The 54,840-nt window shown below is 62.2% G+C and carries 57 protein-coding genes and 1 pseudogene (2 of these 58 running past the window's edge); 17 read left to right on the top strand and 41 right to left on the bottom strand.

Features of this window, described 5'->3' with window-relative positions; all coding sequences use genetic code 11:
• The 34 genes and pseudogenes from traD to P5703_RS18545 form a co-directional block, all read right to left on the bottom strand.
• Positions 1-1,825: the 5' portion of a type IV conjugative transfer system coupling protein TraD gene (gene traD, locus P5703_RS18710; protein WP_279641798.1), read on the bottom strand. It extends 341 nt beyond the left edge of the window; only the first 1,825 of its 2,166 coding nucleotides appear in the window; its start codon is at positions 1,823-1,825; its stop codon lies off the left edge, out of view.
• 1 nt (position 1,826) lies between these two features.
• Positions 1,827-2,363: an integrating conjugative element protein gene (locus P5703_RS18705; protein ID WP_279641797.1), complete on the bottom strand. Its 537-nt coding sequence runs from the start codon at positions 2,361-2,363 to the stop codon at positions 1,827-1,829.
• Entirely contained in the window at positions 2,360-2,944 is a 585-nt protein-coding gene (locus P5703_RS18700; RefSeq protein ID WP_279641796.1) for a transglycosylase SLT domain-containing protein, read from the bottom strand. Before P5703_RS18700 ends, P5703_RS18705 begins: the two co-directional genes overlap by 4 nt.
• Positions 2,929-3,612 (bottom strand): TIGR03759 family integrating conjugative element protein, encoded by a 684-nt coding sequence (locus P5703_RS18695; RefSeq protein WP_279641812.1) that lies wholly within the window; start codon positions 3,610-3,612, stop codon positions 2,929-2,931. Before P5703_RS18695 ends, P5703_RS18700 begins: the two co-directional genes overlap by 16 nt.
• A gap of 57 nt (positions 3,613-3,669) precedes the next feature.
• Complete coding sequence (locus P5703_RS18690; RefSeq protein ID WP_279641795.1) at positions 3,670-4,329, bottom strand: hypothetical protein; 660 nt, start codon at positions 4,327-4,329, stop codon at positions 3,670-3,672.
• Positions 4,329-4,832, bottom strand: a pseudogene (gene pilL2, locus P5703_RS18685) (PFGI-1 class ICE element type IV pilus protein PilL2); the annotation flags it as partial. The pseudogene pilL2 and the gene P5703_RS18690, both read right to left, overlap by 1 nt.
• Before the next feature lie 147 nt (positions 4,833-4,979).
• Positions 4,980-6,197 (bottom strand): SIR2 family protein, encoded by a 1,218-nt coding sequence (locus P5703_RS18680; RefSeq protein ID WP_234492730.1) that lies wholly within the window; start codon positions 6,195-6,197, stop codon positions 4,980-4,982.
• Positions 6,198-6,292: 95 nt separating this feature from the next.
• Positions 6,293-8,563 (bottom strand): DEAD/DEAH box helicase family protein, encoded by a 2,271-nt coding sequence (locus P5703_RS18675; protein WP_173603199.1) that lies wholly within the window; start codon positions 8,561-8,563, stop codon positions 6,293-6,295.
• A 104-nt stretch (positions 8,564-8,667) separates the two neighbouring features.
• Entirely contained in the window at positions 8,668-8,964 is a 297-nt protein-coding gene (locus P5703_RS18670) for a hypothetical protein (RefSeq protein ID WP_279641794.1), read from the bottom strand.
• Between the two features lie 99 nt (positions 8,965-9,063).
• Entirely contained in the window at positions 9,064-10,245 is a 1,182-nt protein-coding gene (locus tag P5703_RS18665; RefSeq protein ID WP_502989188.1) for a DUF6094 domain-containing protein, read from the bottom strand.
• On the bottom strand, positions 10,242-10,889 hold the full coding sequence (locus P5703_RS18660) for a hypothetical protein (RefSeq protein WP_121721622.1): 648 nt from the start codon (positions 10,887-10,889) through the stop codon (positions 10,242-10,244). Before P5703_RS18660 ends, P5703_RS18665 begins: the two co-directional genes overlap by 4 nt.
• A gap of 322 nt (positions 10,890-11,211) precedes the next feature.
• Complete coding sequence (locus P5703_RS18655; protein ID WP_121721623.1) at positions 11,212-12,039, bottom strand: DUF932 domain-containing protein; 828 nt, start codon at positions 12,037-12,039, stop codon at positions 11,212-11,214.
• 152 nt (positions 12,040-12,191) lie between these two features.
• Positions 12,192-12,452 (bottom strand): hypothetical protein, encoded by a 261-nt coding sequence (locus tag P5703_RS18650; protein WP_121721624.1) that lies wholly within the window; start codon positions 12,450-12,452, stop codon positions 12,192-12,194.
• 16 nt (positions 12,453-12,468) lie between these two features.
• Entirely contained in the window at positions 12,469-12,849 is a 381-nt protein-coding gene (locus P5703_RS18645; protein WP_121721625.1) for a hypothetical protein, read from the bottom strand.
• Positions 12,850-12,939: 90 nt separating this feature from the next.
• Positions 12,940-13,551, bottom strand: a complete 612-nt coding sequence (locus P5703_RS18640) for a DUF3275 family protein (RefSeq protein WP_023464540.1) — start codon at positions 13,549-13,551, stop codon at positions 12,940-12,942.
• A gap of 101 nt (positions 13,552-13,652) precedes the next feature.
• Complete coding sequence (locus tag P5703_RS18635; RefSeq protein WP_121721626.1) at positions 13,653-14,183, bottom strand: STY4534 family ICE replication protein; 531 nt, start codon at positions 14,181-14,183, stop codon at positions 13,653-13,655.
• Positions 14,184-14,548: 365 nt separating this feature from the next.
• Positions 14,549-15,274, bottom strand: coding sequence for a DUF5983 family protein (locus tag P5703_RS18630; protein WP_121721627.1), 726 nt, complete (start codon positions 15,272-15,274; stop codon positions 14,549-14,551).
• 106 nt (positions 15,275-15,380) lie between these two features.
• Positions 15,381-15,773, bottom strand: coding sequence for a hypothetical protein (locus tag P5703_RS18625; RefSeq protein WP_121721628.1), 393 nt, complete (start codon positions 15,771-15,773; stop codon positions 15,381-15,383).
• 33 nt (positions 15,774-15,806) lie between these two features.
• A complete protein-coding gene (locus P5703_RS18620; RefSeq protein ID WP_121721629.1) occupies positions 15,807-16,040 on the bottom strand; it encodes a hypothetical protein in 234 nt (77 codons plus the stop codon).
• 800 nt (positions 16,041-16,840) lie between these two features.
• Positions 16,841-18,856: a DNA topoisomerase III gene (locus tag P5703_RS18615; RefSeq protein WP_121721630.1), complete on the bottom strand. Its 2,016-nt coding sequence runs from the start codon at positions 18,854-18,856 to the stop codon at positions 16,841-16,843.
• A gap of 143 nt (positions 18,857-18,999) precedes the next feature.
• On the bottom strand, positions 19,000-20,025 hold the full coding sequence (locus P5703_RS18610; protein ID WP_285588774.1) for a DUF4917 family protein: 1,026 nt from the start codon (positions 20,023-20,025) through the stop codon (positions 19,000-19,002).
• Between the two features lie 33 nt (positions 20,026-20,058).
• Complete coding sequence (locus P5703_RS18605) at positions 20,059-20,355, bottom strand: hypothetical protein (RefSeq protein WP_218186918.1); 297 nt, start codon at positions 20,353-20,355, stop codon at positions 20,059-20,061.
• Positions 20,330-20,842, bottom strand: a complete 513-nt coding sequence (locus P5703_RS18600; RefSeq protein WP_279641789.1) for a hypothetical protein — start codon at positions 20,840-20,842, stop codon at positions 20,330-20,332. Before P5703_RS18600 ends, P5703_RS18605 begins: the two co-directional genes overlap by 26 nt.
• Positions 20,843-21,056: 214 nt before the next feature.
• Positions 21,057-21,455, bottom strand: a complete 399-nt coding sequence (locus P5703_RS18595; RefSeq protein WP_012639364.1) for a single-stranded DNA-binding protein — start codon at positions 21,453-21,455, stop codon at positions 21,057-21,059.
• On the bottom strand, positions 21,452-22,003 hold the full coding sequence (locus tag P5703_RS18590; RefSeq protein WP_012639363.1) for a DUF3158 family protein: 552 nt from the start codon (positions 22,001-22,003) through the stop codon (positions 21,452-21,454). The genes P5703_RS18595 and P5703_RS18590 overlap by 4 nt, the downstream gene beginning before the upstream one ends.
• Positions 22,000-22,788 carry a PFL_4669 family integrating conjugative element protein gene (locus P5703_RS18585; RefSeq protein ID WP_012639362.1) on the bottom strand — a complete coding sequence of 263 codons (789 nt, stop codon included), beginning with the start codon at positions 22,786-22,788 and terminating at the stop codon, positions 22,000-22,002. Before P5703_RS18585 ends, P5703_RS18590 begins: the two co-directional genes overlap by 4 nt.
• A 146-nt stretch (positions 22,789-22,934) precedes the next feature.
• Positions 22,935-24,140 carry an STY4528 family pathogenicity island replication protein gene (locus tag P5703_RS18580; protein WP_159558684.1) on the bottom strand — a complete coding sequence of 402 codons (1,206 nt, stop codon included), beginning with the start codon at positions 24,138-24,140 and terminating at the stop codon, positions 22,935-22,937.
• Between the two features lie 3 nt (positions 24,141-24,143).
• Entirely contained in the window at positions 24,144-24,704 is a 561-nt protein-coding gene (locus tag P5703_RS18575) for a DUF2857 domain-containing protein (protein WP_279641788.1), read from the bottom strand.
• 16 nt (positions 24,705-24,720) lie between these two features.
• A complete protein-coding gene (locus P5703_RS18570) occupies positions 24,721-26,442 on the bottom strand; it encodes a ParB family protein (RefSeq protein WP_279641787.1) in 1,722 nt (573 codons plus the stop codon).
• Positions 26,435-26,677, bottom strand: coding sequence for a type II toxin-antitoxin system HicA family toxin (locus P5703_RS18565; protein ID WP_279641786.1), 243 nt, complete (start codon positions 26,675-26,677; stop codon positions 26,435-26,437). Before P5703_RS18565 ends, P5703_RS18570 begins: the two co-directional genes overlap by 8 nt.
• On the bottom strand, positions 26,674-27,525 hold the full coding sequence (locus P5703_RS18560; protein ID WP_425090077.1) for a ParA family protein: 852 nt from the start codon (positions 27,523-27,525) through the stop codon (positions 26,674-26,676). The genes P5703_RS18565 and P5703_RS18560 overlap by 4 nt, the downstream gene beginning before the upstream one ends.
• 44 nt (positions 27,526-27,569) lie before the next feature.
• Entirely contained in the window at positions 27,570-27,788 is a 219-nt protein-coding gene (locus P5703_RS18555; protein WP_023464556.1) for an AlpA family transcriptional regulator, read from the bottom strand.
• 109 nt (positions 27,789-27,897) lie between these two features.
• A complete protein-coding gene (locus P5703_RS18550) occupies positions 27,898-28,596 on the bottom strand; it encodes a hypothetical protein (RefSeq protein ID WP_234492733.1) in 699 nt (232 codons plus the stop codon).
• Positions 28,597-29,345: 749 nt separating this feature from the next.
• Positions 29,346-30,245 carry a LysR family transcriptional regulator gene (locus tag P5703_RS18545; RefSeq protein WP_023464558.1) on the bottom strand — a complete coding sequence of 300 codons (900 nt, stop codon included), beginning with the start codon at positions 30,243-30,245 and terminating at the stop codon, positions 29,346-29,348.
• Between the two features lie 259 nt (positions 30,246-30,504).
• Between P5703_RS18545 and P5703_RS18540 the strand changes: the two genes are divergently transcribed.
• The 12 genes from P5703_RS18540 (at position 30,505) to trpC (ending at position 44,155) form a co-directional block, all read left to right on the top strand.
• Entirely contained in the window at positions 30,505-30,948 is a 444-nt protein-coding gene (locus P5703_RS18540) for a BlaI/MecI/CopY family transcriptional regulator (RefSeq protein ID WP_162836288.1), read from the top strand.
• Positions 30,949-30,951: 3 nt separating this feature from the next.
• Positions 30,952-31,944, top strand: coding sequence for a M56 family metallopeptidase (locus P5703_RS18535; RefSeq protein ID WP_171972705.1), 993 nt, complete (start codon positions 30,952-30,954; stop codon positions 31,942-31,944).
• Between the two features lie 136 nt (positions 31,945-32,080).
• Positions 32,081-33,328, top strand: coding sequence for a TolC family protein (locus P5703_RS18530; RefSeq protein WP_031299070.1), 1,248 nt, complete (start codon positions 32,081-32,083; stop codon positions 33,326-33,328).
• The gene (locus P5703_RS18525; protein ID WP_023464561.1) at positions 33,325-34,560 is read left to right on the top strand and encodes an efflux RND transporter periplasmic adaptor subunit; all 1,236 of its coding nucleotides are present in this window, start codon (positions 33,325-33,327) and stop codon (positions 34,558-34,560) included. Before P5703_RS18530 ends, P5703_RS18525 begins: the two co-directional genes overlap by 4 nt.
• A gap of 10 nt (positions 34,561-34,570) precedes the next feature.
• A complete protein-coding gene (locus P5703_RS18520; RefSeq protein ID WP_023835649.1) occupies positions 34,571-37,711 on the top strand; it encodes an efflux RND transporter permease subunit in 3,141 nt (1,046 codons plus the stop codon).
• A gap of 160 nt (positions 37,712-37,871) precedes the next feature.
• The gene (locus P5703_RS18515) at positions 37,872-38,552 is read left to right on the top strand and encodes a HupE/UreJ family protein (protein WP_046164309.1); all 681 of its coding nucleotides are present in this window, start codon (positions 37,872-37,874) and stop codon (positions 38,550-38,552) included.
• Between the two features lie 22 nt (positions 38,553-38,574).
• A complete protein-coding gene (locus P5703_RS18510) occupies positions 38,575-39,198 on the top strand; it encodes a hypothetical protein (RefSeq protein WP_023464564.1) in 624 nt (207 codons plus the stop codon).
• A gap of 134 nt (positions 39,199-39,332) precedes the next feature.
• Positions 39,333-39,557 carry a hypothetical protein gene (locus tag P5703_RS18505; RefSeq protein ID WP_031299072.1) on the top strand — a complete coding sequence of 75 codons (225 nt, stop codon included), beginning with the start codon at positions 39,333-39,335 and terminating at the stop codon, positions 39,555-39,557.
• Between the two features lie 99 nt (positions 39,558-39,656).
• Positions 39,657-40,985 (top strand): MFS transporter, encoded by a 1,329-nt coding sequence (locus tag P5703_RS18500; RefSeq protein ID WP_023464565.1) that lies wholly within the window; start codon positions 39,657-39,659, stop codon positions 40,983-40,985.
• Positions 40,986-41,676: 691 nt separating this feature from the next.
• The gene (locus tag P5703_RS18495; RefSeq protein ID WP_279641785.1) at positions 41,677-42,276 is read left to right on the top strand and encodes an aminodeoxychorismate/anthranilate synthase component II; all 600 of its coding nucleotides are present in this window, start codon (positions 41,677-41,679) and stop codon (positions 42,274-42,276) included.
• Complete coding sequence (gene trpD, locus P5703_RS18490; RefSeq protein ID WP_049325889.1) at positions 42,276-43,322, top strand: anthranilate phosphoribosyltransferase; 1,047 nt, start codon at positions 42,276-42,278, stop codon at positions 43,320-43,322. The genes P5703_RS18495 and trpD overlap by 1 nt, the downstream gene beginning before the upstream one ends.
• Entirely contained in the window at positions 43,319-44,155 is an 837-nt protein-coding gene (trpC, locus tag P5703_RS18485) for an indole-3-glycerol phosphate synthase TrpC (RefSeq protein WP_011911959.1), read from the top strand. The genes trpD and trpC overlap by 4 nt, the downstream gene beginning before the upstream one ends.
• 42 nt (positions 44,156-44,197) lie before the next feature.
• On the opposite strand, the gene crp is transcribed toward trpC, so the two are convergent.
• A complete protein-coding gene (crp, locus tag P5703_RS18480) occupies positions 44,198-44,842 on the bottom strand; it encodes a cAMP-activated global transcriptional regulator CRP (protein ID WP_026006489.1) in 645 nt (214 codons plus the stop codon).
• A gap of 210 nt (positions 44,843-45,052) precedes the next feature.
• Here crp and P5703_RS18475 point away from each other — a divergent pair, with 210 nt between their 5' ends.
• The gene (locus P5703_RS18475) at positions 45,053-45,475 is read left to right on the top strand and encodes an OsmC family protein (protein WP_049340803.1); all 423 of its coding nucleotides are present in this window, start codon (positions 45,053-45,055) and stop codon (positions 45,473-45,475) included.
• A gap of 409 nt (positions 45,476-45,884) precedes the next feature.
• Here P5703_RS18475 and coq7 read toward each other — a convergent pair whose 3' ends face one another.
• Complete coding sequence (coq7, locus tag P5703_RS18470) at positions 45,885-46,532, bottom strand: 2-polyprenyl-3-methyl-6-methoxy-1,4-benzoquinone monooxygenase (RefSeq protein WP_011911962.1); 648 nt, start codon at positions 46,530-46,532, stop codon at positions 45,885-45,887.
• Positions 46,533-46,598: 66 nt separating this feature from the next.
• Positions 46,599-46,940 (bottom strand): histidine triad nucleotide-binding protein, encoded by a 342-nt coding sequence (locus P5703_RS18465; RefSeq protein WP_014595767.1) that lies wholly within the window; start codon positions 46,938-46,940, stop codon positions 46,599-46,601.
• Positions 46,941-47,015: 75 nt separating this feature from the next.
• On the opposite strand from P5703_RS18465, the gene P5703_RS18460 reads away from it, so the two are divergent.
• Positions 47,016-48,494, top strand: a complete 1,479-nt coding sequence (locus P5703_RS18460) for an AAA family ATPase (protein ID WP_041755343.1) — start codon at positions 47,016-47,018, stop codon at positions 48,492-48,494.
• A 9-nt stretch (positions 48,495-48,503) separates the two neighbouring features.
• Here the strand turns inward: P5703_RS18460 and P5703_RS18455 are convergent, their stop codons facing one another.
• Positions 48,504-49,457 (bottom strand): DUF805 domain-containing protein, encoded by a 954-nt coding sequence (locus P5703_RS18455; protein WP_041755346.1) that lies wholly within the window; start codon positions 49,455-49,457, stop codon positions 48,504-48,506.
• 131 nt (positions 49,458-49,588) lie between these two features.
• Entirely contained in the window at positions 49,589-50,017 is a 429-nt protein-coding gene (gene hemJ / locus P5703_RS18450) for a protoporphyrinogen oxidase HemJ (RefSeq protein ID WP_013981703.1), read from the bottom strand.
• A gap of 130 nt (positions 50,018-50,147) precedes the next feature.
• Here hemJ and argC point away from each other — a divergent pair, with 130 nt between their 5' ends.
• Both argC and erpA read left to right on the top strand, forming a co-directional pair.
• Positions 50,148-51,182, top strand: a complete 1,035-nt coding sequence (gene argC, locus P5703_RS18445; protein WP_011911966.1) for an N-acetyl-gamma-glutamyl-phosphate reductase — start codon at positions 50,148-50,150, stop codon at positions 51,180-51,182.
• Between the two features lie 113 nt (positions 51,183-51,295).
• The gene (erpA, locus tag P5703_RS18440) at positions 51,296-51,646 is read left to right on the top strand and encodes an iron-sulfur cluster insertion protein ErpA (protein ID WP_011911967.1); all 351 of its coding nucleotides are present in this window, start codon (positions 51,296-51,298) and stop codon (positions 51,644-51,646) included.
• A gap of 58 nt (positions 51,647-51,704) precedes the next feature.
• On the opposite strand, the gene P5703_RS18435 is transcribed toward erpA, so the two are convergent.
• Together P5703_RS18435 and P5703_RS18430 are read right to left on the bottom strand one after the other, a co-directional pair.
• A complete protein-coding gene (locus P5703_RS18435; protein ID WP_185776082.1) occupies positions 51,705-52,796 on the bottom strand; it encodes an anhydro-N-acetylmuramic acid kinase in 1,092 nt (363 codons plus the stop codon).
• Between the two features lie 2 nt (positions 52,797-52,798).
• Entirely contained in the window at positions 52,799-54,208 is a 1,410-nt protein-coding gene (locus tag P5703_RS18430; protein WP_013981705.1) for an OapA family protein, read from the bottom strand.
• Positions 54,209-54,383: 175 nt separating this feature from the next.
• Between P5703_RS18430 and tyrS the strand changes: the two genes are divergently transcribed.
• Positions 54,384-54,840: the 5' end (the start) of a tyrosine--tRNA ligase gene (tyrS, locus tag P5703_RS18425; protein WP_279641784.1), read on the top strand. It continues 743 nt past the right edge of the window; the window shows 457 of its 1,200 coding nt (coding positions 1-457); the start codon lies at positions 54,384-54,386; its stop codon lies beyond the right edge, outside the window.

Here is a 54,840-nt window from a genome sequence, read left to right as displayed (position 1 = left end):
CGGTGTGCCCCTCGGGATCGGAGGTATCCGTGGCGCCGCTGACGATCGAGGTGGTGTACACCTCGACCTTGGGCAACTGCCGGGTCAGCAGCTCGGCGGTGATCGTCTCCCGCACGCGCAACATGAACAGGTTGTTGAAGTTGCCGATGACCTGACCGGCCTTGGCGCGGTTGCCGATGCGCGCCTCGATGTCGCTAAGTGTTTGCGTGTACGCCGTGACCTGCATACCGGCGCCGCCGCCCTTGTTCACCATGGGGATGAATTCATCGCCCATCAATTCGTTGAACTCGTCGGCATGCACATTGATCGGCACCTTGGCGCCGGTCGAGGCGCCGGGCAGGCCGTCGTCAATGCCGAACTTGTAGATATGCCCGGCGACCGATACTAGGTCGGAGAACATCGAGTTGCCCACGGCCGCCGCGACCTCGGCGTCCGACAGCGCATCCAGGCCGACGTAGACCACCGCGCGTTTGCGGATGATCTGCAACCAATCGAAGATCGGCCGCGGATCATCGAGATCGGCATAGTTCGGTGCCAGCAGTTGCGCGATCTTGCCCGTGGTGAGCTTTTCCAGCAGCGGCAGCAGCGAGGCGACGATCTTGTCGAAGTAGGTGCGGTCGTAGCGCACCGCCGAACGCAGGCCATCGAGCACCGGGTCGTAGACGCGCACCTGCGACAGGTACTGCTCGATCGCCACCACGCGCTTTTCCCGTCCGATCATGTGACGGGGAATGTTCTTGTCGTTCAGCCTACCTTCGAGCTGGACGATGACCTCCCAGGCTTTCGGTTCGGCCTTGGCGAAAAAGTGTTGCGCGTACTCGATGAACAGCGCATCGATGTTGATGACGTGGCGCTGGATCAGCAGATAGTCGGGGCGTCGTCCCAACTCCACCAAAGCGCGCGCGATGATGTTCACGAAACGCCAGGCGAACTCGCGAAACGCCGCGCTGTTGCCTTCGCCGGAGAGTTGGCCAGCGATGCGCGTGGCGACCTCCGAAATTCGTCCGAAGCGGCCCACCGCGTTGTAGCGCGCGGAGATGTCCGGCCAGCCGAGATGAAAGCAATAGAACTCCCCTGCGCGTCCGGCGCGCTGGGCCTCCACGTACATTCTTTTCAACAGGTCCGCGTCGCCCTTGGGATCAAAGACGATCACGACCTCGTGTTCGCCATTGACCCTGCGGCGGATGTCCTGGGTGATGAACAACTCCGCGAGTCTCGTCTTGCCGACACGGGTGGTGCCGAGCACCAGCGTGTGGCCGACACGCTCGCCCAGCGGCAGCGACACATCGACCTCGTGCGGTTCAATGCCGTGTAACCGTGGCAGGCCGCCGACCGGCGGCAGCGGCCGCGCCGGGTTCAACGGGTTGTCCCACGCAGTCACGCGGGCCAGCAGAGGCAGCGGGCGAGGCGCGAACTCCAAACGCTCCTCCAGCCGGCGCACGGATCGGTAGAGCGGTGTCAGCTCGACGTAGCGGCGAAACTCCGGCCGGTATGTCTGCATCAGCCTGTGGGTGTGGCGCTGATCCCAGCGAAAACCCCGGCCCACGAACAGGCGATGCTGGCTCACCGGCACGTCGCGGCTGGCCATCACATAGCGCGGCATGCGGCGGATGTTGCGGCGATAGCGCAGGATCGCCCAGGCTTCGTAGAAGCGGATGGTGCCGAAGGTCAGAAAGGCCAGCGCACCGGCCAGGCCCACCAGCGGGCTCAGTGCCAGCGACCAGGGCGCGGCGAGGCAGAGAACGGCGGCGCCGAGGCAGACCGCGACGGTGTAAAGCTCGACCGCCGGGCGCAGCAGGACTTCCACCGAATGCGGCTGGGCCATGTCACTGCTCGACCCCCGTGGCGGTGATGAGCACGGGGTAGTGGCGGATGCCGAGCCGTCGGGCCAGGTCGTCGGCGGAGATCGGGGACAGGATCAGTTCCGGCGCCAGGCGTCGCAGGGCATTCAGCGCGACCTGGGACTCGACGTTGACCACGAGGCCGACCGCGCCGAGTTCGTGCAAGACTTCCATGCGCTGACGCAGCCAGGCGCGTGAGCGTTCGTCATCACCGACGAGGAACAGCGGGCGCAGCCCCGGCGCCTCGATCACCCGACGCTCCACCGTGCCCGGCGTCAACAGCGTCGAGCGCACTGGCAGCATGTCGGCCTCGCCGTGACGTTCCCCCGGCAGCGGCGGCACCTCGATATGCGGTGGCGGTAGTGCTTGGCGAGGGTTTCGGGGCTGGAGGTTCAGCGCCTGGTAGTAGGGCAAGGCGGACGCGCCGCCCCGATCCTCGACGACGACAAGGGTCTGGTCGGCGGCATGGGCGGTGAGGGCCAGCAGACCCAGCAGCGGCAGTACGCACAGGCGGATGTTCATGGTCGATGACTCCTCGATGCGATGGACGGAACCGGGCTGCCCTGCACGCGGGCCAGATGTTTTTGAACGCTGTGGCGGTAGCGGGCTGCCGGAGCGCCACCGGCGGGGCGGTGATAGCGGCCGATGGCGACCAGCCAGTCATCGCCGGGCCTGTGGTGTTCGCGCAGGATCGCGGCGGCGACCGCGAGATTCCGGTACGGGTCCAGCAGTTCGCAGGGGTGATCGAAACGGTGTGCCTGGTATCCGGCGTTGATCTGCCCCAGACCAACGTCGATGCGTGTCGCCGGCACATCCCGCAGCGCGCGCCGCAGGTTCGCGCAGGCGGCCTCGCGGGTCTGGAACCGGCGTGCCTGGCCGGCGACATTCAAGGTCCAAGGCCACGGAGTTCGCCGTCCACGCAGCGCGATGCCGCTTTCCTGCAAGGCCACGGCGTACAACACCGCCGAGGGAATGCCGGCGTCGTGCGCGGCCAGTTGATAGGCCGGCGGCGGAATCTCCCGCGCCTGGGCGGGCGTGGTCCAGGCGGTGAGACAGAGCAGGCACAGGACGCCTGCCCGGCAAAGGCTCACTGACGCAGCCATTGCCCGTTGACCTCACGCACGACGGCCGGCAGCTCGCCCGGTACACCGATCGACAGCCAACGGCCAGCGTCGTGATTCAGGGTGATGGTCCGTGCGCGCACCTTGGCCGGCTCGATGCCTGCCTTGGCCGCCCATTGCCGGATGCGCGCATCGTCCCGGCGGCTGCCGACCATGTAGAGATCGAAGGCCGTGCCTGCGGTCTGCAATTGCCGCACGCGCTGTTCGCAGGGCGGGCAGTCGTCCTTGACAAAGACCGCCAGCCGCCCCAGGGCGCCGGACGTGGCGGGAGGGGTGCCGGCATCGGTCAGGACGACGGGCTGAAGCGTGGGATGGAGCCGCTTCCAGGCGTCGTCGTAGGCGCGCTGGTACGCCAACAATTTTTCGACGCGGCGGGCCTCGGCCTGCACCTGAAGCTCCGCGTAGCGGCGGCGTTCCTCGTCCGTGCGCGCTTCGATGCCCAGGGCCGTGAAAGGATCGAGGCCGGGCGAGTACACGCCCAGCGGCCCCTGCATCAACTGCCGGTAGCGCGCCCACTCTTCGGTTTGCAGTCCCCAATCCCGCGCCAGGCGTTCGTCGAGATCGGCGTCGATGGCGGCCCTGTCCCGGCTCTGGACGATGCGGGAGTCGGCGGCAGGCGCGTTCTGCGCGACGGCGACCGCCGAAGTCATCGAAGTGACGGCGAACGCCAGAACGAAACGAACGAACCACGGCTTCACGAAGACCTCCTACGGCACGTTCAACCGTCGCGCCTGCCCGTTGAACAGAAAGGTCGCGGTCCGCCCTTCGAGGGATTCGAGCCGCCAACCGCTCTCGGTCTCGCCGAGACGCAGCACGCGGACCGCCGCGAGTGAGCGGGAATCGGCGGGCGCGATGGACAGGAAGCGCTCGCCGGCGCGCAATTCGATGTCCAGCAGGCGGAATGGCGGTTCGACGGTCGCGGGCCGTGCGGCCTCGGCCGGAGGCAGGCGACGTGCCGGCGCGGCAGCGGATGGCGGTGGTTGGCGGACTTCCTTCAAGCGTGCTTCGAGTTGATCGAGGCGGGTTTGCAGGTGCGCGATGTCGGTCGTGGCAGGCGGTTCGGTGTCCGCCTGTTCGAGCCGGGCGAGCCGTTCCTCCAGCGCCTGGCGAACCGTGTCGAGGCTGGCCTGGGTCAGCGGTTCCAGCTCGTGCCCGGTGCTGTCCGTCAGCAGTTCCAGTTCGGTGAGGCGGCTATCGAGCAGCGCGACCTCAATGGCCGGCGCGCTGGCTCGCGCGTCCTCGGCCAGGCGGGACAGGGACACGTGATTGACGACGACAGCCGCGCTGACCAGCAGCAGCCAGGTCGCTGCGGCGACTTGCAGCAGGCGGGTGCGGGAAGTCGGATGGAAATCGGGAGGCAGGGTCATGGCAACGGCTCCTGTTCCTGGGTGAAGCACACGCGCCGCGCCACGTCATCGACGTGAAGCTCCCAGGCCGGCCCCGCCAGCGTCAGCAGGGCGTCGCGCAGGAAAAGCGGCCCAAGCCGCAGGTGCGCGGCCGGCAAGGGAAGATGGTGGAGCGGTGCGGCGTCGGGATCGGCTTCGCAAAGGGTGTAGCCGGAACGCAGCAGCACGTAGCCCAGCGCCTCGCCGACCGTCGCGGGCAGGGTCGCCGGCATCGACACGTCGATGACCTGCAACAGCAGGTCTTGCTGGGCGGCCTCCGGGACCAGCTCCACCAGCGTGTAGCGCCCATACCGAACGATGGGAATCCAGCCGTCCGGCACGGGCCGGGCTTGTGTTTCCGGCTCCGGTTCGATGACGGGTGGCGCGACGGATGATGTGGCGCATCCGGCGGTCAGGGCGGCGGCGATCAGGCCGGCGGCAAGCGCGGCGTTTCCGGCCGGGTATGGGCGGCGAATGGATAGCATGCGGCGGCTCCCAGGGGCTTCGTGATGCCACCTTCGCAGGGGAAGGCCGTCGCATCAGCGAACAAAGGGAACTGCGCTTCAACCAATTTGTTGAAATAGTCGAGGCATCAAACTTGGTGTCGCCTCACTTCAAGGTCTTCGTGATAGCTATACGCCGATTTCCTTCATCGCCCCCGCGAGCGCATCCGGGTGAGACAGGAATGCCTGGAAACCATCGGCCCAAACGGCGGCTGTCTTGTGCGCATCAATCGTCCAGCCGCTAGCCTCCTTGAAGTGGGACTCTGGAACGTTCGCCAGATCGATCCGAAGGTCGTGAAAAAGGGCGATCTCCTGATCCTCGTAATCGAAGTGGAACCTTGAAAATAACTCCGTGGTATCACCTGGCCAGTAGCCAACATAGAGCAAGGGAAGCCGTTGCTTGTGTCTACGTGCTTCCCTGAGCCACGTGTTCAAGTGCAGGTCCGCTAAGCCACTACCAAGAATGAAGACCACGTCGGCCTCCATTGCATCTCGGCTGAGTCCTGCGTAGTAGAGTCCGTAGGGCATCTGTTGCAGGCGGCCGAGCTTGTCCAGCCCTGTGATGATGGCGCTTCGCTCGATGCCCGTGCCATCCATACGGCCAAGGCTTGACCCATTGAATCCAGAGCGTTTCAGTGCCTCCGCTCTGGATGGATACCAGGCGAGTTCGCCAATCTCACAACCATCCTGCGGTAGCGGAAATCCCATGTGGACCGAGCCATGGACATGAAAGAGGGCTGGATCGTCCCAATGCGACCAGTACGAATGCGGATCGAATAGCGCGTGAGTGCCGCGTGACCGGGTAAAGCCGGTGAAGTAGCGGTCGTCCGTGGCTTGTCCGATGAAGTCGTCATAGTTGGTGGTGTATACCCTTGGCAGGAAGTGCTCCTCCAATTGAGAGAAGAAGCTTTCCAGAGACTTGAGCGGCTTCTTCGGGTTATCGCAGATCGTGGATGCCTCCTTGTAGATGACTGCCAGCATGGTCTGACAGGCAGCCTGCAAGGACTCCTGCGAGTAGTTCTTCTGCTTGTTGAGAAACGGCAACATGACTGGGCTGAATTTCGGTACGGCCCTGGGTGTTCGGTGAAGTGCATGCAGTTCACGCATCACGTGGTATATGCGCTCAAAGTGCGCTTCGCTGGAATTGCCGTCGTAGTAGCCCTCCAGTGCCGTCTTTACGTCGCGGTATACATCGACCCCACCCACCTTGGCACAGTACCTATCTGCAGCAACACCCACTTCAATTAACGCGCCCAACTGTGTTGTAGCAGGTATTCCATACTCTACCGAGGCACCAGCGCCAACCACTACCAGAGCCCGTAGTTTTCTATTTTTATTTACCATCATTTTTCCTCCGTATAACGAAATAATACTTTTATTTATTCTGGGAGACGATTTCAGAAAAACAGCCCCCGAAGGGGCCGCCAAAGATGGGTTAATACTCAATGCACCAACTGCCGTGCCAGTGCCACTTCCACCGAGTCACCGTCCTGGTTGAGAACGTCCAACCCGGATTCCGGCACGTCTCCTGACGTGCTCTGTGACACCGTGATCTTCTTGGCCATCAGCCCCAGGCAAGTCATCTGCGAGGTGGCCGCGTAGCCGAGGTAGATCACCCGGACCGGCTGCTTCTGCCCGATACGCCAGGAACGGCGCGCGGCCTGCTGCAGCGAGTACACGTTGTAGCCCGACTGCATGAACACGATGGTCGGAAACTCCAACAGGTCCAGGCCGGTTTTCACCAGCTCGGGGTTGGTGATGAGCACGTCGATGCCGCGATCCAACTGCTCGGCGATCCAGTCTTCCCGGCGGGAGGCATCCACGCTCGCGCGCAGCACCGCCACCTTGAAGCCTTCCTGCTCCAGCAGCACCTTCAAGCGCGATGTGGTGTCGCGCGTGCCGGTATAGACGCTGTAGACCAGCACCTTGCGGCCCGCCGCTTTTTCCTCGCGGCAGATGTCGATCAGCTCCCGCTCCTTCGGCATGACCTCCAGATCGGTGAACAGCGACGGCGTAAACGCCAGCAGATTGCGGGTGCGCGGATGCTTGACCGTCTCGGACCGAAAGCACGTGTCCGGCCAGGCCAGCAGCACGTTGAGGACCACACCCAGCAGCGTCGTGTCACGGCGCGCCAGCGCCTGCTTCAGCTCGGCGGTCAGTTGCCCCGCCAGGCGTCCATAGGCCTGCGCCTGCTCCGCGTCCATCGCCACTTCGCGGAACTCCTCGTCGTAGGGTGGCAGCACGTTGCCACCGATGTCCTTCAACTTGAGGAAGACCGTGAACGGCAATACGCAGCGCAGCACGCCCTTGGGACCGAAGCCGGGGGCCTTCACGGTTCGCACCGTGATCTTGCTGCCCTTGGCGGTCTTGTGGGCCGAGCCCTTGCTCTCGGAATAGATGTCCTTGAGCACACCGTGATCGCGCATGAACGCCATCGCGGCCGGCGTCAGACTGCCTTGCTTGCTCGGCCGGTAGCCGTCTTCGATCATTCGCCCAGGCAGGGCGCGGAACAGCAGGTAGAACAGGTCGTCGCCGTAGCCGCCCATCAAGGTGCCGGTCAGCAGCAGCGTCTTGCGTGACTTGGAGGCCAAGACCCCCATCGCCTGCCCCTGGGCGGAACCCGCGTTCTTGTACTCGTGCGCCTCGTCGGCGATGAGCAGGTCGAACGTGCCTTGCGGCAGGTAGCGTTTGACGTATTCCGAAGGCTGATAGCCACCTTCGCCGAAGCCGAACTCCATCGAGGCCATCGCACGTTCCATGCGCTGGGCCTGCCGGTCGGAAAACACCAGCTCGCCGTTGTCGTCCATGAGATTGATGAACTCGTACAGGTTGTCGCCCAGCATCGAAGCCAGGAACGACTCGCCGAACTTCTTCATCAGCTTCTGTGCAGTGACTTCGCCGATGGTGGGAATACGCTTGAGCGCCTTGAGCACGGCTTGCGACTGGTCGTTGACCGACAGGCGCCGGGGACGGATCAGTGTCCACAGCGCCGAGGCGCAGTGTCCGCACTTGCGGCGGGTTTCCTCCGCTTCGAGTTCCACCGGGTTGATCGGCTCGCCGTCCAGGTCGGTGATGACATGGCCGCAATGCGGGCACGCCCCCACGTCGCCGTGACGGGTACGCCAACGCACGAACACCGGCTTCCAGTGAAAGCCCATGCGCATGCGCACACGGCCGAGGACGAAGAACTCCTGCCCCTGGGGTGGTACGCCCAACTGCTCGCGCAGTTTCAGCAGCTTGACCAGCGTGTCCGGGCCGTTGAGCACCCAGACCTTGGCGCCGGCCACCGTCTCCTGAATTTCGCGCCGCCACTTGTAGACCAGGTGGGGTGGCGAGAGCACCAGGGTGCGGCGGTAGCCTTCGGCATTGAGCACGGCGGCCGTGGCAATGCCGACGGTCGTCTTGCCGCAGCCCATCTCGCCGTTGACGATCGCGGCACGTTCGCCACGATCGACCAGCAGCTCGGTGACGGCATGGACGACTTCGGCCTGGGCGGGAAACAGCTTCCGCTTCAGGCCGGCCAGGATGGTCTGGCGATGCGCCCGTGCCTGCCCGGCGTAGACAGGCGGGTTGGCGCGATTGAGAGAGTCGAGCAGCTCATCGCCGAACTCGGTGACGAAATCCTGCAAGCTGATCGTGAGTGGAGAAGCCGCCGCTTCCAGCAGGTCGCCCTGCACGGCGGTATCGGGAACAGTTTCAAGATCGAGGGACATGGTGATGCTCCAAAAAAATGGGGCATGCACCTCCCCCGATGGGGCGATGACATGCCCCAGGGTTGGGAAGAAACGCGACGGTCGAACGTCGCGGGAAAAGCGGATCAATACTCTTCAGGCAACAGCAGCGTGGTCACGCTGCGATCCCGTTCGGTGATGATCCAGAGCTTCAGGTCGGAAGTGACTTGGTAGGACGAGAGCAATCGATCCTCGCCGGACTTCAAAGCGACATCGTTCTGCCGCCTGTCGTCGTCGCAGAGATCGCCCCAATCGCCGTTGAGATGGCGCTGGAGATAGGGTCCGGGGTTGAACACACCCCGTTGAACAAGGCCATTCACGCCTGCGGTCATGAGCAATTTTCCGGCCCGAAAGCGTGGTTGAGACAGAACTGCGAGTGCCATGGTGACTACCTCTCAAGAAAAGGGGCCACGGCACCCCACAGGGGCGACATGACCCCGGTGGGTGGATAAAAACGACGGCGAACCGTCAAGGAACAAAGATCAGCGAATGGTCAGTACCTGGCCCCATGTGGGAGAGCCAAGGGTCATGTCCCACGCCCTGATAACAGGCACGAACCTGTCGGTGAGGATGCGCGTCTCGGCCACGGAGCCATCGTCACGCTCGGTGTATTCCGTCTGGTGAGACTTCTCCTTGTGGGTATCACCTTTGACGACGAGCGTGCGGCCGTTCTTCGATTGCACGACGCCTGAAACCGCGCCTGCGGCCAGAGCCAGGGCGAGATGCCAGTGCGACAGGGCGCGCGCCGGGGGCCGTTGCAGTTGCTGCGCGGCGCCCAGGTGCGTGTCGATTGACGGCCACAGCCCTTGCAGGCGCTGTACCTCGTCGGCGAACTGCTCGGGTTCGAGCGTGACGCGATAGAAGTGCTCCGGTTCGACGGGAGACGCCGGAACCGTGTAAGGCTGGAACGGCCATTCGCAGGGCAATTCCTCGGCTTCGATGTCGCCTTGCCCGACTTGCAGCAAAAGGCTGCGCGCCGTCTTGGCGTCCTCCGGCACCTGCTCGCGCTGACGCACGCGCCGGCCGAAGATCACCACCTGCTTGAACTGCACGTCCACCGCACGGTAGATGCGCAGATCGGCGAAGTGGCGGGTCAGCCAGCCGACGAACTCGGCATCGAGTACATAGGCCGGGATGATGAGCACCAGCACACCGTCGTATTGCAACAGCGGCAGACTGCGCTGATAGAACAGCTTCTCCAACCGTGCGCGCCCCTGACCCTGGTAGCCGATGTTGCCATCGACGCCCCGCGTCAGATCGCCATAAGGCGGATTGAGCCACAGCAGTCCGAAGGACTGGCGGGAAATCAGCGAGTCCATCAGGTCGCCATGCAGACAACGATCGACGAGTCTGCGCGCATGGGTGGCGCGCTCCGCGTCGTACTCGACGGCAAATGCCTTCACCTGTTCGTGCCCGAGGGCATGAGCGGCTTCGGCGATCGCGACGCCTTCGCCGGCGCAGGGATCGAGGATGCACATGGGGCCAGAGGACGGCGCCAGTGCGGTCAGGGCTCTTTCCAACGTGGGTTCGTCTGTCGGGAAGTAGCCGTTCTTGATGAAGTTGCGCGCAAGGCGCGGAAACATGAGAGCCATGGGAATCTCCTGTGAAGAAGTGGGATGAAAGCGGGGCACGCGCGACGCACATGCCCGTGTGGTGAGCGTCAGGCCACCCGCCGCAGCGGTTTGCCCGAGGCCAGCTCGACCTGCGAAACACCAAGGGTGCCGTTGCGGATCAGTTCGCCCAGCGCCGTGGTCAGCGCCGGAACGTCCAGGGCCAGCCGATGGCCTTCCAGCGGCCCGAGGGCGAACGGAAGGCGCGTCAGCATGTCCCGTGATTGCAGCAGCTCCAGCACGGCATCGCGCCAGTGATCGAGCAGCGGCAGGGGGCAGGTCTCCCGCACCAGCGCCCATAGGCGTTCGGTGTGGTCGGTCACTGTCCTGGGCAGTAGCGCCAATGCGCTGGCGTTGGCCTTGTCGGGCTTCACGCAGCGCTTGTCGAACAGCCACAGATGAGACATGGAACCGAACAGCGTGCGCCGGAAGGCGCGCGTGGTGCGCTTCTCCAGGTTGTCGGGATTGCCGACGAAGACCGGGATCGACGCCTGATCGGTGACGAGATGGAACTGATCCAGTCCCTGCTCATTGCGCCCAAGGGTCAGGCGAGCCAGGAACTCCTGGACGGCGGTATCGCGCGCCCAGACGGACAGGAAGACCAGGTTGCCGTGCTCGTCGCCGATGCAGCCGTCGGCCATGAGGTCGGGGCATTCGTCGATGCGATAGAGCACACTGGATGATGTGGATGCAGGCATGGTGATGTCCTCGAAGTAAAAAGAGGCAGCACCGCCCGCGAGGGCAGTCACTGCCCCAGGGGGATGGAAGGAAACGCCGTAGGCGTCTTGGCAAAGAGAACGACCAGTGCGTCGCAACGCACCGTAGCCTTGAAGGTCTAGGCTACCTGGGCATGTTGTCGGCAACGCCGACGGACATGGGAAGTAGCCTGCTTCAACAGGCCGATGAGCGGGAGCGAAAAACCGCCACGCGACGCCACCCTGTTTGCAAAGGGGCTCCGAAGGGGCGTCCGCCGAACAAAAAAAGCGGACCATGCCGACATGGGCATGATCCGCTTGATGGTCAGGCTTTCAACTGACGCAGACCTTCCGCCAGCAGCCAGAGCGCCCGGTTCAGCCGGACGTTCTGGTCGATGCCTTGAACGGGCCGCGTGCGTTGCTGGCGCCCGTTCGCGGTACGTCCGGTCAGGCCGCCTTTGACGAGGTTCTCCTGCACTCGGTTGAAGGTGGACCACAGGTCCAAACGGTTGTCGTCGAAACGACGTGGCCCCAGAACCTGACTCTCCGTGATCGGCAAGGTCTTGCCGGGATCGTCGTATTTGAGGGCCAACGCCGATCTGGCGAAGACTTCGGACTCACCCTCTTCGAGTGTGATGGCACGCATGGCGTCGCGCGAGTGTTGCACTTGCTCGAAACCCTGCAAGACCTCATAGGCGCCTTCGATGACGTGATCGGTGACGTTGCCCTTGTGAGGAACGCGGACGTCGGCGAAGGTGTCGCCGCACACCAAGCCGTTCTGGCAGACGAAGCGGAACATGCCCGCCAGCATCTGATAGCTGCTGGTGCCGTCGTGCGAGTTGAGCAGGATGATCTCATTCGCCTCGGTGCCGTTGATCTGGCTCTCGTGGCGAAGCCGCAGCATGTGCTTGGTGTAGTCACGGCGATCTTCGTGGCGCACACGTGTCTGGCACACCATGAACGGTTGGAACCCCTCCTTGCGCAGCTCCGTCAACACGGCCGCGGTCGGGATGTAGCTGTAGCGCTGGGAACGGCTTTCGTGCGGGGTCTCCGCGAAGATGGATGGGGCGACGGTGCGGATCTGATCATCCGACAACGGGTGATCCGAACGCAGCACCGGAGAACGATAAGAAAAGCGGGATGCGAGTTTCATGACTATCTCCTTTTGAGGATTGGAGCAATCGGCATCGAGAGGCCAAAAGCCGGATGCGTGCGATTGCATGGGACAAAGAAAGGCCCTGCGGGGCAGGGCCTGGGTGGGTCAGGTAAAGAGGAATGCAGCCCCGTGAAGCACGGGCCTGCGGTTCAGTCCGGCTCGAATTGCCGGCTGTAGGGGTTGAAGCGAAGCGCCTCGTTCCCCTTGAGGATCGGTGTGAAACCGTCCAGGTAGAGGTTGGCGAGGTACTGGTCGCGGTAGGTCAACGCCTGCCGTGCCTGTTCTTCGGTGAGACCGTCGCTGATGAAGTGATCGAGCAGTTCCTCGTCGGAAGAAACTTCGTTGTTGGACAACTGATCTTCGACGAGGCGCAGCAACGACGCCGGGAGAGAGGCCAGGATCGGGTCCATGACGTACCTCCCGTGCTCAGGCCACTGACGCCGGCATGCGCCGACGTGCGTGATGGGCGAGCACGCCTTCCCGCCACTCGGGGGATTGCACCGGCGCCATGTCGAGATAGCGCAACGGGCACGAGTAGTAGTAGGGGTGCATGGATTCATCCAGGGGCTTGTGGCCCCATTCGCCGCCCGAGCCTTGCAGCAGGTCGCAACGGATGACGTTAATGGAATCGCCGGCAGCGAGCTTCATGAATCCCGCCTGCTTGGCGGTAATGCGCACCACGGACCACAGCACGTTGCCGCGCAGGGTGTGGGCGATGACCTCCGAGCGAGCGTTTTCACTCTCCTGCGGTTCGATCAGTTCGCGGATCAGTTGGTCGCGGGTTTGCCGCGAGAAATACCAGCCCATGGGAGTTCTCCTGTGAAAAGCCGGAGCACTCCCCCGACGGGGGAAATACCCCGGCGGGTGGTTGGAACGTCGCGGGAAGCGACGGAGGGATCAGGCGGAGGCGATATGCCAGTCCTGGGACAGCGGCGCGAACTCGTAGCCCAAGGCACCGAGACGGTCCCGTTGCTGACGCAACAGGCGGCGATCGACGGTGGCATCGAGCTTGACGATCTCGCCCAGCGGCCAGAGAGCGCCGAACAGCGTGGCGTCGTCGTCCTGTGTCACCGGCTTGGAAGCCGGCTTGGCGGGAACGTCGGCGCCGAACGGCGTGGTATCGACCAGGGGATCGCTGGACGTTGCCGCCTTCGCTTCGGCAGGTGCCGAAGTGGACGGGACAGGCGTCTGCGCTTCCTCGTCGATCGGATCGACTTCCTGCGGACTCAGCCGGTTGGCTTCATCGCGGCTCAGGTGGTCGATGTTCGATAAGGTCATTCCGCCCAGGTGCGCGCGGATCTCGATGACCATGCGGCCGCTGGTGTTGTACGTCGAAGGGCGAATCTCGGTGATGACGAAATCGCCCTCGTACTTGCCTTCGCGGTACTGGTCCAACTCGGCGTTCTTGATGACGAACTCGCCGATGGAGGTGGCGAGGCGGCCGACGTTGAAGTCGCCGTTCCTGCCGTGGATGGTCTTGATGGCCAATTGGCCGGGAAGCGTAATCATGGGTCAGCTCCTTACGATGAGGTCACGAGACGCCGACCGGAAAGACCGGCGGCTCGTTGGATGGAAAGGAAGCAAGGCCCCGGTGAGGGGGCCTTGTGGGTTCAGAACGACTCGGCCAACGCCGGTACTTCGGCTGCTTCGTCGTCGGAAACCGTCTCGGATGCGGGTGCATCCTGGACAGCGGGTTCGCTCGAAACGCTGGGCGCTTCGTCGCGAGCCGTTTCCTCGGAGGCCTTGGGTTCGGCCTTGTAGACGAGCTGGCCATCGACCTTGATCCAGCTCACGAAGAGCAGGCGGGCCTTCAGGCTGACGCTCTGTTCGCCGACACGCTTCCCCTTGCTGTAGGTGAAGATGTCGGTCCACAGATCGCCCAGACGAAAGCCGATCAGCACTTTGCGTTCGGCCTCGACGGCGGGGACGCAACGGCGGATCAGGTGCTGCGCCTCGCTGCCGGATACGCGCACGTCGAAACGGCGGTACTCCGGCTTATCGCTGGGACCATTGAGCGCCGCGACGTCGCAGGCAAGGAAGGTATCGCCTTTCTTGGGTTTCACTTCGCGGATGCGATTGAGATACCCGAGGCCGGTGATGTGCAGGTCGAAGAAGTTGGACTTTTCGGATGAAGTGGTCATGGTGAATCTCCAGACTTGAGGGACAAGAAGGCGGAGACACACCCACCCCGGCGGGGAGGCATAACCCCCGCGCGGGTTGATGGATCGAACGATCCAGGTACTGCTTGTGCATCCTTCGCCCTGGGAGGGGCGAACGTTCGCGCATGGGATGCTGGTGCGAACTGGATCGGTCACGCGGTCGGAACCGCGTCGTAGCCTCGAAGACCGTGACTACCTGGGCATGTTGCTGACGGATCAGCGGAACATGGCCGCAGCGTGGCATGGCGGCAGCGAACCGGCGACCGTCAATCGGCTTCCGCAGCCATCCCTATTTCTGTGGGGCACAAAGAGAAAGAGCCCCGTGAAGGGGCTCAAGGTGGAGAGGGTCAGTCTTCGTAGACAGGCAGGCCGTCCAGTATCGCGGCGTTCGGATCGAAGACCAGTATGCGCACGTCCGCCATGGCGGCCAGGTGCATCACGTTCAGCAGCGGCGTGGGGACGCACGCATCCGTCTGATCGTTGTGCAGCGCCTGGGCATTGCGGCCATCGACGATTTCGAGATTGGCGTCGGTCCAGGGCGTAGCGATCAACTTCACGCCCACGGCATCGCTGTCGGGAATCCTGAAGGCTTCAAACAACAGGCCGGTGAGCGTGGATGTGTCCGCGAGGTCTTCGAGGTACTGCATCGTTTCCTCGGGAAGGTGCCCGGAACTGATCTCCCAGCACCGGCTGTAGTGGCCGGTATCGAAGGTCAGCCTCCGCACCACGTCGCGGGCGGCTTCTTCGGAATAGGTATCGCCGACATGCACCGGCGTCCCGAAGTCGTCCGCCATGACGGCATAGATCACCGTGCGCGCGATGCCATGGTTCCGGCATTGAGCGTCCAGTTCATCCGGCACGGCTTGGCCTTGAGTGATCAAGGTGAAGTCGTCGCAGAAGACGCATTCAAAACGCTGGATCTGGTCGTCCCGCAGATGGGACTGCGAGGCGTGCAGCGGAAGATAGATCAGCGGGCAGTCGTCATCGTAGGCGATGGCGATCATTCGCTGAATGGAAAGGCCGTTGTAGCCACGGACGAAGGGATTGGAAACGGGATTGGCAGTGGGGTTCATGATGGTTCTCCAGTAGAGGAAAGGCGGAGCCGATCCCCTGCCGGGGATCGACCCCAGAGGGATGAAAGAAACGGTGCCCGTCACGGATGACGGTCCGCAGGTGCTGTTACCAGCCGGTGTAGTTGAGGATCAGCGCGGCGATGATCTTGCGTCGCTCCAGGTCCAGGCCGCTCAGGTCGGCCAGACCGTGGACGCCAACGCGCTTGAGCAGCGCACCGCCGTCCTTGGAGTTGTAGAAGCTCACCATCGCGGCGAGAAAAACCCTTTCGCCGGAACTCATGGTGCCGATGGTCTTCTTGATGACGGCGACGTTTGGACACAAGTCCCACTTGTCCACGGCCAGGTTCAGACATTCCTGCGTGCCGTTGCCGAACAGGCCGGGGCCGACCAGTTCGACGCCGCGCTTCCAGGCGTGGAAAAAGGCGTCGGGGGCTTTCGAGAAGTGCAGATCGTTGCGCGCGATCTCGTCAAAGATCGCCTGCTCGCTCATCGGATTCATGACGAGGTTCTCCTGATGATAGATGGATGGGGATCACGGGTACTGGCGCTGCGTCCATACGCTGGTTTCCAGGGCATGGCGAGCGGCCTCGTGGCTCGGGAAATACTCGACGGACTCGCGGGAGACGGGGCCGTCGTCGTCGAAGGTGCCGATGTAGTGCCCGGCGGCACTGCGCAGCACCTGCAAGGGCAGGCTTTTGCCCACATACGCCAGCGCCAGCAGACCCGAAGGGCCTGTGGGCTTGAGTGCGACAGGATCGAAGGACATGGTGCTCTCCTATGAAGGGATGGGAAGCGCCACATCCCGACGGGATGAAGCGGATTCCCGTGGGGTGGAACGAAGCATCGTCGCCAGGACATGGCGATCGTCCGCAGGAGCGATGCGAAGCGGACTGGATCGGTCAACGCGGAAGAACCGCGCCGCAGCTTTGAAGACCGAAGCTGCCTGGGCATGGTGCTGACGGAGGTCAGCGCGCATGGGGTGTAGGTTCGGAGGCTTGGCGTGCATTGGCGAGCCGAAATCCGCTCGCGGTGATCGCCCGATTGCTTGCCGAGCGTGGTGCGTCGGCGCAGCGAACGCTGGCGTGAAGGGAAAAGCAGCCGAAGGCGCGAGCCTTCGGCGGGGAGGAATCACCACCCGTGGGCTGTTGCAGGGCGTGGCCGTCGTCAAAGCCTGCCGCTGGTCCAGCAATCTCACCCGACCCGTTTCGTGGCTGGGGCCGGAAACCTCTGGCACACATCCGCGCACAAAGGGAACCCGTTGTTTCGCCGGCGGGCACCGGCACCGAGTACCGTGGACCCGAGGGGTCTCCTGACGATTCGCGCAGCGCCGGAGGGCCGGCAAGTCGTCAGGAGACCCCTCGCGATCAACGGAAGGAACACCGATCAATGAAATGGCGGCGAGCGCCATTCGTGGAGAAACGACCTTCTCGTCCCGTGGCCTGTATCGGCCAAGCGGAACGCGCACACCGTTGCAGAAGGAGACGCGCGCTGGGGAGTCCCACGGGGCGCGGGACGGTTTGCCTCGCCGTCAGTGAAATCCCGGCGCGGCAGAGGTGTTCGTTGGCATCAGGACGCCTTGGGCGCCGCGCGCCGCTGGCGCGAAGCCCTGCGCCTGCCCGTCGAGGATTCGGCCGGCAGCGTGCCCTTGCAGTCGGGATAGCGGCTGCACGACCAGAAGGCACCGTTCTTGCCGTTGCGCTGGCGCGTCGCCGCACCGCACACCGGGCAGGCCGGTCCTTCGGGCAGCTTGATCGACAGGACGGTGCCGCGATACTGCTGAACCAACTGCGCGACCCAGGCCGATTGCTTGTCGATGAAGGTGTCCAGCGTCATCTGGCCGGCCTCGATCATGTCCAGCGCCTGTTCCCAAATCGCCGTCGTGCCGGGGTCGGTGATCGCCGCCGGCACCGCGTCGATGAGTGTGAAGGCCGCATCCGACGCGCGGATGGCACGGCCTTTCTTCACCAGATAGCCGCGAGCCAACAGGCCGTTGATGATGCCGGCGCGCGTGGCTTCGGTGCCGATGCCCGTCGTCTCCTTCAGCTTCTGCTTCAGCCGTGGATCGGTGACCAGCTTGGCGACACCCTTCATCGCCCTGATCAACTCGCCCTGGGTGTAAGGCTTGGGGGGCAGCGTCTTCAGTGCCTTCAGTTCGACCTGCCCGACACCGCAGCGCGCCCCGATGTCCAGCGGCGGCAGGATCTGGCTGCGCTGAGCCTGCTCGTCGTCCGCCGCATCCTGCCCCTTGCCGGGGAGCGCCAGGTGCCAGCCAGACACGATCACCTGCTTGCCGACAGCCTGTAATGATTGCCCTGCGCAGTCGAGCACTACCAGCGTGCGGTCGAATTCGTGATGCGGCAGGAACTGCGCCAGGTAGTGCGCACGGATCAGCGCGTATACCGCCAGCTCCTTCTCCGACATGGCCGAGAGGTTCGCAGGCTCCAGCGTGGGAATGATGCCGTGGTGCGCCGTTACCTTGCTGTCGTTCCAGACTCGCGAGCGCTGTGTCCTGTCGAGCCGGTCGATCAACGGGCGCAGGCCGGGATCGGTGGCGAGCAGCGCGTCGAGTACGGTCGGCACTTCGGCCAGCATGCTCTCGGGCAGGTAGCCGGAGTCACTGCGCGGATAAGTCGTCGCCTTGTGTGTTTCGTACAAGGACTGCGCGATGTTCAGCGTCTCCTGTACGTCCAGCCCGAGCTGCCGCGAACACACTTCCTGCAAGGTGCCGAGGTCGAACGGCAGCGGCGCGGTTTCGCGCACACGCTCGGTTTCCACCGACAGCACCTTCGATTCACGACCCGCATGGATGCGGTCGGCGGCCTGCTGCGCCACTGGCTGCTGCAGGCAGCGACCGGCTGCATCCGTGGTGCCGTCGGGCGGCATCCAGCTTGCCGCGAAGGACTGACCCGCGTGGGACAGCGTGACGTCGATAGTCCAATAGGGCACGGAGACGAAGCGTGCGATCTCGCGGTCGCGGTCCACCACCAGTTTCAGTGTCGGTGTCTGTACGCGACCGACCGACAGCACGCCCTGATACCCGGACCGCCGACCCAGCACCGTGAACAGGCGGCTCAGGTTCATGCCGATCAGCCAGTCCGCGCGCGAACGGGCCAGTGCGGAAAAATACAGTGGCAGCGTTTCGCCACCCGGCTTGAGCTGAGTCAGCGCCTTGCGGATCGACGCATCGTTGAGCGCCGACAGCCACAGCCTCTGGATCGGGCCACGGTAGCCGCACAGATCGATGATCTCGCGCGCGATCATTTCGCCTTCGCGGTCGGCGTCGGTGGCGATCACCAGCTCGCCGGCCTGGGCGACGAGCTGCTTCACGATCTTGAACTGCGCGGCGGTCTTGGCCTTGACCTCGATGCGCCAGCGCTCGGGAAGAATAGGCAACTGCTCGATGGACCAGTGCTTGTACTGCTCGCCGTAGGTTTCCGGCGGTGCCGCCTCGACAAGATGGCCGATGCACCAGGTCACCGTGATGCCCGAACCGCTGTAGCAGCCATTGCCGCGCTGCCTGGCGTCCAACACCCTGGCGATGTCCTTGCCTTGCGAAGGCTTTTCGCACAGAAACACGCGCATGAAGCCTCCTGAGTGTGCGTGACGGTCATCGAATGATCGTCAGCATCCCAGCGGGCAATGAATGCGGCAGCAAACAACGCGACAGCGGCAGACACCAACTTGTACGGGTTCAGGGTGCGGTGTTTGCCTTTGGCTTTGCAGGTCTATGGGACCGGGCGCAGACCCTGCTGAGCAGCGTGAATCCAGCAACCGGGACTCTCGCTGTCGAAAAACTCCACCTCAACGTGCCACCCCAAGGTATCGCGGATCGTCTGGAAGACCCTGTTGCAATAGACCTGATCCCCTCGGAACACCGACACCGCCACACGATTGATCCCTGTTCCACTCATCCGTTGCAAGAGATGGAGATCTTGTTCGGAGAATCCCCAGCCGTAAACAACGAGAGTGTTCCGCGGTGACTTCAGAACTTCTCTGTAGACCGTGGAGAGGTAGTAGCTGTTCTGGATGGACGTGACCTTCTGCTGCCACGTTCCTTCGCTCACGAACAACGGAACAACGCTTTCACTCTGCCAGAGCTGAAGTATCGCTTCGAGAAGACCAGCGTCCCTGTTGTGTATCTTCAGTTCTTGCTCGACCAAATTCCTGCACAGCACAAGGCTGCCATGGGCATGGAACACCAGTGTGGTCGAGCGCTCCCTGCCGATCGGCTGCCTGAACCGTTGCCAGTCGTCGGAGAAGACGCCGCCTCCTATGAAGCAATCCTTGAACACATGCTGATCCTCGATCTCCAGGCCATAGGTCATGACCCAGTACACCACCAAGTCGTAGTTGAGTGAGATGATAGTGCTGAAGCGTTTCAGGAATTGGTAGATGCTCGGCAGGTGCGCGCTGACCTGATCGTATTCCGGGTGAATGTCGCGGACTGTCTGAATGAGGCAGTCTCTGAGACTCACGTAGGCGGCATGGGTTCGGTGGTCCGGGATTTGCAACGACCGATTGACGTTCGACGCCTGCCAGACGATCCGAAGAACCAACTCGAAATCGTTGGTCTGAAAGAACTGGAACAGTCGTTGGGCGTCGTCGGGAAGGAAGCGCTGTTCAACGGCATGCCTGAGCAGTGATCCATAGGAGAAGCTCGGGCTGACGGCAATGCTGGCGCCGTTGCCGAGCAGGATCGTGCATCCGTAGCTTCTGGAGATTTCTTCCCAAGACCTGATTTCAAACGGCATCTTGTTTTCCCTTGCGCATCGAAGTCAGTGAGTTCAAGGCTGGTGGCTTCGCGCGAGATGGTTCTTGAGCAGGAACCAGCACATATTGAGCGCGAAGGAGCGGCCAAGCCGCGTCATCTGGTCTTCCGGGATGCCAACCGGGCGATGGGCGCCAGGGCTCAGAAAACCGAACACGCCAGCCAGCCCCTTTTCCTCTTCGACCGTGATCTCGCCGCTGCTGCGCAGGAACGAAAGCACCTCGCCCCATTTTGACGGGTTGTAGGTGGTGGGACTCTGCTGCAGCGAAGCGACATGGGTGGCCACGTCAACGGCCAAGGTTTCCAGCGCCACTCGGGCGTTGACGAGCGATGCGTTGTAGTCGGGCGGCGTCGCCCGGAATGCCTCGGCCGAGTCGTTGATCTTGGCGATGATGTCCTGCGCGCGGGGGGGCGCCAGAGTTCTGCAATGCCGTAACCAGGTCATCCTCCAAGGGCGCGGCATCGGCAATCGACGGATCGGTCTGGACCAGTTTCTTTTCCTGGATGATGTAGCCGTCCAGCAGCAGGCACTGCGCCAAGTCGTGCATGCGCTCGTCAAACCGATACTTCGGATTGACTCTGGCCCGAAGATCACCTGTGGTTGCAACCACCTCGGACAGCGCCAGCATGAGCGTGCGGTCATCAAGTCCGCGCAGTGTGTTCAGTAGGTCGTACAGCAGTTGCTCCCTCGACAGCGACAGGTGCTGAACGCCGTACTTGCCCAATATCACGACACACACGGCGGGCTCCTGCAGTTCAAGGAATTGAGCAAGTGAATAACGAGTCCTGACTCCGATCATGCTGCTTATCTCGTTCTAGGAAGATGGCTTAGGGGCAAGCCATTTCACAGATTGGAAAAACAACAAGTTATAGATCGAAGTAGTGCTCAAGTCCATGACGATTGGCCTTCCATGGACGTCAATGGCGCTATACCACTGGTATAAACCGCGCACAACTGGCGCACGGTGAGCGGCTGACGGCTGGTCCAGCCGCTCACACGATCCTGCGCAGCGGCTACTCGTCGTGGGGTTGCTCCATGGCCTGCCCCTTGGCACCCAGCGTTACACCCTCGACGCGATACGGCAGGATGCCAACCCGGCGCGCTTCGATCTTGAAGGTCACGCGCTCGTTCTCGTCGGCGTCTTCCCACTCGTCGCGCACGGTGCGGCCTTCGACCAGCACGCGCATGCCCTTCTGGTACAGCGTGCTCCAGTGTTCGGCCTCGCGGTGCCACAGTTCCACCGGCGCCCAGAACCCTCCACGGTCCTCGAAAGTGCCATCCTTCATCGGCACCGGGTTGTCGAAGTAGACGTTCAGGCGCAGCAGCCGGCGCGGCTCGTCGTTGCCGTTGGCAAACTCGCGATAGTCTGGCGCAGAGCCGATGTTGCCCTCGCCGAAGAAATGCGTGCTCATGGTGACTCCTTGGAAGTGGTGGGGTTGATCGAGGCGGCGTGCCCCTGGATACGCCGCAGGTAAGCCGCTTCGGCCTGGGCCATCTTTCCGGCGCAGTCCAGGGTTTGGCGGGCAATGCTGTGCGTGAGGCTGATCTGCATGTTCAGCGCGATGCGTTGCAGCTCCATCGCGTAGAGGTCGTCGATCAGCGATGCCGGTGTCGCGGGATCGGCCAGCAGCGCCTCCCACAAGGCGACGCCCATGCTGGAACGGTCGAGATTGCGCCAGCGCAGAAAGGTCGTGCCTGCGCCAGTGGTCTGCTGGGCCAGTTGCACACCGAGCAGGCTGAAGGGATAGCCGCGTGCTTGGGGCAGCACCCGTCGCTGCGCCAGCACGATCAGGTCGTCGCGCAGCGCCGCACACTGGTTGGCCCAGGACTCCAAACGTCCCTTACCCTTAAAAGGTTGTAAAAGGCCCTTTAGGTAGGCTGCGTGTTCCAGGCGCTGGAAGTCCGCCTGTTCCAGCGGCGTGAAGCGTGTCGGTGTGTCGGTGAGAGTGGATTCCGTCATGCTGGCTCATCCTCATCGGATGCGGCGCCGTCGTCGTTCGCGTCGTCTTCCGTGGCTTCGTCGGTTGGCGCAGCGCTCGGGGTATCCGTCCTTTCCTGCTTGCCATCCTGCGATGACCGGCGGTTGATCGGCGGCGCGAAGCGCGAGCGGCGTGTGCCTTCGAGCACGTCGGTCGGCAGCTCGCCGAACTTCTCCAATGCCGCGCGCGCTGCTGCGTTCTTCGCCGCGAAGTCATCGCGCGTCGTGCCGGAGTAGCGGTACTGCTGGGCCAGGGAGAACAGGCTGCGCAGCGCGTGCGCGCCATCGTTGAGCCAGCGTTCCAAGGTGCTGCGATCGATCAATGCCGTGTGATGCGCCAGGATCAGGCGCCGCGCTAGGTCGTCGTAGTCGGCCAGCAGGTAGACCGCCATGAACCCCAACTGCGAATTGACGAACAGGGGCAGCTTGACCGGCTGCACGTTGAGGTTCTCGCCCAGGCTGAGAGCGGGCGGTACGTCGGCCAGCGCCTGGTCAACCTGTTCGCGCAGCGTTTGCAGGCGCGTCTTGGTGTCGGCGATCTTTTCCTCGATGCGCAGCATCCACCAGTCCGAGTAGGGGTCGTCCTGCTCGGCGCCGCGCTTGAGCTTGTTCATGATGGAGATGAAGCCGTTCAGGCCGATGATGCCGGGCCGGCCTTCGGCGGGCGTGCGACCGTGCCAGATGCGTGAGGCGTGATGCGTGTGCAGCGTCAACGCCATCGCGCTGCGCAGCGACCCGAGGTTCAGTTGCAGGGGTTCGTTTGCCATAAGAGCGACTCGCTGTGAATGAACGAGTCGCCAGCATCGACAAGCAGGGGAAGGCTGTCAGTCAACAAACCGCATTGCGCCGCCGCCTGTTTGCAGCGTCGGGAAGGCAGTCTGTTGCGCTATACCACTGGTATAGCGCGCTGGCTTCAAGACTCCTTGAACAGGTCGTGCAGGCGGGTCAGATGCTGCTGCGCGGCTTCGTGATCGATCGCTGGCGGAGACCAGTCGCGCTCGGGCGCGCGCAGCGATTCCAGAGACGACGGTGAAATAGCAGTCGGTGCGTGTTCCGGCTGACCAGCCCAGGCATGGAACTCGCCCTTGATCGCTTTCTGGATGACCCCGAAGAGATAACCTGCGGGATTGCGGATGCCGCCGGCCTGGCAGCGGGCCGCCCATTCGTCGAGCACCGCCTGTTGCAGGGTGTCGTCCACCCGCTGAAGTGCGACTAGTGCGCCGGACTGCTGTTCCTCCTTCAAGGCGAGAAAGCGATGAGGCAGACGAAGGTTTTCTCGCGCGCGCGGTACTGTACGTATTTTATTATTTTTAATACTTTCTTTACGTACAGTACGGTCCTGCTTCGGATTCCGAAGAAGGGCGTCTGACGGGGCTTTGCGACCCGCTTCGGATTCCGAAGGCTGCTGTTCTCTGTGCCGAAGAAGGGCTTTCGGGCCTTCTTCGGTTTCGTGAATCGTCGCGTCCTGTGGATAACTTTCGAGTGGGTTCCACTCCTGGCTTGCCAACCGCTGCGCCAGCACCTGCAGGCGCGTGGGCAGGGCGCGGCCGTTGAGCAGTGGGTCTTCAGCGACTTCCTGAAGTGTGTGGACGCCGACGTGCTGCACCGCCTTGCTCGCATGGGTCAGCGCCTGGCTTACCAGGTCCAGGTAGTCGGGATCGAGCTGCATGGCCTCGAAGGGCGTCAGCGGCTCATCGTGCAGCACGTACAGGTTGCCCTGGATGCGCCCGGTGCGCGGATCGCGCCGACGCCGCACCAGACTGAGCCAGCGCGTCAGGCGCAGCAGCGTGAGCGCGCGCGCCACCGTCTCGTGGGAGGCCTTCGGCGCGCACGGCGTCGAGGCAAGGTAGGGGCGGAGTTGTTCGTAGGTGGGAAAGGCGGTGATGCCGTCGTCGTCGAGCAGCAGCCGGAACACCTGCCAGGCGTTGCGTTCCAGTGGCGTGAGGCGATGATCGAAGAACAGCGCGCGCGGCACGCTCTCATGGCGGTTGCCGCTGAACAGGAATCCATCGCTGGCCGTCGGCCCGGTCTGTCGGGCCGGCAGCCGTTGAGCAGCCTCGTTCAGCAGGGCGGAGAGCGAGACCGGACCGCCTCCCCGATGAGGCTTGTCGATCTCCATGGCCTACACCAATCCTTGGTCGATCCAGCCGCGAATCGTCGCCCAGATGACGGAGGCCGGCAGGGCGAGTTCTTCGGCAAGATCGAGGGTGAGGTCGAGCATCGCCATGTCGTCGTCCAGCGCGATGCCGCGTTGCTCGACGGCGGGCTTCCAGCGCCCCCACAAGCCGGTGTCTTGTTCCTCGCTCAAGACCGGATGGCGGCCCTTGCGTTTGGGCAGGCCGAGAACGTCCCGGCGCAACGCCACTTCCTGGTGGGTCAGGCCGTAGAACTTGCTGACCATCTCTGTGCTCGCCCCCAGGCGGAGCATGCGATCGACGGTCGCAATCTCCTTCTCGACGTCCTCCACCTGGTGCAACAGGCGTTGCAGCACCTCGCGGTTCACCTTGACCGAGCACCAGGACACCGTGGCGTTGACCAGCATGCTGACCAGCTCCGGGTGTTTGAGTGCGTCCAGCTCCCGGTCGCCGAAACCCATGGCCTTGCAGCGGCGCAACTGGCCGTTGCGCAGATCGTGCAGCGCCTGGGCGATCACGGCCTGGTTGAGTGGATGCGGTGCCGACATCGCGTCTCCCCCAGCCTTACGGTTCGGTGGAGGCGTGCGCGCCCGATGCCGTGCCGGATTCCAGCTCCAGCAGCCGGCGCGCGAGCCGCAGCAGGCGAAAGAGTTTGACCAGGCCGCTGTCGCTCAGGCGCGAGGCCTGCGCCTTGTCGCCATTCTTCCGACCCTGCAGCAGCGGCCCCAGGGCATCGGTCAGGCGCAAGTTGTCGAGTGCGGTAGGTGCTGCGGCCGCCGGCCGGTATCCCGCACTGAGGGCGTGCAGCAGGGTGAGCGTTGCGCGGGCGATGAGCGGCATCGCCTGCGGGTCCGTCGATAGGGCGCCTATGTCGCAAAGGAAGCCGATGCCGTCGTCGATCGCCTCGATGCGTTCGGCCTGTCCGGCTTCCTCGGCGATCTCGTGCGCGAACTGCGCGATATGCACGCGCAGCCGATCCGGCGCGTCCAGGCCCGGTTCGATGTACCAGACATCGGAAATCGGGTAGAGACCGCCGGCCTGCACCGGGATTGCCTGCAAGACGTTCGCCTCGAAGTCCGGCAGCGCCTCGCCGGTCTGGTCGGCCACCAGGCGCTGGATCGCCTGCAAGCGTTCGGTGGTCGGCGCCGGCGACACGATATGGCCTCGCAGGCGTTCGTCGTGATCGTCGTCCGAAGGCTGCGCACTGCCGGGCGTTTCCGAGGGCGGGGGCGATGCCGGGGGTTCCGGCATCCGTGGTGGCTTCGGCGATGTGGCTGGGGGCTGCGCCATGGGAACTGGCGGCGCCGGGTCGGGCGAGCGCGGTGGCTGTGGCGTTACGGGTGCGGCCGCGGCATTGCCGGACTGCGGTGCGGGGGGCGCCGGATCGCTGGTCAGCGCACGCTGCCGATTCTCGGTCTCGCCGATCTCCAGCGTCAGGCTGTCGTAGTCGGCCTCTAGCAACTCGGCCATCTGCCCGATGAGTTCATCCTGCACCCGCTTGATCGAGAAGCCGTCGGTGTCGCCGTCGAACAGGGCGAGCACGTCGTTGAACAGCGATGGGAAATCGACGGCCAGCCGTTTGTTCGCGCCGCGCGCTTCCCATATCCGTGCGCTCGCCCTGCGCAGGGCCGTCAGCCGTTCCACCTGGGGCCGGCCGAGACCGCCGTAGAGCACGGCCGGGATCGCCGGCAGCAGGTAGCGCACGGCGTCCTGCATACGGCTGATGTGTGGCTGGGTGATCGGATAGCCGTCGGCACTGAGGCGACGCGCCAGCTCGCTCTGCGTCAGCGCCTGGCCCAACTCTTGTTCGTAGAGTTCGCGGGCCTTCTCCACGCCCAGGGCGCGCTCGATGAACGACAGGCCGCCGTGCAGTTCATTCTCGGCTAGGTGGCCGGTGAGCGCGATGATCTCGCCGCGTTCGGGCCAGGGCCGGAACAGGCACGGAATGCGGAAGAAGCGCTCGTCCTTCGTTTCGCTCCACAACTCGCGCAGGATGGCGAGTCGCGTGTTGCCGCCGTTACGAATGATGTAGTGCGTCCCGCCGGGCCGGCGGGTGATGGCCGGCGGCGCGTCGAGGCCACGCTCCCGGATCGATGCCTTGATTTCGTCGTAACGCGGATTGCGCGTGACGCGCGGATTGAGGTCATACGGCTGGAGCTGATCCAGCGTCACTGTCATGGGGGTGTCGGCGATGGGATCGCTCAGGACATCGGCTACCGGCCCGCTGCGCTCGAAGCGCTCGGCCAGCAATTTGGCTGCCATGTCCGGGGGAGTCAGTTCAGCCATTGGCGTTGGCCTCCCTTGTCGTCGTTTCAGGTCGGTGGCGCAGTCGAGCTCGCGCGATGAGGCCGGCGCGGAGATCGTCTGGCGTCGCGCCGGTATAGATTGGAGGCAGGCCCGGCTTGGTGAATTTCAGGTGTCCAACCGATGTGCGCGTGACCGCCCAACCTTCCTTCAGTGCGAAGTCGATGAGCAGTTTCAGTCGCTTGTTGTCACGCTTACGGGGACGCGCGGTGGTCATGGGCCGCTCCTCCGGTGTGCTCCCGCTTTCAGCCGAGTGAACGACGGTTCCCAATTTGGCAACAGTTCGCAGGCGAGTGAGCGCATCGTGTCGAAAGCGGCTGGCGTCGTCCGCCCCGTAGGGCGTCGGTGTTCTACGCGATGCACCGGCAAGGCCTGGGTCGATGCGCGCGGATAGGCTTCGATGGCGGGGATGCTGGTATCGAGCACCGCGATGCCGGGCTCGGATCGGAACAGGTCGCGCAGTGCCTGCTGTATGAGCCGCGCGTTGCTGGAAACCGGATGCACGCGGTTGATGAGCAGGCGTAGCGGCGGCGGCTCGATGCCGAGGCGACGGTATGGCGCGATGTCCCGCATCAGTTGCAAGGTGCCGCGCCGGAACTCGCGAGCGGCGAGGATCTCCGGCGTGACTGGCGACACCGCCAGATCGGAGGCCAGCACGGCCATCTCCAACAGGACACTGCGCGCGCCCTGCGTGTCGATCAGCAGCAGGTCGTAGTGTTCGCGGAACGCGGGCAACAGATTGCGCAGCCGGAGCCGCCCGTCCGGCGCGTGCAGCAACAGGGTGTTCAACTGCCCTTTGTCGTCGTTGGAGAGCACCAGGTCCAGGCCAGCGATCGCGGTACGCGACACCAGCCGGCCGATGTCCTGCTCGTTGAAAGCCAGCAATTCGTAGATGCCGGCGGGGGCGCGCGTTTGCAGCTCGAAATAGCTCGACAAAGTGGGTTGCACGTCCAGGTCCAGCAGCAGCACGCGCAGCCCTGCGTCGGCCGCGAAGCCACCCAGGTTGGCCGCCGTGGTCGTCTTGCCCACGCCGCCCTTGGTCGAAATGATGGATACCACCTGCATGGGCTTCTCCTCACGGAATGGGATGAACCGGAAAAGGAGAAGCGTCAGGCGCGTTCTTTGAGGCGATCAGCGATCCACTGGTCGATCTCGGTCGAGTCCCAGCCCACTGCGCGCACGCCCAAACGCAGTGCCTTGGGGAACCTGCCTTCTTTCATCAGGCTATAGATGTGCGCGCGCTTGAAGCCGGTCTTGGCTTCGACTTCGGCGCGGCGCAGGATGCGACGTTCAACCGGCGCCGCCGGGGCGGTGGTCTGCGAAGACATGGTGGGCACTCCTTGACGCTCATCGGCGCTGTTCGGAAAGTGCCTTGTATTCAATGGGTCACCGCCGCGAAAAACACTGCAATTGCAGAGTGCGGGACTGCAATTGCAGTCAGCGCGCGTGGCCGTCCAGGTGCCGCTTGGCGGCGGTAAACTTGGCCCACAGCGTCCGCTCGCTGATGCCAGGGCGGCCTTCGTAATGCGCGAGTAGCGCGCTGATCACGGATTCCATCGTCTCGAACGATGAGTACGGCATGCCGCCGGGTGACTTGCCGAGCATCATGTTCAGCAATCCTCCGAGGATGTTGAGATAGGTCGTCTCGCTTCTGGCCGAAACCTCACGCCCGGCCGCCCCCAAACTCTTGGCCTGCTCGCGGAGCAACTGATGTTGCTCGTACAAAATATTGAAGGACTGTTCCCGGTCCGCCAGACGAATCCTGAGTGCTTCCTTTTCAGCAATCAGCGTCTGGATGGTTTCGACGCCGATGGCCGGGTGCATTTGTCGTTCTACCGCGTCGAACAGGAATTCAGGCTTCTGGTCGGGGTAGAAGAGCGACATCCAAATTTTGAGGTCAACGTGACGGACTGTCAGTGCCGGATCGTCAAGCAGCGATGGGTCGTCAATGGTGATGCCCGCTCTGCCATACGCGAGATCGCCATTCCAAAGCGCGTCAAAGATGCGCTCGGTGTTGAGACGCAACATCGGCCACCGGGGGAAGTCATCCTGTCCGGGTATTTTCTTTGCCCCTATTTTTTGGAGAATTTGATCTTCAAACCGAATCAGATTGGACCATCTGATGGCGGCTTCCATGGGGTGATAGAACACCTTTGAATGATGAGGGAATCGGGTCTTGTGCATAATGTGCCAGCCATTCGGCTCCTCCGACAAAAGCCTCCACGTTTCACTTGGACGGATGTCGTTAGGTGTTCGCTGTCTGACCGCGACCCAACAGCAGCTACGGATGCTCGGCAGTGTTGAGGATGTATAAGCAGCGCCACATCTCCCGATTTCTTCGATATTGACCTATCCACTACCTATCCAGTGCATGACCAAGTGAGCCCGCTCCGCCAGGTTGGTGTTGGCTGGCGCGGACTTTGAAGTGTTCTTGCTTGTAACGAAACGGTAAAGACCCGTAGGGTCTTGTTCAGGTCCGATTGCGGAATGCGCCCTGGGTCAGACTTGGAAGGTCTTGAAGGTGATGCTCCTAAGAATGCTCCGCGCGCCGCGGGATTGGCGTCGTAAGTGGCCGATTGCCGCCGTGTCACGTCGAATATTGCAGAGCGAGCATATATGCAATGTTGGTTGCGGCATGGCAACGGAAAGCACTATGAGCTATGTCGTAGAGGTCTTGATGAAGATCCAAAAAGCAATAGCTTTTGACCGTGACACCTCTGCTGAGCGATGTTGTCTCAACGTCAGCCTCTCGTTGTTCGCCTGTTTTCCTGCCCCATAGTTTGGTGGGAATCAGCTTGCCACCTGCGACGACAGGTAATTAAGTATGGGAATCTGTCGGGCAGGCGTGCCGGCCTGCTCGTCGGGTAACCGTGTGCTGATGCCGATCACGACACAGAAAAGTCGGCGGCAATTTTACGAACGCGCCGGATGAAATTGGTCAACTGTTCGGAGGGCTCGTTGTCTGGCCTCAGAAGATGGGTCGTCAGCACGAATGAACGTCCGGCAAGAGGTCGCGCAATCACGTCGGTGGTGCGACACGCCTCGATGTGTGCCGCGCTTGAGAAGCCAATGCCGTACCCGGCGGCGACCAGCGCGAGCATCAGATCGTGCGTGGCCACACGCTCGGCCACGGTGGGCTCCACATCCACCGAACGCAGATAGCGTTCCACCTGAAGGCTGCAACCCGCGCAGACTTCGGGGTGGCAAAGCACCAGAGGGTAGCTCAGCACTTGATCAAGGGGTACACGCTTGTGGGCCAGCAACGGATGCCTGGCCGGCAGTGCGACTACTAATGGATCGCGCCAGATTGGCTCGGTGATGATGCCTTCGTCAATCCCATCGGCGAAGGTGAAGCCAATGTCGTAGAGATCGTTTTGCAAGCCCTTCAACTGCTGGGCGAACGGCATTTCGGACAATCGGATTTCGACCTCCGGTTCTTCCTCCCGGCATAGCGCGAGCAGCGCGCTCAGACGGACGCGGGCGATGCCATCGGACAGGGCGACGCGCAACGTGCCCCGATAGCCGGTCGCGGCGGCCTTGGCATTGGCCTTGGCTTGATCGAGGGAAAGCAGGATGCGGCGAGCGTCTTCCAGAAACACTTGGCCGGCCCAAGTCAGGCGCGCACCACGGGAGGTACGCTCAAGCAGAATCACGCCGAGGTCGGATTCGAGCTTCTTGATCGTGCGAGACAGCGGGGATTGCTCGATGTGCAGACGTTCCGCGGCACGGCTGAAGTGAAGTTCCTCGGCCACGGCAATGAAGCACCGAAGATAGCGTAGTTCCATGTGCTATACCCTTGAGTCGATCGACCTCCTGGCTGTGAAGTTAAAACCGATGGACGCTGCCATCGCGCCGGTTCCTGGTAACGTCTGCCGTACCTGTCACACGGAGGCACCCTGGATCTGCTCGCGTGGCGGCCGCATCAGCGGGCAGGTCGTCTCGGGCGAAAGCCCGTCGGAGCTGCGGGATCGGCGCTCCGCGCGTAGGGGCGGTTGCCGGTCTGCGGTACTAGGATAGCAGAAACCGATTGACGGTCGGTTTTTTATGGATGATACTTGCCGCTCAAGTCAAGCGTTTGGGTGCAACAAGTTGACTAATCCCGATGTGCCGCCTCTGGGCGACCTGGAAATTGCCGTGCTTGAAGACATCTGGCGCTTCGGTGCATCCGACGCGAAGACGGTCTACGGGCGCGTGGGACGTTCGCGTTCGATTACGTTGAACACCGTGCAGTCCACGCTGGAGCGTTTGTTCCGCAAGCGCATCCTGCAACGTGAGAAGGTCAGTCATGCTTACGAATACTCGGCCAGGTTGTCACGCCCGGAGTTGATCCAGAAGTTGGTGGAGTCCACGGTGCGCCGCGTTGCAGGCCATCAGCCGGATGCGTTGCTGTCAGCTTTCGCCGATCTCGCCGCGCGAGCGGACGACGACCAGCTCAAGCGATTGGAGGAAACGATTGCGCGCCGTCGCGCCGAGCTGGATGAGAATTGATTGATGAGTCATGGGCAACTACTTCAATTTGCGCTGCTTGCTGGGTTCGTTCTGGCGATCACACTCAGCCTCCTCATTGCTGTTTGTGAGCATCCATTGCGCGGGCGATTGTCGAGTAGAACACCTGTCCAGCGAGCGCGAATAGTCTGGTGGACGCTCGTGACGCCAGCATTGGCGGGTATTGTCTACGCGGCCATGATCGTCGTCATGCCATCAGTGTTTCATGGGTCGGACCGATGGGCCGCGGCCTGTTATGAGCACGCCGGTTCTCTCTTGCATTTGTGCGTATGGCATCCGAGCGACAGTGGGCAGAGCCTCTTGTTGTGGGGGGCGCTGGCATTGCTGGCGACCTATGCGCTCTGGTTGGCGACGCGAGCAGCGGTGGGACTCTGGCGTGCTCGACGGGCCCTGGTCGCGATGTTGCGATTGAGCCGGCGTCCTGGAGAGTCGGACAAACTGCATGTGCTTGACGCGGATCAACCCATGGCGCTGGCCTGCGGCATCGGGCGTGGCCATATTCTGCTTTCGACCTCGTTATTGCAGCAGCTCGATCCCACGCAGTTGCGCGTTGTGCTGGCGCATGAGCAGGCGCATATCGCTCATCGCGACGTCCAGCACCGTTTGATTGCCATCGTGCTATCGAGCATTCAATTGCCTGGCACTCGCCGTCGGTTGCTGAGCGACTTGGAGCTTGCTCTGGAACAGCGCTGCGACTTCGTCGCCGCAACGGCTGTGGGGTGTCCGTTGGTGGTGGCCGAGACCATCGTTGCGGTGGAAAAGATATTTCGGAACCACGCCAGGGAGCACAGGCCGTTGTCGATGGCGTTTTTCTCCGATTTCATTCCCGAGCGCGTCGAGGCCTTGCTGGCGCCGGAGCGCAAAGCGGTGTCGTACCTGGGGGCGTTCCTCGGTGTCGGTGTGCTGGCGTTTTGCAGTCTATCGACCGGCTGGCTGCACTTCTTGACCGAATCGCTCATTGCCGTGCTGACAAGATAAGCGCACAGGGTTGCTCGTGGTATTTTTGTATTCTAAAAACCGATCAGTGATCGGTTTTATGATGGTTTTGCGCGAGCGTGGGGCGTCCGTGTTGGGCGGATTCGTTAGTTCACTTGTTATTGTTGCGAGGATTCTCATGAAGGTGCTCCGTTTAGTAGTGTGGGGGATCATCGGCTTATGCGGTACGTCCGCGGCCCACGCCGCTGACCCGTTGCGATTGGAAGATGCCGTCGCGCGCGCGCTGGCCGCTCATCCCTCCGTCGTCGCCGAAATGGCTCAGCTCCAGGCCGTGCAAGCCCGTGCGGATCGCGAGGGCTTGCCACCGTCTTACACCATCGGTGGCGAGGTGGAAAATGTCGCTGGCACCGGCAGCCTGAGCGGAGCCGATTCGGCTGAAACGACATTGCGTATCGGTCGGGTCATTGAACTTGGCGGCAAGCGAGAAGCCCGCCAGACGCTCGGTCGGGCCGAGGTTCGCGAGCAGGAGCACCGGGCCGATACGGTACGGATTGATCTGGCCAGCCTGACCGCCACGCGCTTCATTGAAGTGGTCGCCGGACAGCAGCGGCTGAAATATATCGAAGAACGTATTGAGCAGGCCGAGCGTACCCGCCGGGAGGTCGCTGCCGGCGTAGAGGCAGCTCGCAATCCAGAGTCGGATCTTCTGGCTGCCGAGATCGCGCTTGCGGAGGCGGAGCTGGATCGTGAGAGCGCGGAACACGAGCTTGCCAGTGCCAGGATGGCGCTGGCATCGAGTTGGGGAGCGCTGGTGCCAGACTTCGGCGAGGTTGTTGGAGACCTGAAAGCATTGCCGACGGTGGTGCCGTTCGAGACGCTGGCTTCACGGTTGCCGATGACGCCCGAGCTGCAAGCCTCACGATTGCAGGCCGACACCATCGTTGCCCGGCGCCGGGTCGCCGAAGCCAGTGCCAAGCCCGATGTCGACGTCAGCCTGGGCGTGCGCCGCATGGAGGCCTTTAATGACCAGGGTCTGGTGATGTCGGTGTCGGTACCCCTGGGCAGTCGCAAGCGCTCCGGGTATTCGGTCGCTCAAGCCAATGCGGAACTCGCCGCGCTGGAGGCACGTCGCGAAGTCTACCGCTTCGAACGTCATCAGGCGTTATTCGAGCGCTATCAGGAACTGATGCGCGCGCGCACGGAAGCCGAATCGTTGTATACGAGTTTGATTCCCAAGGCCGAAAAGGCGCTGGCGACCACTCGTCACGGTTTCGAGGCCGGCCGCTTCTCCTTCATGTCACTGGCGCAAGCGCAGAAGACGCTATTTGGCCTGCATACGCGCGTTGTCGAAGCCTCCAGTCGTTATCACCTTTTGCTGGTCGAGGTCGAACGCCTCACCGCTACCGTTGAGGATATGACCCCATGAATCGTCTACTTCTTCTGACTCTCCTCTGCCCCTTGTTGTTGGCCGCTTGCAGTCCTTCCGGCGACCCCACCAACGAGGCGGCGGGTATACAAGCGGCAAATGAAGACTACGAGCGTGGGCCGCACAACGGCCGACTACTGCGTGATGGTGACTTCGCGTTGGAACTCACCATCTATGAGACCAACGTGCCGCCGCACTATCGGCTCTACGCCTACCGAGATGGCAACCCGGTCGCCCCCGAGGATGTCACCGCAATAGTTGAGCTCTCCCGGCTGGATGGCGAGGTCAACCGATTCACCTTCACACCGGAAGGCGACTATCTGGCGGGCAGTGGTGAAGTTACCGAGCCGCATTCGTTCGATGTCGCCGTGACGGCCGAGCAGGGCGGCAAGACGTCTACCTGGACGTATGAGTCTTACGAGGGTCGTGTGACCATCCCGGCGGCCATCGCGGAGGATGCCGGCATCCGTGTCGAACCGGCGGGTCCGGCCGTCATTCATGATGCTGTGCGACTGATGGGTACCGTTGAACTGGATGCCAACCGGCAGGCATTGGTCGGGGCGCGCTTCCCCGGCATCGTGCGCTCCGTGAGTGTGCAACAGGGCGACAGTGTCCGGCGCGGTCAGACATTGGCCGTTATCGAAAGCAACGACAGCCTGCGCACCTATACCATCACCGCACCCTTCGATGGCGTGATACTGGCGCGCAACACCAACGTCGGCGACGTGGCCGGAGCAGGCGCGCTGTTCGAGCTGGCCGACCTGTCGCAGGTATGGATAGACCTGCGTGCCATCGGTACCGATGCCGAACGCTTGAAGCCGGGACAGTCGGTACGCATACGCTCGGCGACCGGGAGCGCCGTTGTCGAGGCAACGATCGGTCGTCTGCTGCCGGTGGCCGGGGCGGGCCAGAGTGTCATTGCCCGCGTCAGCGTTCCGAACTCAGAGGGTCGATGGCGGCCGGGCATGACCGTGGCGGCCGAGGTCGCGGTGGGCTCGCGCGAGGTGGCGCTGGCGGTGAAGGAGTCGGGCTTGCAGCGCTTCCGCGACTTCACTGTGGTGTTTGCGCAGGTCGGCGAGACCTATGAGGTCCGTATGCTTGAACTCGGTGATCGTGATGGCGACTACGCCGAAGTGTTGGGTGGGCTCAAACCCGGCACACCCTACGTGACCGAACAGAGTTTCCTGATTCGCCAGGACATCGAAAAGTCCGGCGCCAGCCACGACCACTGAGGACACGGATATGCTTGAGCGTATCATTCGCGCGTCCATCGCGCATCGCTGGCTCGTACTCGCTCTGGTGTTGGCGCTGTCGGGCCTGGGCATCTGGAACTACAGCCGTCTGCCGATTGATGCGGTACCGGACATCACCAACGTCCAGGTGCAGATCAACACGGAAGCGCCGGGCTATTCGCCGCTCGAAGCCGAGCAGCGCGTCACTTTGCCGGTGGAGATGGCGCTTGCCGGCATCGCGCGGCTCGACTATACCCGCTCTATCTCCCGCTACGGCCTGTCGCAGGTGACGGCGGTTTTTGAAGACGGTACCGATATCTACTTCGCGCGGCAGCAAGTCGCCGAGCGCTTGCAGCAGGCGGCCTCGTGGATTCCCGCCGGCTTGAACCCCGCGCTCGGGCCAGTGGCAACCGGCTTGGGCGAGATTTTCATGTACACCGTGGAGCCTGAGCCGGGCTACGAAGAAACGTGGTCGCCGACGGCATTGCGCACCCTTCAGGATTGGGTGGTTCGTCCGCAGCTCCGCAACCTGAAGGGCGTGACGGAAGTCAACACCATCGGTGGCTATGAACGCCAATTCCAAATCACGCCTGACCCGGCCAAGTTACTGGCCTACGGGTTGACCATGAGTGATCTGTTGGATGCGGTCGCGCGCAACAACGCTAACGTGGGCGCTGGCTACATCGAGCGTTTCGGTGAGCAATACCTGATCCGCGTTCCCGGCCAGGTCGCCGACATCCAGGGGCTGCGCCAGATCGTCGTGGCGACGCGTGACGGTCTGCCATTGCGCATTGGCGATGTTGCTGACGTGATCGAGGGCGGTGGTCTGCGGACTGGAGCGGCGACCAAGGATGGCGAGGAGATCGTGCTGGGTACGGTGTTCATGCTGGTTGGCGAGAACAGCCGTGCTGTTGCGCAGCGCACGGGTGAGATGCTCGCGGAGATCAACGAAACGCTTCCAGAGGGCGTGCGTGCGCATACCGCCTATGACCGCACTCAACTGGTTGATCGCGCCATCGCTACCGTACAGAAGAACCTGCTGGAAGGCGCTCTGCTGGTCATTGCGGTGCTGTTCCTGTTGCTGGGCAACATCCGGGCGGCGCTGATTACCGCTGCGGTGATTCCATTCACCATGCTGATGACGATCACGGGCATGGTGCAGAACAAGGTGTCGGCCAACCTGATGAGCCTGGGGGCGCTGGACTTTGGTCTGATCGTCGATGGTGCGGTGATTATCGTGGAGAACTGCCTGCGGCGCTTCAGTCAGCGGCAGCATCAGCTCGGCCGCCTGTTGACCCGCGACGAGCGCTTCGACCTGACGGCCAAGGCTGGCGCTGAGGTCATCAAGCCTAGTCTGTTTGGCATGTTCATCATCACGGTCGTCTATCTGCCGATCTTCGCGCTGTCCGGTGTCGAAGGGAAAATGTTCCATCCCATGGCGCTGACCGTGGTGATGGCGCTGACCGCCGCGATGGCGTTGTCGCTGACCTTCGTGCCGGCGGCCGTGGCCATGATCGTCACCGGCAAGGTATCCGAGAAGGAAACCAGGGTGATGCGCGGTATCAGCCGCTGCTATGCCCCTTTGCTCAAGCAGGCCATCAAGTTGCGCGTCGTGGTCGTCGCAGCGGCGTTGGTGCTGGTGGTGCTGTCGGCCATGCTGGCGACGCGCCTGGGCACCGAGTTCATCCCGGATCTGGACGAGGGTGACATTGCCCTGCACGCGCTGCGCATCCCCGGCACCAGTTTGACCCAGGCGATCGGTATGCAACGCCAACTGGAGGACCGGCTCAAGCAGTTTCCCGAGGTGGAGGAAGTGTTCTCCAAGATCGGCACGGCCGAGGTCGCGACCGATCCCATGCCGCCGTCGGTGGCCGACACCTTCATCATGCTCAAGGATCGCGACGATTGGCCTGACCCGCGCAAGCCGAAGACGGCGTTGGTTGCTGAAATGGAAGAAGCAGTCAGCGCAATCCCAGGTAGTAAATACGAGTTCCTGCAACCGGTGCAGATGCGTATGAACGAGTTGCTTGCCGGCGTGCGTGCCGAGGTGGCCATCAAGGTGTTCGGCGACGATATGGACCAACTGGCCGAAATCGGTGCACAGATCGCGGCTTTGACCGAAAGCATTCCCGGGGCGGCGGGCGTGGCAGTCGAACAGGTGACGGGCCTGCCGCTGATGACGATCACACCAAACCTGGAGGCGCTCGCCCGCTACGGCCTGGCGATCGACGACCTGCAGCAGACCGTTGCGATCGCCTTGGGCGGTGCCGTCGCTGGCCAGGTGTTCGAGGGCGACCGCCGCTTTGACATCGTGGTGCGGCTGCCGGAAGCGCGGCGTCAAGACCCGAAGGTGCTTGAATCCCTGCCGATTCCAATACCGGCTGACATCGCTGCTGGCCTGGGTCAGGCCGCCTACGTGCCGCTCGGTCAGCTCGCGTCGATTGAGGTGGCGCCCGGTCCCAACCAGATCAGCCGGGAGAACGGCAAGCGCCGGGTGGTCGTCACCAGCAATGTGCGTGGGCGCGACCTGGGTTCGTTCGTGGAAGAAGTACGCGTACAGGTGAACCGTCAGATCGAGTTGCCGGCGGGCTATTGGGTCGATTATGGCGGCACCTTCGAGCAGCTCATTGCGGCCGGTCAACGTCTGTCGGTGGTAGTGCCTGTGGTGCTGTTCATGATCTTTGGTCTGCTGTTCATGGCCTTTGGCTCGGGCCGGGATGCGGCGATCATCTTCAGCGGCGTGCCCCTGGCATTAACGGGGGGTGTGGTCGCCTTGTGGCTACGTGATATTCCATTCTCCATCTCGGCGGGTGTCGGCTTCATCGCCCTCTCGGGTGTGGCGGTGCTCAATGGCCTGGTGATGGTGAGCTTCATCCGCAAGCTGCTCGACGATGGGCTGCCGTTGCAGGACGCCATCGTCAACGGGGCCACGACGCGACTGCGCCCGGTACTGATGACCGCCCTGGTCGCGAGCCTTGGCTTCATCCCCATGGCGCTCAACGTCGGCACAGGCGCGGAAGTGCAGCGACCGCTCGCCACCGTGGTCATCGGCGGGATCATCTCCTCGACACTGCTGACACTGCTGGTGTTGCCGGCGCTGTATCGCCTGACTCATCGAAATACCGAACATGAGGCGACAAAAACGACGTGACCTGGATGGCCTGTTTCTTCGGTTCCGGTTCGTCCTCGCATTGCTCGCAATGCATGCCAGACAGGAAATTATTTTTAATCCGATTTAAGGTGCGAAGTTCATGAGTGAAAGAGTATCTGTAGTGGTGTCAGGCCTGCGACAGCAGCAGGCTTGGCTGCGAATGTCCCTGTTTCTCGCCGCCGTGGTCGTACTTCTGCTTGCGAGCACCAATGAGGCATTGGCACATGCTATTGCCGAGGGCGACAAGGGTTATATTCAGGAGATCACAGGTGTCCACCTTGTCTCCTTCGCGTACCTCGGCGCCAAGCACATGGCGACCGGGTATGACCATATTCTGTTCCTGTTCGGCGTGATCTTCTTCCTCTACAGGATGAAGCATATCGGCCTGTACGTGACCCTGTTCGCCATCGGTCATTCGACCACGATGCTGCTGGGTGTGTACTTCAATATCGGCATCAACAGCTACATTATCGACGCCATCATCGGTCTGTCGGTGGTCTACAAAGGGCTCGACAACATCGGCGCGTTCCAGCGATGGTTCGGGTTCCAGCCCGATACGAAAATCGCAACGTTGGTCTTCGGCTTGTTCCACGGTTTCGGCCTGTCCACGAAGATTATCGAGTACGACATCTCACCCGATGGGCTGATTCCGAATCTGCTGGCTTTCAACGTCGGCGTTGAGATCGGCCAATTGCTGGCGTTGGGCGCGATCCTGATTGTCATGGGTTACTGGCGTCGGACGGCGAGCTTCTGGCGCCATGCCTATACCGCGAACGTCGCGATGATGTGTGCTGGCTTCATTCTGATCGGTTACCAGCTCACCGGCTATTTCGTTTCTTGAACCGCACACGGAGAAAACCACTATGTACAACGTAACAAAGCCCACCCTCGACGATTTGCCAACCTCGAAGCAGTTGTTGCGCTCGACACTCATCGCGCTGGTTGCCGCCTTCGCGATTCTGATCGCGATCGTGTTGCCTTCCGAGTATGGGATTGATCCCACCGGAATCGGTCGCGTGCTCGGACTGAGCGAGATGGGTGAGATCAAGACACAGTTGGCTGAGGAAGCGGCTGCCGACGCAGCCAGGGATGCGGCGCTGGCGGCGGAGCAGTCGGCGCCCGCTGTAATGCCTGTTACATCGTCCGCGCAGCCTGTGGCGGGTGCTGCCTGGCGCGACGAGATACGCGTGGTGTTGCAGCCTGGCGAAGGTGCCGAGGTGAAACTCAGCATGAAGACCGGCGAGCAGGCGCAGTTCAGTTGGGTTGCCGAAGGCGGCGTGGTGAACTTCGACACCCATGGCGATGGCGGTGGCGGCGGTCAGTCGATCAGTTATGAGAAAGGGCGCGCAGTACCCGGCGATGACGGTGTGCTCGAAGCTGCATTCGATGGTAACCACGGCTGGTTCTGGCGCAACCGCGACAGTGCTGACGTAACCGTGATCATTCGTACCCGAGGCCAGTACACGGAAATGAAGCGTGTCCTGTGATTCGCCAACTGACATGGACTCCAGTCCCATGTACTCCGGCATCCCTGCCACAGGCCATGCGTCTGGCAGGAACCGGGGTGTTGTAAACCCCCTTCCGGTGTGTACACCGGATTCAGTTATCAGGAGATAGTGAAATGCAGATTCGTTCGATATTGGTTGTTGTTGCCGCCAGTGCCTCGTTGGCGTCCACGTTCGTTATGGCTCATCCTGGAGGGCATGGTTCCGATAACGACAAGTTGATGCCCAAGACCTGCGAGCAACTGGCCGATGGAGAGCGTTATGTCACCGATGTGGCTTATCCTGAAGTCAGGAAGCTGAAGGAGCAATGCGACGCCGCGAAGGAGAAAGAAGAGTCTTGAGCGCGCTCGTCCGGCAACGGTAACTGACAGCTTGGACCGTAACCGCACTGCGTTGGTGACGGTTACGTGTCTTTGCCACAATTTTTCCAGGAGCCAGTCATGCTCGCCATTCTTCAACATGCCACGTTCCGCCGGTTGTTTTTGGCGCAAGTTGTCGCACTTGTCGGCACCGGACTGGCGACCGTGGCGCTGGCGCTGCTGGCCTACGATCTGGCCGGTTCGGGGGCCGGGGCGGTGCTGGGCACGGCGCTGGCGATCAAGATGACGGTCTATGTCCTGCTGGCGCCGCTGGCGGGCGCCATCGTGCCGCCGGCCAGGCGCAAGGCGGTGCTGATTTCGCTCGATGTCGTCCGGGCGGGCGTCGTGCTGGCGCTGCCGTTCGTCACGGAAATTTGGCAAATTTATCTGCTGATTGCGGTGTTGCAATCAGCCTCGGCGGGATTCACGCCGCTGTTCCAGTCCTTGATTCCGGAAGTGCTCCCCGAGGAGCGCGATTACACCCGTGCCTTGTCCTTGTCGCGTATGGCCTATGACTTGGAAAGCCTGCTCAGCCCCATGCTTGCGGCGGCCCTGTTGGTTTGGGTCAGTTTCCATGTCCTGTTCGTTGGCACGGCTTTTGGTTTCGCGCTGTCGGCGGGGTTGATTCTGGCGGCCGCGCTGCCGACCGTCGCTGGCGACTCGCGCAGTGATGGGCTTGGCGAGCGGATGCTGCGCGGCATGAGGATCTATCTGCGCACGCCACGGTTGCGTGGCCTGCTGGCGCTGAATATGTGCGCGGCAGCCGGTGGTGCGATGGTGTTCGTCAACACCATCGTGATCGTGCGGGATGTCCTCGGCGGCAGTGAGCAACAGCTTGCGCTGGCGCTGGCGACCTTCGGTGGTGGCTCCATGGTGGCCGCACTACTATTGCCCAAGGTACTCGATCAGGTCGCCGATCGCCGGGTGATGCTGTCGGCCGCTATCGTGATGGTGGCGGTGCTGCTGATCACCACCTTATGTTGGGTCGCGTTGCCATCGGGGCGTAGCTGGGCGGTATTGCTGCCTGCCTGGGGCCTGATGGGCATCGCCTATGCCGGTCTGGTCACACCGGGCGGGCGCCTGATACGTCGATCAGCGCACGAGGAAGACCTGTCGGCCGTGTTTGCCGCGCAGTTTTCCTTCTCGCACGTCTGCTGGCTGCTGGCTTATCCCCTGGCGGGCTGGGTGGGCCTGACGTTCGGTCTCGGCGTCGCGCTGGCCGCTTTGAGTGGCCTTGCGCTGTTGGGCATGGTCGCTGCGATCCGAAACTGGCCGAGGGAGGAGCAAGCGGTTCTCGTTCACGACCATGATGGTCTGCCGGCGAACCACCCGCACTTCAGTGCGCATGGTGCCGCTCCTCATGCGCATCCTTTCGTCATCGACAGTCTGCATCGGCGGTGGCCGGGATGACAGGGCCATCTCCCTGCCTACTGTGCTGCCCCTCCGAACCACTGGCGCAGTTCATGCTCACGTGAAGACCGTGGTCGTGTAGGCGGGTCAGTTTGCCGGCTTTGAGGGTGACCTTTCGTATGCGTTAATGCGTATGGCCGGTAGACGGCAAATAGGAATACGTGTTACAATAACTCGGATATGAAGCTGCTGTGGGAGAGTTCGCTTCCGCATGTATCTTCCCCGGTTAACTGAACCTCGGTCTGCCATGACCCGTACCGCTTCGATCAACGTTGCTCAGTGGTGGCGCTTCCAGTAGGAAGCGGCACGTCGTTGCGGCCTCGACCCGCACCTTGCCGCCGTACCGGCAGGCAAGGTTCAGCAGATGGCTCTCCGGCACGGCGGCTCCAAAACTCAGGAGATTGCCCGATGCCATTAAATTTCCCCGCCATAGGTAGCGCCTCGCGCACCGCGTCCTCGTGGTGCTCGGTTGCGCACGTCGCTCACCGGCATCAAGGCCGGCGGTCTCGCAAGGAGTCCCATCGAGGCGTCTTGCAGAGACGCACCGTGAGGCAGGCCTCCATGCTTGCTGCCACCCCACAAGGGCATTCTCCGACGCTTGTGCTGCCGAAATCCGGTGCATGTGTGTATATGTCTGTGTATATAGATCGAAGCATCGGCATAAAAAATATAGAAAAAACAAGAGGTTGTTATGACTAAACTGCTGATGTTGGATAACTACGATTCCTTTACCTACAACGTCGTGCAGTACCTCGGCGAGCTGGGCGCTGACGTCAAAGTGGTGCGCAACGACGAACTGAGCGTAGCCGAAATCGAAGCGCTGAATCCGGAGCGGATCGTCGTCTCGCCCGGCCCGTGTACGCCGAACGAGGCCGGTGTGTCGCTGGAGCTGATTCGTCATTTCGCCGGCAAGTTGCCGATTCTCGGCGTCTGCCTCGGCCACCAGAGCATCGGTCAGGCCTTCGGTGGCGATGTGGTGCGCGCCCGTCAGGCCATGCACGGCAAGACCAGTCCGGTGTTTCACCATGATCAGGGTGTGTTCGCCGGGCTCAATAATCCGCTGACCGTCACCCGTTACCACTCGCTGGTGGTCAAGCGCGAAACGCTACCCGATTGCCTGGAGATCACCGCCTGGACTCAGTTCGCTGACGGTTCGGTGGACGAGATCATGGGGCTGCGACACAAGACGCTGAACATCGAGGGCGTGCAGTTCCACCCCGAGTCGATCCTTACCGACCAGGGCCATGAGCTGTTCGCGAATTTTCTGAAGCAGACCGGAGGTGTGCGCTGATGGATATCAAGGAAGCCCTCAACCGCATCGTCGGCCAGCTGGATCTGACCACCGAGGAAATGCAGGCGGTGATGCGCCAGATCATGACCGGTCAGTGCACAGACGCGCAGGTCGGCGCGTTTCTCATGGGCATGCGCATGAAGAGCGAAACCATCGACGAGATCGTCGGCGCCGTGCAGGTCATGCGCGAGCTGGCCGCTCCGGTGCGTTTCGACACCGACAAGCTGGTCGACACCTGTGGCACCGGTGGCGACGGGATGAACATCTTCAACGTGTCCACCGCTGCCTCGTTCGTCGTTGCGGCTGCTGGCGGCAAGGTGGCCAAGCACGGCAATCGTGCGGTATCCGGCAAGAGCGGCAGTGCCGATCTGCTCGAGGCGGCAGGGGTCTTTCTCGACCTGACGCCCGAGCAGGTGGCGCGCAGTGTCGATACCGTCGGTGTCGGCTTCATGTTCGCACCGGCCCATCATGGCGCCATGAAGTACGCGGCCGGGCCTCGCCGCGAACTCGGGTTGCGTACCCTGTTCAACATCCTCGGTCCGATGGCGAACCCGGCGGGTGTCCGGCATCAGGTGCTCGGCGTGTTCAGCAAGGCGTTGTGCCGGCCGATGGCCGAAGTGTTGTCTCGGTTGGGCAGCAAGCATGTGCTGGTGGTGCACGCGCAGGATGGGCTGGACGAGATCAGCCTGGCGGCGCCGACGCATGTCGCCGAGCTGAAGGACGGCGAGATCCGTGAGTACAGCATCCAGCCCGAGGATTTCGGTATCAAGAGTCAGAGCCTGATCGGCCTCAATGTCGAGGACGTCCAGGGCTCGCTGGCACTGATCCGTGATGCGCTGGGCCGGCGCAAGAGCGAGAACGGGCAGAAGGCTGCCGACATGATCGTGCTTAACGCCGGGGCCGCGCTTTATGCCGCCGATGTGGCGACCACGCTGAAACAGGGCGTGGAAATGGCCCATGACGCGCTGTGCTCGGGTATCGCCCGCGACAAGCTGGAAGAGCTGGTGTCCTTCACCGCGGTGTTCAAGCAGGAGAATCAGAAATGAGTGTGCCGACCGTGCTGGAGAAGATCATCGCGCGCAAGCTCGAGGAGGTTGCCGAGCGCAGCCGTCGAATCGGCCTGGCAGAGCTGGAGCAGCAGGCCGCGATCGCCGACCCGGTGCGCGGCTTCGCGGCGGCGCTCGAGCAGCGCGTGAACGCCAAGGAGCCAGCGGTGATCGCCGAAGTGAAGAAGGCCTCGCCGAGCAAGGGCGTCATTCGCGACCCGTTCCTGCCTGCCGAGATTGCGGCCGGTTACGAGGCCGGCGGAGCTGCCTGTCTGTCGGTGCTGACCGACATCGATTTCTTCCAGGGTGCCGATGCCTATCTGCAGCAAGCCCGTGCGGCCTGTTCGCTGCCGGTGATTCGCAAGGACTTCATGATCGATCCCTATCAGGTGGTCGAGGCGCGCGCACTTGGCGCCGACTGCATCCTGCTGATCGTGGCGGCATTGGACGATGCGCGGATGCATGAACTGGCGGCGGTGGCCAAGGCTCACGGCCTGGACGTTCTGGTCGAGGTGCACGATGGCGACGAACTGGAGCGGGCGCTGCGCCTGGAGACTCCGCTGGTCGGCATCAACAACCGCAACCTGCACACGTTCGAGGTCAGTCTGGAGACCACGCTGGACCTGCTGCCGCGGGTGCCGAAGGATCGTCTGGTGATTACCGAGAGCGGGATTCTCAATCGGGCTGACGTCGAGCTGATGGAAATCAATCAGGTCTACGCGTTTCTGGTAGGCGAGGCTTTCATGCGCGCCGAGCAGCCGGGCGTCGAGTTGCAGCGGTTGTTCTTTCCCGACCGGGCTCGAAGCCGCGGTGTGGTCGCCGATCCGGAATGACCGCCTGCCCGCGTGACGCGCACAGGCGGCGAGTCTGACGGGTCAGCGGGTTCCGAACACCACCATGGTCTTGCCTTTGACGTAGACGAGACCCTGCGACTCCAGGCTCTTCAGCACGCGGCCGACCATTTCGCGGGAGCAGCCAACAATGCGACCGATTTCCTGACGGGTGATCTTGATCTGCATGCCGTCCGGATGGGTCATGGCGTCGGGCTGCTTGCACAGATCCAGCAGCGTGCGCGCGACGCGGCCGGTGACGTCGAGAAAGGCCAGGTCTCCGACCTTGCGCGTGGTGTTGCGCAGGCGTTCGGCCATCTGGCTGCCGAGCGCATAGAGAATGTCCGGATCCTGCTGGGTCAGCTCGCGGAATTTCGCGTAGCTCAGCTCGGCCACTTCGCACTCGGTCTTTGCGCGGACCCAGGCGCTACGTTCCTTGTCCGAACCTTCCTTTTCGAAAAGCCCCATCTCTCCGAAAAAGTCGCCCGCGTTCAGGTAAGCGATGATCATCTCGCGGCCGTCATCATCCTCGATAAGGATGGTGACCGAGCCTTTAACGATGAAAAAGAGCGACTCGCATCGGTCGCCTGCATAAATGATCGTGCTTTTTGCCGTGTATCGCCGTCTATGGCAATGCGCGAGCAACTTGTCGATGTTCTTTATCTTGGGCGTAAGAGAGATAGCTACCATGCTGTGGGTCCCGGATAAGTATTTGAAAGGACTGATTATTGTTATTTTGGCTGTGATTCAGCTCTCGTCAGCTTAACGATGAAGGTAGTCCAATAGCAAAGTTGCGATATTGGAAACGTGCTGGTCAACGCACCTTTAGTCGTGTGTGTTGTCGCTGACGATCTCGAGGCCCATGTTAAGCTATTCGCCCTGATTTAAATGGAGTTGGCGATGAAAGCGCGCATTCAATGGGTTGACGGCGCTATGTTTCTGGGCGAATCCGGAAGCGGTCATGTCGTTGTGATGGATGGACCGCCGGAGAATGGTGGGCGAAACCTCGGTGTACGGCCCATGGAGATGCTGCTGCTCGGCCTGGGTGGCTGCAGCAATTTCGACGTGGTCAGCATCCTGAAAAAGTCGCGACAGGCGGTCGATAGCTGCGAAGCCTTCGTAGAGGCCGAACGCGCTTCGGAAGACCCCAAGGTATTTACCCGTATCCACCTGCGTTTCGTCGTCAAGGGCCGCGGGTTGAAGGAGGGTCAGGTCAAGCGCGCCGTCGAGCTGTCGGCCGAGAAGTACTGCTCCGCTTCCATCATGCTCGGTAGAGCTGGCGTCGAGATCACCCACGCCTACGAAATCGTCGAACTGGACTGATCGTGGCCGTGCAGGTCCGGCCAGGCTCAATAACCTGACCAAGGCATTGAACTCCGATATATATGGCTCTGCATGCCGCGACGTCTGAGATCAACTGGCGTATGTACAACGCATGGACGACACTTACGACGCCGAATGGCTCACCAGATTCTTAGCGATGTGATCGATCACAAGTGCAAATATCTCGACATTGCCGTGATCTCGCCGCTGAAGGCACTCTTTGCTGATCGAAGATTCGATCGAACATCGTCACCTTCGGCTTTTCGCGCGGGCTCATTCGGATCGAGGGAACGAACACATCGCATCGAGCATGAATTCAATTGTGTCTTCGCGGATACATGCCCGGCGTATCAGATGATCGACATAAACAAGAAAGGGCGCCGCTGCGCCCTTGTGCCCGCTCGCCTATTCAGATGCGGTAGGTGGCTTTGGTCATGACTTTAGAAACCAGGCTCATGCCGAACTTGACGGGTGCCGGGAAGCGCAGCCCGCCGGCTTCGATCGCCGCCGTGGAATGCTGTGCTTCGTCCTCGCGCATCTGCTCGAGAATGGCTCGGGATTTCTCATCCCCGGCTGGCAACTGGCCGAGGTGATCGTCCAGGTGCTTGCAGACCTGGTCTTCGGTCGCCGCGACAAAGCCGAGACTGATGCGGTCGCTGATCAACCCGGCCGAGGCCCCGATGCCGAAGGAAAGGCCATAGAAAATCGGGTTGAGCACACTGGTGTGGCTGCCCAGCTGGCGGATGCGCTGCTCACACCAGGCCAGATGATCGATCTCCTCATCCGCAGCCTGCTCCATCGCCTGGCGCACCTGCGGCAGGCGCGCCGTCAGTGCCTGCCCCTGGTAAAGCGCCTGGGCGCAGACTTCACCGGTGTGGTTGATGCGCATCAACCCGGCAACATGGCGGGCTTCACTCTCGCTGAGCTCCGCCTCGGTCTTCAGCAGTGCCGGCGAAGGGCGCGAGGGTTGACCGCTGAACGGGAGCAGCGTCCGTAATGCCGCATCGGCCTGCATGAGCAGTCGGTCGGCAGGGGAGTAGTGGCGTTGGCTGGGCATATGTCCTCCGGAAAAAGATGAGGTCGCTAGCAAGGCATCATTCGCGGTGTGGGGATTGCGCTGCCGTCAGCCGGGCGGCCAGTGCATCTGGCGTTGTCCGAGTACGTGCATATGAATGTGATAGACCGTCTGCCCGCCAAGGTCGTTGCAGTTCATTACGACTCGAAAGCCATCCTGGCAGCCCTGTTCTTCGGCCAGGCGCTGCGCCGTGAAGAGGATGTGCCCGGCGAGCACCTTGTCGTCCTTCTCGCTCAGATCATGCAGCGTGGCAATGTGCTTTTTCGGAATGACCAGAAAGTGGACGGGAGCCTGAGCGCCAATGTCGTGGAAGGCAATGACCTGATCGTCCTCATAAAGCTTGCGCGCCGGGATTTCCCCGGCCACGATCTTGCAAAACAGGCAATCCATGACGGTTCTCCGATTGCGTCGCCGTACAGTGTATCAGGGCGGTCCAGCCAGGGTGAGCCTGCACAGGGAGGTGAGGTGAAGAACGATATCCATGATCTGGGCCTTGTGCTCGAATCGCGCGTCAAACTCGTGCTGGTCGAGTCCTGGGACGAGCGGCGGGTGCTCGAAACCCTGACGGGGCTGGCCGTACGGCAAGGCCTGGGTTTTTACGTCTGGTCTGCCACCGAAGGGTTGCGGCATCTGGGTTTCGGGGGTGAGCTGCAAGGCGGCGAGGAGAGCTGTTCGCCGGAGGTGGCGCTCAAGGTGGTGAAGCAGGACGTTCGGGCGAACCTCTATGTGTTCTGCGATCTGCATCCGTACCTGGACGAGCCAAAGCTGGTGCGCTTGCTCAAGGATATTGCACTGAGCGAAGCGCCCATGGCGCCCACCGTCGTCTTGGTGTCGCATGCGCTCAAGCTGCCGCCCGAGGTGCAACGCCTCGCTGCACGATTCAGCCTGTCGTTGCCTGCCGAAGAGGAGCTGCTCGCGATCGTTCGTGAGGAAGCCACTCGCTGGAGCGAGCGCAATCGAGGGGCGAGGGTTCGCACCGACAATCGGACCCTGCAGCAGGTCGTGAAGAATCTGCGCGGCCTGAGCCACGCCGAGGCGCGAGCCCTCGCGCGCAATGTCATCTGCGATGACGGCGCCATCACGCAAGACGACCTGCCCGAACTCAACCGGGCCAAGTTCCGGCTGCTGGATCTCGACGGCGTACTGGGCTTCGAATACGAAACCGCGCGCTTTGCGGAAGTCGGAGGGCTGGCGAATTTCAAGAGCTGGCTGGCTGAGCGTCAGGGCGCATTCCTCGGCGGTCAGGGTGGCGACCTGCCACGCGGGGTGATGCTGGTCGGGGTCCAGGGTGGCGGCAAGAGCCTCGCTGCGAAGGCGGTTGCCGGTTTATGGGGGCTGCCCCTGCTGCGCCTTGACTTCGCCTGCCTGTACAACAAGTACTTCGGCGAAACCGAGCGCAATCTGCGGGAGGCTCTGGCGCTGGCCGAACAGATGGCGCCTTGTGTGCTGTGGATGGACGAGATCGAGAAAGGCCTGGCAACCGGCGACATGGATGGCGGTGTCAGCCAGCGAGTATTGGGGACGTTGCTGACTTGGATGGCTGAGCGCACCGCCCCGGTGTTCATGGTGGCCACGGCGAACGCGATCGATCGGCTGCCGCCTGAGTTGCTGCGCAAAGGGCGCTTTGACGAGCTGTTCTTCGTCGACCTGCCCGACCTGGCGACGCGCGCGGAGATCTTCCGAATTCACCTTGCTCGCCGTGAAATGGAGCCGGACGGTCTTGGGCTCATGGCGCTAGCCGAGGCCAGTGAAGGATTCTCTGGTGCGGAAATCGAGCAGGTGGTGGTCAGCGCCGTCTATGCCGCCCAAGCCCAGCAAAGACCGGTCGATCAGGCGATGCTGCTCGAAAGCCTGCGAGCGACCGCGCCATTGTCGGTGGTCATGTCCGAGCATCTATCGGCCCTGCGTGCCTGGGCGCAGGGCCGTACGGTGCGTGCTGATTGACTGCTGACCTCAGAAGGCATTCTGGCGCAGATCGACCAGCGTCGGCACGGTCAATGCTGCCGCGACGCCAATCAGGATGACCAGCAGCCAGAGGGTCGCGAGTATCTTTACCGACAGGCTGTTGGGGGGCGGCGGCGAGCCGTATCGATTGACGTCTTTGCTTCCCGGCACGAGCATCATGATGAAGGGGAATATCGTGCCGACGACTGGCACCAGGTTCAGCAGGAGCAGCCAGCCAGACCAACCAAAATCGTGCAGGCGCTGCACGCCGATCTGTACGTTGACCACCAGCATGCCGATGAAGATCAGGCCCATGCAGATCACGCCGGCAATGCTGGAGATGGCCATGATGATCCCGGCGATGCCGAACAGGCCCGCTGACGCGAGCACGACGACCAGGGACCAGGCCAGATAGCGAAGACGACCGATCCGTCCGCTGACGGAGAAGGGCTTGAGTTCCCCGTGCATCGGCATGACCTCGCCTACGAGGGACGAGGGAGGTGCGTACGGGGAAGGCCCTGCGCTTGCGCTGCGAGGCTTGGTCTGCTCGCGCAGCTGTGCCTGGCGTGCGAGGTACTTGTCGATGATGATGCCGCAGGCGCTGCATTCGCTGGACTGGCTTTGCACGTGGCCGCATTTGGGGCAGGTCATCGGAGCGGCGCTGGGCTCATGAACGCGTGCAGCAGCCAGTTCTTCCTCTGTCTGGACCAGACTCAACGAGGGTGCTATGCGCTCGGGCTCCTTGTATGCCCTGGCCCCCGCCCGGTGCAGCGCGCCGAGGTACTTGTCGGCCTCATTGCTGCTGAGCTTGCTCTTGATGATGGCAGCCTCGCCACTGAACAGGCGTTCCACCTTGCCGAGGTCGGTCTTGAATAGCGCTGCGAGATTGGTCTTCACTGCCTCGAGAGGCATGTCTGGCATCAATTCGCCGTTGAAGACAATCCTGAATTGAGCTTCTTGCATGTGGCGTCCGTGTCACAGATGGGTGGTGGGGCAAGAGTAGAGAGCTTGCTCAGCGGAAACAACACGGTTCAGCCAAGACTTCGAGCTGTATGCCACAAAGCCGGCCGCCGGGCCGGCTTTGATCGGAGCTTTCAGAACGGCTTGATGACCACCAGAATGACGATGGCGATCAGAAAGAGCACGGGAATCTCGTTGAACCAGCGATAGAAAACGTGGCCCCGCATGTTCTCGTCACGTGCAAAGCGCTTCATCTGCGCACCGCACATGTGGTGATAGCCGATCAGCAGAAGCACCAGGGTCAGCTTCGCGTGGAGCCATCCTCCGGTGCTGAACAATCCGGGGTTGAGCATGACCATCCATACTCCGAAAACCAGGGTGGCGATCATCGACGGCAGCATGATGCCGCGGTACAGCTTCCTTTCCATGATCTTGAAGCGTTCCCGGCTAGGTTGATCGTCACTCATCGCGTGATAGACGAACAGGCGCGGCAGGTAGAACAAGCCGGCAAACCAGCAAACGATGGCGATGATGTGCAGCGCTTTGAGCCAGAGGTAAAGCATCGGATTGAATCCTTCGAAGGCGGACGCGTCGATAGTAGTGGCTGGGGTCGCGCCCGTCATCCCGACGGTTGGCCCGCGATCAAAGCAGCTTTATCATCGCGCCTTTACGTTTTCAGTTCGAGGGCAGGTCATGATCAAGGTCGGTATCGTAGGCGGCACAGGCTATACGGGCGTCGAATTGCTGCGCCTGCTCGCTCAGCATCCGCAGGCCGAAGTGGTGGTGATCACCTCCCGCTCTGAGGATGGAGTAAAGGTCACCGACATGTTCCCGAACCTGCGCGGGCACTACGATGGCCTCGCATTCAGCGTGCCCGATGCAGCCACGCTGGGCGCCTGCGATGTCGTGTTCTTCGCCACGCCGCATGGTGTTGCTCACGCACTGGCCGGAGAGCTGCTGGCTGCGGGAACGCGGGTGATCGACCTGTCGGCTGATTTCCGATTGCAGGATGCCGATGAGTGGGCCAAGTGGTACGGCCAGGCTCATGGCGCTCCCGAGTTGCTGCCCGAAGCGGTTTACGGCCTGCCGGAGGTCAATCGCGATCAGATCAGGACGGCTCGCCTGATCGCGGTACCTGGCTGCTATCCAACCGCGACCCAGTTGGGCTTTCTGCCTTTGCTGGAGAACGGACTGGCCGATGCGTCGCGCTTGATCGCCGACTGCAAGTCCGGTGTCAGTGGTGCCGGACGCGCCGCAAAGATCGGATCGCTGTTCACCGAGGCTGGCGAAAGCATGATGGCCTACGCCGTCAAAGGGCACCGTCATCTGCCTGAAATCAGCCAAGGGCTGCGCCGGGCGGCTCGGGGTGACATTGGCCTGACCTTCGTCCCGCATCTGACCCCGATGATTCGCGGCATCCATGCGACACTGTACGCTACGGTTGCGGATACTTCGGTGGATCTGCAGCGCCTGTACGAGCAGCGCTATGCCGATGAGCCTTTTGTGGACGTCATGCCCGCGGGCAGCCACCCTGAGACCCGTAGCGTGCGTGGCGCCAACGTCTGCCGTATCGCTGTGCACCGCCCTCAGGGTGGCGATCTGGTCGTGATCCTGTCGGTCATCGACAATCTGGTGAAGGGTGCCTCTGGTCAGGCCGTCCAGAACATGAACATCCTTTTTGATCTGGACGAGCGCATGGGGCTGGGCAATGCGGCGCTGCTGCCGTGATGGAGTCGCATGACGTAGCTCGACCGGGCAATGGTGAATAGTTGACCGGTTTTGTCAGGCAAGCCGATAATGCAACGTCAACGCAGTAGGGCGTTTCACGCCAGGAGAACCCAATGAGTGTCGAATCCTTCACGCCCACCGCCATCCAGTTCAGTCAGGGGGCTGCGAGCAAGGTGAAGAGCCTCGTCGATGAGGAAGGCAATCCGCGCCTGAAGCTGCGCGTCTTCGTCACGGGTGGCGGGTGCTCGGGTTTCCAGTATGGCTTCACGTTCGATGAGGATGTGGCCGATGACGATACGGTTATCGAGCGCGAGGGCGTCAGTCTCGTGGTGGACCCGATGAGCTATCAGTACCTGGCAGGTGCTGAGGTTGACTATCAGGAAGGTCTGGAAGGCTCGCGCTTTGTCATCAAGAATCCGAATGCCACGACCACCTGCGGTTGCGGACAGTCGTTTTCAATCTGACCCATCGTTGAACCGAGAACGCCGTGCTTATGCACGGCGTTTTTGTTTACGCGGCTTGCTATGCGGGATAGATGGCGCCGAGGATGCGCGCGCCTCTTGCCCCGGTCACGCTGGGGCGGTTGGCAGGGATGCGCTCCAAGCAGCAATGCGCGAGCCAGGCGAACGCCATCGCTTCCACCCAATCCGGCGGCACGCCTTCGCTGTCCGTGCTTCTGACATCTATGGCGGGGAGTAGCGCTTGTAAACGCCGCATCAGCACCAGGTTATGCGCGCCGCCGCCGCAAACGAGCAGGTCCTGGGTATCGGGTTGGCTCCCAACAAGTGATTCGGCAATGCTTCTGGCGGTCAGCTCGAGCAGTGTTGCCTGTACTGCTTCGGGCTGCAGGTGCTCGCGTCCTGCCAGCATTCTTTCCAGCCATTCGAGATTGAATCGCTCGCGTCCGGTGCTCTTCGGCCCACGGGTCGTGAAGAAGCTGTCGCGCAGCATGTCGCCAAGCAGGCCTTGGTCTGTCGTGCCTCTGGCCGCCCAGTCGCCGTTACGGTCGTACGGTTGGCTCAAGTGGCGCTGAATCCACGCATCCATCAGAGCATTGCCCGGGCCGCAGTCGAAACCATGGGTGAGCTTACCGGGACATAGAAGACTGAGATTACTGAAGCCGCCGATGTTAAGCACCGCGCGCACTCGATCAGCCCTGCCAAAGACCGACTCATGGAAGGCCGGCACAAGCGGCGCGCCCTGGCCGCCAGCGGCCACATCGCGACGGCGGAAGTCGCTGACGACGGTGATGCCGGTCAGCTCTGCCAGCAGCGCTGGATTGCCGATCTGAATGGTGAAACCGCGCTGGGGTTCATGACGCACCGTTTGGCCGTGGCTGCCGATGGCGCGTACGGATTCGGGCGAGAGGTGCTGCTCGGCGAGTAGCTGGTTGGCCATGCCGGCCACCAGCTTCGCCCAATGCTGCTCCGCTATGGCCGCCCGCGCCAGTTCATCCCCAGAGGATGAGCACAACGCCAACAGCTCCTGGCGGAGCTGGTCAGGCATCGCCTGGTAGCGGGTGGCAAGCAGGCGAGTGTGGTCGGTCTGCTCTACAAGCGCGAGGTCCACACCATCCAGGCTGGTGCCAGACATCACTCCCAGATAGAGGGGCACGATTACTGCCGGTTGAGGGCCAGCATGGTGGCCCTTTCTTCATCCATGCGCGCCATCAGGGGTTGGCTCTGCTGCATGAAACGTGGCATCTCGCTCTTGGCGATCGGGTCGGCCATTGGCAGTTTCAGTCCGAGTGGGTCGACGTGGACACCGTCTACCTGGAACTCGTAATGCAGGTGCGGTCCGGTGGAAAGTCCGGTGGTCCCGATATACCCGATGATCTGGCCCTGCTTCACGGTGGAACCGTTGCGTACGCCTTTGGCAAAGCCCTGCATGTGCGCGTAAAGGGTCCGATAGCGCTGGCCGTGCTGGATGATCACGGTATTGCCGTAGCCCCCCTTGCGGCCTGCCAGCAGGACCTTGCCATCTCCCGCGCTCTTGATCGGCGTGCCGTGTGGAGCGGCGTAATCCACGCCTTTGTGTGCACGAATCTTGTTCAGAATGGGATGCTTGCGGCCATTGGAGAAGCGCGAGCTGATTCTGGCGAAGTCCACCGGCGTACGGATAAACGCTTTGCGCATGCTGGTGCCGTCGGCGTTGTAGTAGCTGGTGGTGCCATCCTTGCTGGTGTAACGAACCGCAGAATAGGTCTTGCCACGGTTGGTAAAGCGGGCAGCCAGGATATTGCCGGTACCTACGCGCTGACCTTCCACAGTCTTCTCTTCGTAAATGACCTCGAAGCTGTCGCCCTTGCGGATGTCGAGCGCGAAATCGATGTCATATCCGAAGACATTGGCCAGATCCATCGTCAGGTTGTGGCTGAGGCCGGCGCGCTTGGCTGCGAGGAACAGGCTGCTATCGATCTCGCCGCGGGCGTAGACGGTACTGACCTCCGGCTTCACCTGCTCTTTCTTGAATACGTATCCCTTGGGGGTTTGTTCCAGCGCGAGGGTTTCGAGACTGTTGAGCTTGCTTCGCAGGCTCGCCAGCTCACCTTGCTCGGTCAGCTGGAATTCGAGCGTCTGACCGATCTTCAGGCGGGAAAGCTGCTTGGCATCCGGACTGCTCGCCAGAACTGCATGCATGACGGCTGGCGACAGGCCAACCTTGGCAAATACGGTCGATAGCGTATCTCCATTGGCTACCACTACGCTTTTTGCCAGAGGATCAGTTTCGGCAACCGGCTCGCCAGTCTGGTCTTCTGGTTTGTCCTCGTCACTGCTCGCCTGCTCGGATGTCTGCATGTCGGAAGCATAGGCGAACGGAGAATCTGCGGGGCTTTGCGCGGTGGTATCAGGCTCGGCAATGATCTGTCCGGAGGACTCGAGCTTGAGGTCGAGGAAGGTTTTCTTCGCTTCGACTTCACGGGATGGGAATACGAGCAGCGCCAGGCTCAGCAGCGCGGCTACACCACTAGCAGCCAGAAGATGGCTCTTGGGGTAGTTCGGAGCTTTCGATTTGGAAGGCATCATTGGGCTTCTGGCATTTTTTTGTGCGGGAAATAACTGTCTAAAATATAAGCAAAGCCCTGTTGAGGCAACCCTTGCGGCTAGTTAACTGCCGGCCGGTGCAGGCCTCGAGGTTTGTAAACGGCCTGCGATATTGTAAGGTTGTCGCCCTTTATAATGGATGGTGCGGGGCATTGCCATGAAGTCGGTTCAAGAGCAGTTGTCGGTGATCAAGAGGGGCGCTGATGAGGTGCTCGTCGAGTCTGAGCTGGTTGCCAAGCTTGAGCGAGGCGAGCCGCTGCGCGTCAAGGCTGGATTCGATCCGACGGCTCCCGACCTTCATCTCGGTCACACGGTGCTGATCAACAAGATGCGCCAGCTTCAGGAGCTCGGGCATCAGGTAGTCTTCCTTATAGGTGATTTCACCGGGATGATTGGTGACCCAAGTGGCAAAAGTGCCACAAGGCCGCCGCTGACGCGGGATCAGGTGCTGGAGAACGCCGAGACCTACAAGGCTCAGGTGTTCAAGATTCTGGATCCGGCAAGAACCGAAGTGGCATTCAACTCCACCTGGATGGACCAGCTGTCGCCTGCAGACTTCATTCGCCTGGCTTCCCAGTACACAGTTGCGCGAATGCTCGAGCGTGACGACTTCA

The sequence above is a fragment of the Stutzerimonas sp. FeSN7 genome (assembly GCF_030263795.1).
In the GTDB taxonomy this organism is placed as follows: Bacteria; Pseudomonadota; Gammaproteobacteria; order Pseudomonadales; family Pseudomonadaceae; genus Stutzerimonas; species Stutzerimonas stutzeri.
This window is presented reverse-complemented; position numbering and strand designations above follow the sequence as displayed.

Excerpts from the sequence above, each read along its gene's own strand:
- P5703_RS18705 (WP_279641797.1), bottom strand. The coding sequence starts at position 2,363 with ATGAACATCCGCCTGTGCGTACTGCCGCTGCTGGGTCTGCTGGCCCTC.
- P5703_RS18700 (WP_279641796.1), bottom strand. The coding sequence starts at position 2,944 with ATGGCTGCGTCAGTGAGCCTTTGCCGGGCAGGCGTCCTGTGCCTGCTC.
- P5703_RS18695 (WP_279641812.1), bottom strand. The coding sequence starts at position 3,612 with ATGACTTCGGCGGTCGCCGTCGCGCAGAACGCGCCTGCCGCCGACTCC.
- P5703_RS18690 (WP_279641795.1), bottom strand. The coding sequence starts at position 4,329 with ATGACCCTGCCTCCCGATTTCCATCCGACTTCCCGCACCCGCCTGCTG.
- P5703_RS18680 (WP_234492730.1), bottom strand. The coding sequence starts at position 6,197 with ATGATGGTAAATAAAAATAGAAAACTACGGGCTCTGGTAGTGGTTGGC.
- P5703_RS18675 (WP_173603199.1), bottom strand. The coding sequence starts at position 8,563 with ATGTCCCTCGATCTTGAAACTGTTCCCGATACCGCCGTGCAGGGCGAC.
- P5703_RS18670 (WP_279641794.1), bottom strand. The coding sequence starts at position 8,964 with ATGGCACTCGCAGTTCTGTCTCAACCACGCTTTCGGGCCGGAAAATTG.
- P5703_RS18660 (WP_121721622.1), bottom strand. The coding sequence starts at position 10,889 with ATGCCTGCATCCACATCATCCAGTGTGCTCTATCGCATCGACGAATGC.
- P5703_RS18655 (WP_121721623.1), bottom strand. The coding sequence starts at position 12,039 with ATGAAACTCGCATCCCGCTTTTCTTATCGTTCTCCGGTGCTGCGTTCG.
- P5703_RS18650 (WP_121721624.1), bottom strand. The coding sequence starts at position 12,452 with ATGGACCCGATCCTGGCCTCTCTCCCGGCGTCGTTGCTGCGCCTCGTC.
- P5703_RS18645 (WP_121721625.1), bottom strand. The coding sequence starts at position 12,849 with ATGGGCTGGTATTTCTCGCGGCAAACCCGCGACCAACTGATCCGCGAA.
- P5703_RS18640 (WP_023464540.1), bottom strand. The coding sequence starts at position 13,551 with ATGATTACGCTTCCCGGCCAATTGGCCATCAAGACCATCCACGGCAGG.
- P5703_RS18635 (WP_121721626.1), bottom strand. The coding sequence starts at position 14,183 with ATGACCACTTCATCCGAAAAGTCCAACTTCTTCGACCTGCACATCACC.
- P5703_RS18630 (WP_121721627.1), bottom strand. The coding sequence starts at position 15,274 with ATGAACCCCACTGCCAATCCCGTTTCCAATCCCTTCGTCCGTGGCTAC.
- P5703_RS18625 (WP_121721628.1), bottom strand. The coding sequence starts at position 15,773 with ATGAATCCGATGAGCGAGCAGGCGATCTTTGACGAGATCGCGCGCAAC.
- P5703_RS18620 (WP_121721629.1), bottom strand. The coding sequence starts at position 16,040 with ATGTCCTTCGATCCTGTCGCACTCAAGCCCACAGGCCCTTCGGGTCTG.
- P5703_RS18615 (WP_121721630.1), bottom strand. The coding sequence starts at position 18,856 with ATGCGCGTGTTTCTGTGCGAAAAGCCTTCGCAAGGCAAGGACATCGCC.
- P5703_RS18610 (WP_285588774.1), bottom strand. The coding sequence starts at position 20,025 with ATGCCGTTTGAAATCAGGTCTTGGGAAGAAATCTCCAGAAGCTACGGA.
- P5703_RS18600 (WP_279641789.1), bottom strand. The coding sequence starts at position 20,842 with ATGATCGGAGTCAGGACTCGTTATTCACTTGCTCAATTCCTTGAACTG.
- P5703_RS18595 (WP_012639364.1), bottom strand. The coding sequence starts at position 21,455 with ATGAGCACGCATTTCTTCGGCGAGGGCAACATCGGCTCTGCGCCAGAC.
- P5703_RS18590 (WP_012639363.1), bottom strand. The coding sequence starts at position 22,003 with ATGACGGAATCCACTCTCACCGACACACCGACACGCTTCACGCCGCTG.
- P5703_RS18585 (WP_012639362.1), bottom strand. The coding sequence starts at position 22,788 with ATGGCAAACGAACCCCTGCAACTGAACCTCGGGTCGCTGCGCAGCGCG.
- P5703_RS18580 (WP_159558684.1), bottom strand. The coding sequence starts at position 24,140 with ATGGAGATCGACAAGCCTCATCGGGGAGGCGGTCCGGTCTCGCTCTCC.
- P5703_RS18575 (WP_279641788.1), bottom strand. The coding sequence starts at position 24,704 with ATGTCGGCACCGCATCCACTCAACCAGGCCGTGATCGCCCAGGCGCTG.
- P5703_RS18570 (WP_279641787.1), bottom strand. The coding sequence starts at position 26,442 with ATGGCTGAACTGACTCCCCCGGACATGGCAGCCAAATTGCTGGCCGAG.
- P5703_RS18565 (WP_279641786.1), bottom strand. The coding sequence starts at position 26,677 with ATGACCACCGCGCGTCCCCGTAAGCGTGACAACAAGCGACTGAAACTG.
- P5703_RS18560 (WP_425090077.1), bottom strand. The coding sequence starts at position 27,525 with ATGCAGGTGGTATCCATCATTTCGACCAAGGGCGGCGTGGGCAAGACG.
- P5703_RS18555 (WP_023464556.1), bottom strand. The coding sequence starts at position 27,788 with ATGTCTTCGCAGACCACCGCCCCGGCGGCGCCGGTTGAACGTCGCATC.
- P5703_RS18550 (WP_234492733.1), bottom strand. The coding sequence starts at position 28,596 with ATGGAAGCCGCCATCAGATGGTCCAATCTGATTCGGTTTGAAGATCAA.
- P5703_RS18545 (WP_023464558.1), bottom strand. The coding sequence starts at position 30,245 with ATGGAACTACGCTATCTTCGGTGCTTCATTGCCGTGGCCGAGGAACTT.
- P5703_RS18540 (WP_162836288.1), top strand. The coding sequence starts at position 30,505 with ATGGATGATACTTGCCGCTCAAGTCAAGCGTTTGGGTGCAACAAGTTG.
- P5703_RS18535 (WP_171972705.1), top strand. The coding sequence starts at position 30,952 with ATGAGTCATGGGCAACTACTTCAATTTGCGCTGCTTGCTGGGTTCGTT.
- P5703_RS18530 (WP_031299070.1), top strand. The coding sequence starts at position 32,081 with ATGAAGGTGCTCCGTTTAGTAGTGTGGGGGATCATCGGCTTATGCGGT.
- P5703_RS18525 (WP_023464561.1), top strand. The coding sequence starts at position 33,325 with ATGAATCGTCTACTTCTTCTGACTCTCCTCTGCCCCTTGTTGTTGGCC.
- P5703_RS18520 (WP_023835649.1), top strand. The coding sequence starts at position 34,571 with ATGCTTGAGCGTATCATTCGCGCGTCCATCGCGCATCGCTGGCTCGTA.
- P5703_RS18515 (WP_046164309.1), top strand. The coding sequence starts at position 37,872 with ATGTCCCTGTTTCTCGCCGCCGTGGTCGTACTTCTGCTTGCGAGCACC.
- P5703_RS18510 (WP_023464564.1), top strand. The coding sequence starts at position 38,575 with ATGTACAACGTAACAAAGCCCACCCTCGACGATTTGCCAACCTCGAAG.
- P5703_RS18505 (WP_031299072.1), top strand. The coding sequence starts at position 39,333 with ATGCAGATTCGTTCGATATTGGTTGTTGTTGCCGCCAGTGCCTCGTTG.
- P5703_RS18500 (WP_023464565.1), top strand. The coding sequence starts at position 39,657 with ATGCTCGCCATTCTTCAACATGCCACGTTCCGCCGGTTGTTTTTGGCG.
- P5703_RS18495 (WP_279641785.1), top strand. The coding sequence starts at position 41,677 with ATGACTAAACTGCTGATGTTGGATAACTACGATTCCTTTACCTACAAC.
- trpD (WP_049325889.1), top strand. The coding sequence starts at position 42,276 with ATGGATATCAAGGAAGCCCTCAACCGCATCGTCGGCCAGCTGGATCTG.
- trpC (WP_011911959.1), top strand. The coding sequence starts at position 43,319 with ATGAGTGTGCCGACCGTGCTGGAGAAGATCATCGCGCGCAAGCTCGAG.
- crp (WP_026006489.1), bottom strand. The coding sequence starts at position 44,842 with ATGGTAGCTATCTCTCTTACGCCCAAGATAAAGAACATCGACAAGTTG.
- P5703_RS18475 (WP_049340803.1), top strand. The coding sequence starts at position 45,053 with ATGAAAGCGCGCATTCAATGGGTTGACGGCGCTATGTTTCTGGGCGAA.
- coq7 (WP_011911962.1), bottom strand. The coding sequence starts at position 46,532 with ATGCCCAGCCAACGCCACTACTCCCCTGCCGACCGACTGCTCATGCAG.
- P5703_RS18465 (WP_014595767.1), bottom strand. The coding sequence starts at position 46,940 with ATGGATTGCCTGTTTTGCAAGATCGTGGCCGGGGAAATCCCGGCGCGC.
- P5703_RS18455 (WP_041755346.1), bottom strand. The coding sequence starts at position 49,457 with ATGCAAGAAGCTCAATTCAGGATTGTCTTCAACGGCGAATTGATGCCA.
- hemJ (WP_013981703.1), bottom strand. The coding sequence starts at position 50,017 with ATGCTTTACCTCTGGCTCAAAGCGCTGCACATCATCGCCATCGTTTGC.
- argC (WP_011911966.1), top strand. The coding sequence starts at position 50,148 with ATGATCAAGGTCGGTATCGTAGGCGGCACAGGCTATACGGGCGTCGAA.
- erpA (WP_011911967.1), top strand. The coding sequence starts at position 51,296 with ATGAGTGTCGAATCCTTCACGCCCACCGCCATCCAGTTCAGTCAGGGG.
- P5703_RS18430 (WP_013981705.1), bottom strand. The coding sequence starts at position 54,208 with ATGATGCCTTCCAAATCGAAAGCTCCGAACTACCCCAAGAGCCATCTT.